General features: G+C 70.3%; 19 protein-coding genes (2 of these 19 running past the window's edge). 15 read left to right on the plus strand and 4 right to left on the minus strand.

All coding sequences use genetic code 11. From position 1 onward, the window contains the following. From BMY07_RS02265 to BMY07_RS02310, 10 genes are all read left to right on the plus strand, one after another. Positions 1–509 carry the end of a FecCD family ABC transporter permease gene (locus tag BMY07_RS02265; protein ID WP_092774686.1) on the plus strand. It extends 532 nt beyond the left edge of the window, so the window shows 509 of its 1,041 coding nt (coding positions 533–1,041); its start codon lies off the left edge, out of view; its stop codon occupies positions 507–509. Between the two features lie 130 nt (positions 510–639). Further along, positions 640–2,283 carry an ABC transporter ATP-binding protein gene (locus BMY07_RS02270; protein WP_092774687.1) on the plus strand — a complete coding sequence of 548 codons (1,644 nt, stop codon included), beginning with the start codon at positions 640–642 and terminating at the stop codon, positions 2,281–2,283. Beyond that, positions 2,276–3,973, plus strand: coding sequence for an ABC transporter ATP-binding protein (locus BMY07_RS02275; RefSeq protein WP_092774688.1), 1,698 nt, complete (start codon positions 2,276–2,278; stop codon positions 3,971–3,973). The genes BMY07_RS02270 and BMY07_RS02275 overlap by 8 nt, the downstream gene beginning before the upstream one ends. Positions 3,974–4,041: 68 nt before the next feature. Beyond that, complete coding sequence (locus BMY07_RS02280; protein WP_092774947.1) at positions 4,042–4,779, plus strand: alpha/beta fold hydrolase; 738 nt, start codon at positions 4,042–4,044, stop codon at positions 4,777–4,779. Positions 4,780–4,888: 109 nt separating this feature from the next. Next, positions 4,889–5,116: an MbtH family protein gene (locus tag BMY07_RS02285; RefSeq protein ID WP_092774689.1), complete on the plus strand. Its 228-nt coding sequence runs from the start codon at positions 4,889–4,891 to the stop codon at positions 5,114–5,116. A 2-nt stretch (positions 5,117–5,118) separates the two neighbouring features. After that, on the plus strand, positions 5,119–5,931 hold the full coding sequence (locus tag BMY07_RS02290; protein ID WP_177215387.1) for a siderophore-interacting protein: 813 nt from the start codon (positions 5,119–5,121) through the stop codon (positions 5,929–5,931). 87 nt (positions 5,932–6,018) lie between these two features. After that, the gene (locus BMY07_RS02295) at positions 6,019–24,864 is read left to right on the plus strand and encodes a non-ribosomal peptide synthetase (RefSeq protein WP_092774691.1); all 18,846 of its coding nucleotides are present in this window, start codon (positions 6,019–6,021) and stop codon (positions 24,862–24,864) included. Continuing rightward, complete coding sequence (locus BMY07_RS02300) at positions 24,861–33,539, plus strand: non-ribosomal peptide synthetase (protein WP_177215388.1); 8,679 nt, start codon at positions 24,861–24,863, stop codon at positions 33,537–33,539. The genes BMY07_RS02295 and BMY07_RS02300 overlap by 4 nt, the downstream gene beginning before the upstream one ends. A 46-nt stretch (positions 33,540–33,585) precedes the next feature. Next, a complete protein-coding gene (locus BMY07_RS02305; protein ID WP_092774693.1) occupies positions 33,586–47,736 on the plus strand; it encodes a non-ribosomal peptide synthetase in 14,151 nt (4,716 codons plus the stop codon). 122 nt (positions 47,737–47,858) lie between these two features. After that, on the plus strand, positions 47,859–48,890 hold the full coding sequence (locus BMY07_RS02310) for a sporulation protein (protein WP_092774694.1): 1,032 nt from the start codon (positions 47,859–47,861) through the stop codon (positions 48,888–48,890). A 690-nt stretch (positions 48,891–49,580) separates the two neighbouring features. On the opposite strand, the gene BMY07_RS02315 is transcribed toward BMY07_RS02310, so the two are convergent. From BMY07_RS02315 to BMY07_RS02330, 4 genes are all read right to left on the minus strand, one after another. Then, the gene (locus tag BMY07_RS02315) at positions 49,581–50,432 is read right to left on the minus strand and encodes an LLM class flavin-dependent oxidoreductase (RefSeq protein WP_092774695.1); all 852 of its coding nucleotides are present in this window, start codon (positions 50,430–50,432) and stop codon (positions 49,581–49,583) included. 40 nt (positions 50,433–50,472) lie between these two features. Then, positions 50,473–50,868 (minus strand): DUF5313 family protein, encoded by a 396-nt coding sequence (locus BMY07_RS02320; protein ID WP_092774696.1) that lies wholly within the window; start codon positions 50,866–50,868, stop codon positions 50,473–50,475. After that, positions 50,865–51,323 (minus strand): MarR family winged helix-turn-helix transcriptional regulator, encoded by a 459-nt coding sequence (locus BMY07_RS02325; RefSeq protein WP_092774697.1) that lies wholly within the window; start codon positions 51,321–51,323, stop codon positions 50,865–50,867. Before BMY07_RS02325 ends, BMY07_RS02320 begins: the two co-directional genes overlap by 4 nt. Before the next feature lie 107 nt (positions 51,324–51,430). Beyond that, entirely contained in the window at positions 51,431–52,393 is a 963-nt protein-coding gene (locus BMY07_RS02330; RefSeq protein ID WP_092774698.1) for an ABC transporter substrate-binding protein, read from the minus strand. A gap of 116 nt (positions 52,394–52,509) precedes the next feature. Between BMY07_RS02330 and BMY07_RS02335 the strand changes: the two genes are divergently transcribed. From BMY07_RS02335 to BMY07_RS02355, 5 genes are all read left to right on the plus strand, one after another. Beyond that, the gene (locus BMY07_RS02335) at positions 52,510–53,313 is read left to right on the plus strand and encodes a siderophore-interacting protein (protein WP_092774699.1); all 804 of its coding nucleotides are present in this window, start codon (positions 52,510–52,512) and stop codon (positions 53,311–53,313) included. Continuing rightward, positions 53,310–54,113 carry an ABC transporter ATP-binding protein gene (locus BMY07_RS02340; protein ID WP_092774700.1) on the plus strand — a complete coding sequence of 268 codons (804 nt, stop codon included), beginning with the start codon at positions 53,310–53,312 and terminating at the stop codon, positions 54,111–54,113. Before BMY07_RS02335 ends, BMY07_RS02340 begins: the two co-directional genes overlap by 4 nt. A 213-nt stretch (positions 54,114–54,326) precedes the next feature. Then, entirely contained in the window at positions 54,327–55,136 is an 810-nt protein-coding gene (locus BMY07_RS02345; RefSeq protein WP_092774701.1) for a 2,3-dihydro-2,3-dihydroxybenzoate dehydrogenase, read from the plus strand. Positions 55,137–55,204: 68 nt separating this feature from the next. Continuing rightward, positions 55,205–56,329, plus strand: coding sequence for an isochorismate synthase (locus BMY07_RS02350; protein ID WP_245782145.1), 1,125 nt, complete (start codon positions 55,205–55,207; stop codon positions 56,327–56,329). Beyond that, positions 56,326–57,671 carry the 5' portion of a (2,3-dihydroxybenzoyl)adenylate synthase gene (locus BMY07_RS02355; RefSeq protein WP_092774703.1) on the plus strand. It continues 238 nt past the right edge of the window, so 1,346 of the gene's 1,584 nt are visible here — the first part of the coding sequence; it begins with the start codon at positions 56,326–56,328; its stop codon lies beyond the right edge, outside the window. Before BMY07_RS02350 ends, BMY07_RS02355 begins: the two co-directional genes overlap by 4 nt.

A 57,671-nucleotide genomic window follows, 5' to 3' on the forward strand; every position in this document is an offset into this window, starting at 1 on the left:
ACATCCTCACCAGAGCTGGTTTGCGCCAGGCACAGGCGGCCCAGGTATGGCTCGTCGGCAGCCTCAACGGTCGCGGGTGGTCGGAAGTGCTGCCAATGGCCATAGCCATGGCGGTACTCCTACCGGCCGCGATAGTCCTAGGGCGCAGGCTCGGTGTACTGGAGATGGGCGACGAGACGGCGACCATGCTCGGCATCCGCACAGAGCCGACCCGCCTCTCTCTCGTGGTGATCAGCGTCGCTCTTACCGCCGTCGCCACCGCTTGCGCCGGACCCATCGCCTTCGTCGCACTGGCCGCACCCCAGTTGGCACGACGCCTCGCAGGCTCATCCGGCGTAGCACTACTCCCAGCCGCCGCGATGGGCGCGACCCTGCTGTTGGGCGGGGATGTGTTGTCCCAGCGGGTCTTCGGCCAGAACGCCCTCCCAGTAGGCGTCGCAACCGCCGCCATCGGCGGCCTCTACCTAGCCTGGCTCCTAGCCACGGAATGGCGCTCCGGCCGCCGTTGAGTGGCCTTCGGACGCCGCTGGTCCGTTGCCGTCGGTCCATCACATTGACACCCTGGTGGGTCGCAAGTAAGGATGACCTAACTTTGTTAGCGCGCACTGACTCGCGCGCGGCCACAGGGAGGACACCGGGGTGGATCTGCTGCGCAGCGGCCTGCGGAGGGAGCGGGCCGTGCTCGGAGCGGGCCTGGCCGCCACGGTGGTGCAACAGGCGGCGTTGCTCGCGTTGCCGTGGTGTGTTCAGCACGGGCTCGACGAGGGGATCACGCCGGGTGACTCCGGCCGGACGGTCTTCTGGTCGGTCACGACCTGTCTCGTCGCGGTGCTCATGGTGGTGGCGGCGGTGGCGGGCAAGTGGTGGTCGAACCTTGCCGCGAACCGGATCGCGCACGCGCTGCGCGGTGATCTGGCGGCCAGGGTCGGGGTGCTCGACCGGGCGGCTCTGGCGCCGTTCGGCCGCGGTGACCTTGCCATGCGGGTCACCAGGGACACCGAGATGATCAACGCCTGGGTGCAGGGGCTGACCAGGTGGTCGCGGGTTGTGGTGACGGTGCTGGTCGTGGTGCCCGCGGTGGCGCTGCTCGACCCGATGCTGCTGACCGTGCTCCTCGTCGCGATGCCGTTGCTCGGCCTGCTCAACGCCCAGTTCCCCGGTCGGTACCGGGCCGCCAACGAGCGCCTCTCCGGCGCGCACGGCGACCGCGCCGACGCGGTGGAGGACCTGCTCTCGGCCAGTGCCGCGGTGCGCGGCCTCGGTGGTGAGCAGGTGCTGGTCCGCCGCCACGGCGAGGTCAGCGCGCACGTCACCCGGCACACCCTGGGCGTCGCCAGGATTTCCGCGTGGTGGGTCTCCGCGCCGCCCGCGTTGCTGCGGCTCGCGGTCGCGATCGGCCTGGCGGTCGGCGGTCTCGCCGCCATCGACGGCCGGATCACCGTGGGCTCGCTGGTGGCCTTCACCTCCTGGATGATCACCATGACGGTGGCGGTGACCGTCCTGGTCGACCTGCTGGTCAACCGCGGCCAGGCGAGAGTCGCCGCGGCCAGGGTCGCCGAGGTCCTCGCCGCCGTGCCCGCCGTGGCCGCCCCGCACGACCCGCGCCCGCTGCCCGACTCCGGGATGCTCTCGGCCGTCGGGGTCACCGCCGTGCGCGACGGCAGGACCGTGCTCGGCCCGGTGGACCTGCTGGCCGCGCCCGGCGAACTCGTCGTGGTGACCGGCCCAACCGGCTCCGGCAAGTCCGTGCTGGTGCGCCTGCTGTGCAGGCTCGACGACCCGGACCACGGTACCGTCCACTTCGGAGGGATCGACCTGCGGCTCGCCGACCCCGAGCAGGTGTGGCGACGGATCGGTGTGGTGCCACAGCGCCCGGTAGTGCTATCCGGGACGTTGCGCGACAACATCACCCTCGACCGCGACATCGACGAAGACCTGGTTAGAGAGGCGTGCCGGGTGGCCGCGCTCGACGAGTTCATCCAGGACTTGCCGGACGGCTACGAAACCGTGGTCGGCGAGCGCGGTGAGACTCTCTCCGGCGGACAGGTCCAACGGCTCGCGTTAGCCCGGGGGCTTCTGGACAAGCCACCGGTGCTGGTGCTCGATGACGTCACCTCCGCGGTCGACGCCGAGACCGAGCGGACCATCTTGCGCCGGTTGCGCGATTGGTCTCCGCAGACCGCGATCGTGTTCGTCTCGCACCGCCCCGCCGTGGTCGCCGCGGCCGACCGGCTGATCGTGCTCGCCGCCGACCGGGAAGGCATGGAGGTCGTCGGTGGCTGAGATCCGCACGCTCGACGAGGCGCCGTCGACCAAGGGTGTCCTGCGCCGGTTCTGGCCGCACCTGCGCGCGCACCGCTGGCGCATCGGCGCGGCGATGCTCACCACCGCTGCGGCGACCGCCGCCGTCGTCGGCATCGCGCCGGTCATCGGCTCCGGGGTCGACGCGGTGCTCGGCAAGGACTCCGGCGGGCTGTGGACCGCCGTGTTCGTCCTCATCGGACTGACCGTGGCCCGGCTCGTGCTGCTCGCCGCCGCCGAGCTGCAGCTGACCTCGGTGGGCGAGCGGGTGGTGCGCCACCTGCGCGAACTGGTCGTCGAGCGGCTGGCAGGCGCGCCGCTGCGGTTCATCGAGGCGCACCGCACCGGTGACCTGCTGCGCCGCAGCACCGGCGAGGTCGCCGAGCTGGCCCAGTTCGTCCGCGCCAGCCTGCCCGACCTGCTCGGCGCGGCGATCTCGCTGAGCATGACGGTCGTCGTGCTGCTGGTGTACTCCTGGCTGCTCACGGTCATCCTGCTCGCGGTGTTCCTGCCGGCAGCGGTGCTGGTGCTGCGCTGGTTCGACCGCGACGCCGACGACGCCTTCGGCGACCAGGCCGCCGCCGAGGCCACCATGGCCGCCCAGTTCACCGAGTTCGTCGCCGCGGGGGAGACGCTGCGGCTCGGCGGCGGGGTGCGCGCCAGGCTGCGCCGCTTCGGCAAGTCCAACGACGAGGCGCTGCGCGCGGCCAACCGCACGGTCGCGGTGCAGAACCGGCTGGAGACCATGAGCCTGCTCGAAGGGCTCTCCACCGCCGTGCTGCTGCTGCTCGGCGTCTGGTTCGTGACCTCCGACCAGATCAGCGTCGGCACCGTGGTGGTGTTCGTGCTGGCCACCAAGAACCTGTTCGAGGGCGTGCTCAACCTCTCCGAGCTGCTGGCGGAGCTGCAACTCGCCCGGGTCGGCCTGGCCCGGCTGCTCGACCTGCTCGACGCTACCGAGCGCCCGGTCAAGCAAGCGACCGCGACCGCCGCCCCCGCGCGCGCGGATCTGTCTACATCAGACCTGGAATACGCCTACATCAACGGTTCCGAGGTGCTGCACGGAGTCTCGGTGTCCTTCGCCGAAGGTGACCGTGCTGGCCTGGTAGGCCAAACGGGCTCCGGTAAGACCACCCTGGCCAAGCTCTTGAGCGGCCTCTACGCCCCAGACCGCGGCCAGGTCACCTACGGCGGCGTCGACTTGGCCGACCTCGACGAGGCCGACCTGCGCGGCAAGCTCGTCCTAGTCCCGCAACAGGTCCACTTGGTCGATGGCACTATCGCCGACAACCTCGCTCTAGCGCCTACCGCGCCCACCCGCGTGGACATGGTGTCCGCCGTGCACTCCCTCGGGCTCGACGACTGGGTGGCGTCGCTGCCCGATGGGCTCGACACGGTCGTCGGCCGTCGTGGCGACCGGTTGTCGGCGGGGGAGCGGCAGATCATCGGCCTGGTCCGGGCCTCGCTGGTCGACCCGGCGGTGCTGATCCTCGATGAGGCCACCGCCGACATCGACCCGGAGACCTCCGCCCGGCTGGAGCGCGCGGTCGACCGCCTGCACACCGGTCGTACCCTCATCGTCATCGCGCACCGCGAGGCCACCATCCAGCGGCTACCGCGGGTTGTCACACTCGCCGGAGGGCGGGTCGTCCAGGAGGAGAGGGCAGGTTAGTGCCGCTTGTCGAGGTAAACGGCATCAGTTTGAGCTACCACGACAAGGGCACCGGCGACCCTGTCTTGATGCTGATGGGCACTGGCAGCTCCGGTCGTGTCTGGCACCTGCACCAGCAACCCGCTCTAGTCACCGCCGGGTACCGCGTGATCACAGTGGACAACCGCGGCATCGCGCCGTCGTCGGAGTGCGCGGACGGCATCACCGTGGCGGACATGGCCGCTGACGTCGTCGCACTCGCCGCGCACCTCGACCTCCCGCGCTTCGACCTGGTCGGCACGTCCCTCGGCGCGCGGATCGCCATCGAGGTCGCGGCCACTCGGCCGGACCTGGTCGGCGGGCTCGTGCTGATGGCGACCCGCTCCCGCCAGGAAGCGCTGCACGCCGCGTTCGACGCCGGTGAGCTGGAGCTGGCGAAAGCGGGAATTCGACTCCCGGCCCGGTTCCACGCAGCTTCTACAGCTTTGTGGAACCTTTCCCCGCGCACGCTCTTCGACGCCGGGAAAGCGCGGGAATGGCTCGACGTGCTCGAGTTCGGCACCCAGCCGCCGAGCGCGGGCGTGATCGCGCAGATGGCCATCGCCGACGACCCCGAGCTGCTCTCGATCTGCGCCGGGATCACCGCGTCCACGCTGGTCATCGCCTTCGCCGACGATGTGGTGACCCCGCCGCACCTGGGTCGCGAGGTCGCCGACGCCATCGCCGGGGCCCGGTTCGCGCGGGTCGCCGATGGCGGTCACTACGGTTATCTGGAACAGCCCGCCGCGGTCAACACCCTGCTGCTGGAATTCCTCGCCGCGCGGTGATCACGCCGGTGTGACCGAACCCGCACGAGATCGGCTACCACTTCTCCACCTGACCGAATTAGGTTAGCCTAACCAACGGTTAATCCGGTCCCCCTGAGGAGTGCGCGCGATGTCGACCAACCCGTTCGACGACGAGAACGGCACCTTCCACGCCCTCGTCAACGACGAGGGCCAGTACTCGCTGTGGCCGACGTTCGTGGCGGTCCCAGCGGGCTGGCAGGTCGTGTTCGGCCCGGACACCCGGGCCGCGACGCTGGCCCACATCGAGGCCAACTGGACCGACATGCGCCCGCGCAGCCTGGCCGCCCGGATGGACGCCGACAAGGCAGGCGCCTGACCGTGGCCACGCCAGGAGCGGCCCGCCGCGGCCCGGCGGGGCGCGACACGCTGCGCCCGTACCGGCTCACCGTGGCCAGGACCGAGCGGGTCACCCCGCACACGCTGCGGGTGACGCTGACCGGTCCGGATCTGGCCTCCTACACCGAGGTCGGGCCGGAGCCGCGGTGCAAGGTACTGCTACCGCCCACTCCGGACACGGAGGTCGTCGTGCCGGATGGCGTCCCGTTCTGGGACGCGCTGGCAGATCTACCGGAGAGCGTGCGCCCAATCGTGCGGACTTACACCGTGCGAGCGGCCCGCCCTGCCGACCTTGAGATCGACATCGACTTCGTCCTGCACGGTGACACCGGTCCGGCCTCACGCTGGGCTGGGTCCGCGCGTCCTGGCGACTCCGTTGGCCTCTATGGCTGTCTGAGCAGCTTTGCGCCGCCTGCCGACACCGCCGCGTACCTGTTGGTCGGTGACGAGACGTCGCTGCCCGCCATCGCGGGTATCGCCGCGTCGTTGCCCGCCGGAGTGCCCGTGCGGGTCATCGTCGAGGTCGACTCGGTAGCGGAAGAGCAGCCGTTGGAGTCGGCGGCGGATCTCGCGGTCACCTGGCTGCACCGCGACGGTGCCGAGCCGGGCACCGGGACCGGGCTGCTCGACGCGGTCCGCGCCGAGTCGGTCGACCAGCGCGTGTTCGCGTGGGTGGCGGGGGAGTCCGCTGCCGTGCAGTCGATCCGGGCGCTGCTCGTGCTGGAGCGCGACCTGACCAAGCAGCGGGTGTACTTCAGCGGCTACTGGCGGCGCGGGCACGCCGAGGACGACTGAGCCGGGTTTTCCAGCTGTACCAGCGCGCCGGGGCCGAGCAGGTCGCCCCGGTGCGGGTGAACGCCGTGCCGGAGAGGTGAAGCGGGGATGTCTGTGCCAGTGGTTCCGGTGGGTCTCTCGCCCGCCCAGCAGGCGCTGTGGTTCGCCCAGCGGCTCGACGGCACCGGCGCCGGGTACACCACGGCCGAGGCCGTCGAGCTGCGCGGACCCCTCGTGGTCGAGGCGTTCCTGCGCGCGGCGACCACGGTCGGCGCCGAGGCCGAGGCGCTCGGCACGGTCTTCACCACCGATGGCGACGAGGTCTCGCAACTGCCCGGCGCGGTAGCGGTACCGGTGGCACTGGTGGACTTCACCGACGCGGTCGACCCGATGGCGGCGGCATCGCGCTGGATGGACGACGACCGCGCGCGTGCGGTCGACCTGCTGGCCGGGCCGGTCGCGGCGCAGGCACTGCTCGTGCTCGGACCCGAGCACCACCTCTGGTACCTGCGGGCGCACCACATCGTGCTCGACGGGTACGGGTTCTCCCTGGTCGCGCGGCGGGTTGCCGACGTGTACCGCGCGTTGGCCGGTGACACCGAGGTCGGACCCTCGCCGTTCGCGCCCGTGTCGGCGTATGTCGCGGAGCAGGACTCCTACCGCGCGTCGGAGAAGTTCGCCGCTGACCGGGTGTGGTGGGCGGAGCGGGTGGCGGATCTGCCCGAGGTTGTGTCACCTTCGAACTCCACCGAGTCGGTTGTGGGCTTCCGGCGGGTGCGGGGGAGTGCTGACCTCCAACTGGAGCCGTTGCACGGACCTGCCTTGGTTACCGCTGCCGTGGGTCTTGTGGTGCACCGGGCCACCGGGGCCGACGAGGTCGTGTTGGGGCTGCCGATGATGGGCAGGCTCGGGTCGGTGTCCGCGCGGATCCCGACGACGACGGTCAACGTCGTACCCCTGCGGGTCGCGGTGACGCCGGGGACGTCGGTGGGCGACCTGCTCGCGGCGGTGCGGGCCGAGCTGCGCGCGGTCAGTCCACATCAGACCTACCGGGGCGAGGACGTCCGGCGGGACGCGCACCTGCTCGCGGCGGGGCGGCGGCTGGTCGGGCCGTGGGTGAACCTGAAGCCGTACCGGGCCGAGCTGGACTTCGGCGGAGTGGACGCCGCCGTGCACTACCTGTCGGCCGGTCCGGCGGAGGACTTGTCGTTCACGGTCTACAACGCACAGGGGTCGTTGGAGATCGAGGTAGACGGTAACCCCGGTCGGTACAGCGAGACGGACCTCTCCGGCTACCTCGACGCGTTCGTGACCGTGCTGCGGGGCCTTGTTGATGCTGCCGCCGAACTCCCGACCGGACGGTTGGGGTTGCTGCGCGAGCCCGTCTCGATGGTGGGGCCACAGCCTGCTCGTCCAGCACTGGGGTTGGCTGAACTCGTTGCGGCGCAGGCGGAGCGCACGCCGGACCGAGTCGCGGTGCGGGACGGTTCGCGGGCGGTGACGTACCGCGAACTGGTGGAACGCGTTGATGCGATCGCTGCGACCTTGCGCGAGCGGGGGGCAGGTCCGGAGACGGTGGTGGCGGTAGCGCTGCCTCGGACCGTTGACCTTGTCGCGACGCTACTGGCCGTAGCGTCCACCGGCGCGGCCTACCTGCCGCTCGACCTGGGGTTCCCGGCCGACCGGCTGGAGTACATGCTCGCCGACGCCTCGCCGGTGCTGGTCGTTGGCGCTGACGGCTTGCAGCTCGACGAGGTAGGGACCGGGTCGGTCAGCCCTGTCTCGGTGCGTCCTGATCAGGCCGCGTACGTGCTCTACACCTCTGGCTCAACCGGGCGCCCCAAGGGCGTGGTGATCCCGTCCGGCGCGTTGGTCAACTTCCTGCTGGACATGGTCGACCGGTTCGCACTCGGCGCCGACGACGTGCTGGTGGCTGTGACTACGGTCGGGTTCGACATCTCCGGGCTGGAGTTGTTCGTGCCGCTGCTGTCCGGTGCCACGGTCCGGTTGGTGGACGGCGACACGGCGCGCGATCCAGCCCTGCTGGCCGCTGTCATCGCCGATTGCGCAACCGTCATGCAGGCGACCCCCTCGCTGTGGCAGGCGCTTCTGGCCGCTTACCCGAACGCTGCCCGTGGCCTGCGTGTACTGGTGGGCGGGGAGGCACTGCCTGCGGATCTCGCGCTAGAGCTTGCGCGGTCTCGTGGTGTCACCAACCTGTACGGCCCTACCGAGACCACCATCTGGTCGACCGCGCATGACCTGAACGGCGAAGGCGTCTCCATCGGCCTGCCTATCGCCAACACGACCGTCTACGTGCTCGACGGCGCCCTCAAGCCGGTTCCCGTTGGCGTTCCCGGTGAGCTCTACATCGCTGGTGACGGTCTCGCCCGGGGCTACCACGCTCGTCCGGGGTTGAGCGCCGAACGCTTCACAGCGGATCCTTACGGACCCGCCGGGTCGCGCATGTACCGCACCGGAGACCTCGCACACCGTGGGGCTGACGGGCTGCTCCACGTACTCGGCCGGGTCGACGACCAGGTCAAGGTGCGTGGCTTCCGGATCGAACTGGGGGAGATCGAGACCGTCCTCGCCCGGCACCCCGATGTCGAGCGCGCCGTGGTTGTGGCGCACGGGGCGAGCCTGGCCGAGCAGAGACTTGTCGCTTACGTCGTCCCATCTGTGCCGGACGACCTGACTGACTGGGCGCGGGCAGCGCTACCGGAGTACATGGTCCCGTCCGCGCTGATGGGGCTACCGGAGATTCCGCTGACCCCTAACGGCAAGGTCGACCGCCGCGCGCTCCCCGCACCGGACCTTGTTGGTGGCGGGCGTGCTCCGCGTAACCCCCGTGAACGGGCGCTGTGTGACCTCGTTGGCGAGGTGCTGGGGGTCCGCGATGTCGGTATCGACGATGACTTCTTCGCACTAGGCGGCACTTCGCTGCTGGCGACTCGGTTGAGCGTGCGGGCGCGCGTGGAGCTAGGCGTCGAGCTGTCCATCCGGTCGGTGTTCGACGCGCCTACCGTGGCCGGATTGGTCGAGCACCTGACGACAGCAGCCGCAGTGACCGGCCCTAGAGCCGTGGAACGGCCTGAGCGGGTGCCGTTGTCGTTCGCGCAGCGGCGCCTGTGGTTCGTGCACGAGCTTGATGGGCCTGACCCGACCTACCACATCCCGCTGCTGCTGCGGTTCGACGACCAGGTCGATGTGGCCGCCTTGCGCGCTGCGGTCGCCGATGTCGCGGGACGGCACGAGGTGCTGCGCACGGTCGTTGCCACGGACGCGGACGGGATCGCGTACCAGGTCATCGGCCAGGTGTGGCCCACCGTCCTAGAAGGCGGCACCGTGGATGCGGCTGCGCGTGCCCCGTTCGACCTCCGCACCGACTCGCCGCTCCGCGTTCACGCGCTCGGTAGCGCTGTCTTGCTGGTGCTGCACCACATCGCGGGTGACGAGTGGTCACTAGGGCCGCTGGTCGCGGACCTGGGTGAGGCTTACGGGGCCAGGTTGACCGGTGCGGCGCCGTCGTTCACGCCACTGCCGTTGCAGTACGCGGACTTCGCGCTGTGGCAGCGCGGCTTGGAAGAAGACGGGCTGGGCTTCTGGTCGTCGACCCTGCACGGTGCACCTGACGAGGTCGGTCTGCGCCCCGACCACGCGCGCCCGGCCCGCGCGTCGCACCGTGGCGGCACGGTCCCCCTGGACATCCCCGCCGACCTGCACACCGCCGTGCGGGAGCTGGCCGTGCGGTCCGGCACCAGCGTGTTCATGGTCGTGCACGCCGCCATCGCCGCGTTGCTGTCGCGGCTGGGCGCGGGCACCGACATCGTGATCGGCACGCCCACCGCGGGCCGGGTCGACCCCGTGGTGGACCCGCTGATCGGCTTCTTCGTCAACACGGTCCCGCTGCGCACGGACGTCTCCGGGGCGCCGTCGTTCGTCGAGCTGCTGTCGCGGGTGCGCGCCGCCGACCTCGCGGCGTTCGACAACCAGAACACGCCGTTCGAGCGCATGGTGGAGACCCTGTCGCCGCGCCGGTCAGCCGGGCGGCACCCGCTGTTCCAGGTGCTGTTCGCCTACCACCCCGAGCTGCCGTCGGGGTTCGCGCGTTCGCTGGAGCTGGTGCACACCGACACGGCCAAGTTCGACCTGACCGTCGACCTGTCCGAGCAGTCGGAAGGCCTCCGGGGCTTCGTCGAGTACGCGCTCGACCTGTACTCACCTACGACCGTCGAGGCGTTCGCTACGAGGTTCGTCGCGTTCTTGCGTGCTGTGGTGGCCGCGCCTGAGGCGTCGGTGGAGTCGGTTGACGTGATCTTGGCCCCAGAGCGCGCTGCGGTGACTTCGCTGTGGCAGGGCGCGCGGGTCCCGGTGCGCGGTCAGTCGATCCCCGCGCTGTTCGCCGCGCAGGTCGCCGAGCACCCTGAGGCCCCTGCGGTCATCGTCGATGGTGGAACCTGCCTGAGTTACGCCGAACTCGACACCCGTGTCTCGGCTCTGGCAGCCGAACTGCGCTCCCGTGACATCGGCCCTGGCTCCATCGTTGGTGTCCTCTTGGAGCGCTCAGCCGCTCTTATCGTCGCCCTGCTGGGAATCCAGCGTGCGGGCGCCGCATACCTCCCTCTTGACCCCGAATACCCCGTGTCGCGCTTGACCTTCATGGTCTCCGACGCTGCCCCCTCTGTGGTCATCGCGGGCGAAGGCACCCGTCTAACAGGCACGCCGCACCTGGTCCTCGACACCGATGGCACCTATCGCGGCGGAGAGGCCGGTTCGGGCGTCGTCGAGCCTGAGGGTGACCGGGCCGCGTACGTGATCTACACGTCGGGTTCCACCGGGCGCCCCAAGGGCGTTGTGGTGCCGCAGTCCGGGATCGTGAACCGGTTGCTGTGGATGCAGGCCGAATACGCGTTGACCCCGGGTGAGCGGGTGCTGCAGAAGACCCCGGCGAGCTTCGACGTGTCGGTGTGGGAGTTCTTCTGGCCGCTGGTCACCGGGGCGACGCTGGTGTTCGCGAAGCCGGGCGGTCACCGGGATCCGGCGTACCTGGCCGAGGTGATCGATCGGCAGCAGGTCACCACGGTGCACTTCGTGCCGTCGATGCTGCGTGCCTTCGTCGCGGACCCCGCCGCCGAGCGCGTGTCCGCACTACGGCGGGTCCTGTGCTCGGGTGAGGCGCTCCCGGAAGACCTGCGCGACGAGTTCCGCGCGGTCTCCACCGCCGAGCTGCACAACCTCTACGGGCCCACCGAGGCCTCGGTCGACGTTACCGCTATCCGCGTCGCCGACACCGGAACTGTCCCTATTGGACGACCCGTGTGGAACACCGACATCTACGTCCTGGACCGCGACCTGCGCCCGGTCCCCCCAGGCGTTCCCGGTGACCTGTACCTGGCTGGCGTGCAGCTTGCCTGGGGCTACCTCAACCGCCCAGGGTTGACGGCCGAGCGGTTCGTGGCGAACCCCTTCGCCGAAGGCAGGCTCTACCGCACGGGTGACCTCGCCCGGTGGAACGACGGCGCCCTGGAATACCTGGGTCGCGTAGACGACCAGGTCAAGCTGCGCGGGTTCCGCATCGAACTCGGCGAGGTCGAAGCCGCCATGACGGCTGTCGACGGCGTCACCCACGCGGTGGCGACCGTCCGGCAAGACAGGCTCATCGGCTACGTGGTCCCGCCCGAGGCCAGCGCGCGCGTCAAGGACGAACTGGCCAAGACCTTGCCCGCGCACCTCGTGCCATCGGTCGTCGTAGGCATTGACGCCATCCCGTTGAGCCCTAGCGGTAAGACCGACCGCAAGGCCCTCCCGGAGCCGCAGGCTCAAACGGACACCAACCGCGCTCCCCGCAACGCCGTGGAGGAGTTCCTCTGCGCTGCCTATGCCGATCTGCTCGGCCTCGATGCGGTAGGCGTAGACGACGACTTCTTCGCGCTAGGCGGCCACTCGCTACTCGCGACCCGTCTGGTCAACCGAGTCCGCACCGGCCTCGGCGTCGAGCTTTCGGTGCGGGACGTCTTCGATGCGTCCACCGTTGCCGGCCTAGCCGCGCGCACAGACATCACCACTGCCCCGCGCCCCATCCCTGGTGAGCTTCCGCGCCCAGAATTGGTCCCACTCTCAGCCGCACAGCAACGCCTCTGGTTCGCCTACCGCGTCGAAGGTCCCTCGCCGACCTACAACATCCCCTTCACCGCCCGCCTTACCGGCGACGTTGACGGTCCCTCTCTCGTTGCGGCGCTGCACGATCTAGCCACTAGACACGAGAGCCTCCGCACGGTCCTCACCGACACCCATCAGGTCATCACCGACCGCAGGCCCACTCTCGACATCGTCGAGACCACCGAGGAAGCGCTACCCACCCTCGTCACCGAGGCTGCCGAGCACGCGTTCGACCTCGCGACCGACATCCCGGTCCGCGCGTGGCTGTTCACTACGCCAGCCGCGTCGGTGCTGCTGGTCTTGGTCCACCACGTCGCTGCCGACGAATGGTCCGAGGCGACACTATGGGCCGAGCTTGGCGCTGCCTACGTCGCCCGCAAGGCAGGACAAGAGCCCGAGCTCGCCCCACTCCCCGTCCAGTACGCCGACTACACCATCTGGCAGCGGGCCCTCTTGGACACCGTCGCCGACACCCAACTCGCCTACTGGCGCCGGGCACTCGACGGTCTTCCCGAGGAGATCCCCCTTCCCACTGACCGCCACCGACCCGCGGCCGCCGACCACCGTGGCGCTCGTGTCCGCACTGCGGTTAGCGCTAACACCCACCGCGCGCTCACCGACCTCGCTGCGGGGCAAGGCGCGTCGTTGTTCATGGTCGGTCACGCGGCCGTGGCGGCGCTGCTCACCGCGCTCGGCGCCGGAACCGACATCCCACTCGGCGCCCCCGTCGCGGGCCGCGTGGACGACCGGCTCGACGGCCTCATCGGCTTCCTGGTCAACACCGTCGTCCTGCGCGTCGACACCTCCGGCGACCCGGGGTTCACCGACCTGCTCGCCCGCGTCCGCGCCGCCGACCTGGCCGCCTACGCGCACCAGGACGTGCCGTTCGACCGAGTCGTCGACGACCTCGCTCCAGCGCGCCTGCTGGGCCGAAACCCGCTGTTCCAGACCATGCTGGTGCACCGCGCCGCCCCCACCGCGACCCCCGGTCTGCCCGGCCACGGCGGCGTCGCCGAGCCGGTCGAGCTGACCACCGCCAAGTTCGACCTCACGATCACCCTGGCCGAACGCGCCGAGGGCGGCATCGACATCTCAGTCGACTATGCCACCGCCCTGTTCGACCGCGAGACTGCTGACGACCTGGTCTGGCGACTCACCACGCTGCTCGACGCGATCGCGGCCGACCCGCGTACCCGCCTGTCCGCTGTCGACATCCGCACGCCGCGCGAACTCGACTGGCGCCCGTCGCCCCCGCTCCAGGACGGCCCGCGCACCCTGCCCGAACTCCTCGCCGCGCAGATCACCGCCCGCCCCGATGACATCGCGCTGGTCGCCGACCAGACCCTCACCTTCGGCGAGCTGGGCTCCCGCGTCCGCAGGCTCGCCCGGCACCTCGTCGGGCTCGGCATCGGCGCGGAGGACATCGTCGCCGTCGCCCTGCCGCGCGGCGTTGACCTGGTCATCGCCCTGCTCGCGGTCATCGAGGCAGGCGCAACCTATCTCCCGCTCGACGTCGACTACCCGCGCGCCCGCCTCGACCACCTCATCGCCGACGCCAGGCCGGCGCTGCTGATCACCGACACCCTCAATGCGGACCTGCCCACGCTGCGCCCCGATGACCCGGCGATCGCCGCTCAACCGGACACCCCGCTCGATGTCCTCCCGCACCCGGACTCGGCCGCGTACGTGATCTACACATCCGGCTCCACCGGCCTGCCCAAGGGCGTCACGGTCGCGCACCGCCAGATCACCTCGCTGTTCCAGGCCAACCAGGCCGCCGTGTTCGGCCCGGTGTCCGGCGGGCGGCGGCTTCGGGTGTCGCACGGGTTCTCGTTCGCGTTCGACGCGTCCTGGCAGCAGCTGCTCTGGCTCCTGGACGGCCACGAGCTGCACCTGCTCACCCGGGACGAGTACGCCGACCCCGCCGCCTACCTCAAGGCCGTCACGGACCGCGCCATCGACTTCGTCGAGGCCACCCCGAGCACCATCGGCATGCTCGTCGACCGGGGTCTGCTCGACACCGGGGTCAAAGGCGTCGGCATGGGCGGGGAAGCGGTGTCCAGCGCGCTCTGGGAGCGTCTGGCCGGCATCGCCGCGTTCGACTTCTATGGCCCGACCGAGGCCACGGTCATGGTCACGATGGCGGCTATCGACGGCGACACGCCCAACATCGGTGGCCCCGTGGCAGGGTCGACCGCTTATGTACTCGACGAGTGGTTGCGGCCAGCGCCGACCGGTGTCACCGGCGAGCTTTACGTTGGTGGAGCCCAGGTCGCGCGCGGCTACCTCAAGCGGCCCGCGCTTACCGCGGAGCGGTTTGTGGCCAACCCGTTCGGTGAGGGCAGGCTCTACCGCACGGGTGACCTCGTCCGTCGTGGACGTGATGGGTCTCTGCGGTTCGCCGGGCGCACCGACGACCAGGTCAAGATCCGGGGTTTCCGCGTAGAGCTGGGTGAGGTCGAGGCCGCGCTGTCCGCGTTGCCCGGCGTCCGTGCGTCTGCTGTCGTGCTCCGCGATCGACGACTGGTCGGGTACGTCACCCCGGCAACGGTCGACGTCACCGCCGCGCGTGCGGCCCTGCAGAACTCCTTGCCGGAACAGGCTGTGCCCGGTGCACTCGTCGCGCTCGATACGTTGCCGCTGACCGTCAACGGCAAGGTAGACCGCGCCGCTCTACCCGAGCCGGACTTCACCGTCATAGTGTCGTCCCGCCAGCCCGAGACGCCCGCCGAGCACGCTTTGGCCGAGGTCTTCGCCACCGTGTTGGGCCTGCCGTCCGTCGGTATCGACGACGACTTCTTCGCCATCGGCGGCGACAGCATCATGTCCATCCAGCTGGTCACCGCCGCGCGCGCGGCCGGGGTCGGAATCGCTCCCCGAGACGTGTTCGAACTGCGCACGGTCAAGGCACTCGCCGCACATAGCTCTACCGTCTCGACCGGCCTCGTCGGCTCGCCCACCGGCGAACTGCCTTTCACACCGGTCATGCGAGACCTGGTCGAACGCGGTGGCCCTATCCGCCGATTCGCCCAGACGACCGTCCTTGTCACCCCCCACGGTCTTACCGAGAACGTCCTGAGACTCGCGCTACAGCGAGTTCTCGCGACCCACAGCGTTCTCGGTGCTCGCCTCACCGACACGGGTCTCACCATCGGCGACGCCCCCACCGCGTCGGACGTGCTGCGCGTCGGACCGTGGGACGTGGTCGAGGCGCTCGACTCACTGGACCCCCGGGCGGGCGCGATGATCGCGTTCCGCTGGGACGGCACCGGCAGGCTCCTCATCGCCGCGCACCACCTCGTGGTCGACGGCGTCTCGTGGCGCGTCCTGGCCGGTGACCTCGCCGCCGCGTGCGAGGGCGACCTGCCGCAGGAGTCGACCGCGTTCCGGCTGTGGGCCCGGGACCTGATGACGCGTCCCCGGGGCGACGGCGACTTCTGGCGCCACCTGCTCGCCGAACCCGTGCAGCCGTGGGGGACCGCGCCGCTGGACCCGTCGCGCGACACCACGGGCTCGACCCGCACCGAACGCGTCGAACTCGACCCGGAGACCACCGCCACCCTGATCACGACGCTGCCCAGGCGCTTCGGCGTCGGCGTCCGGGAAGCCATCCTGGCCGGGTTGGCGCAGGCAGCGGGCGGCCCGGCGCGGGTCGACATCGAGGGGCACGGCCGCGAGGAACAGGCCGTCCCGGGTGCCGACCTGACCCGCGCGGTCGGGTGGTTCACCTCGCTGCACCCGCTGCGCCTCGAAGGCGGGCTCAAGCAGGTCAAGGAACTGTCGCGTGCCGTGCCGGACAACGGCATCGGCTACGGGCTGGTCGGTGGCCCTACCTCCGAGGTGTTGGTCAACTACCTGGGTCGGTTCACCCTCGACGGTCGGCCCTGGTCACCAGCCCCCGACGCGAACGCGCTCGGCGGGGGTGTCGACCCGCAGATGCCGGTCAGCCACGCCATCGCGGTCAACGCTGCTGTAGAAGACCGGGCAGGTGGCCCTGTCCTCGTCGCGGAGTGGACCTACGCACCCGGTGCGTGCACGAACGTTGATGTCGTGGCACTCGCCTCGGCCTGGTCTGCTGCGGTCAAGGCACTCGCTGTCGACGCCCAGTCGTCCGACGCTGTCGAGCACACCCCGTCTGACTTCCCATTGGTGGCGCTACAGCAGTCCGATGTGGACGCACTAGTTGCGGCCTACCCAACTTTGACGGACGTCTGGTCCCTGAGCCCACTCCAGACCGGTCTGCTCTACCTCGCCGACGTCGATGACGTCTACACCGTCCAGTTGGTGCTCGACCTCGAAGGTGACGTCAACTCTGACCGCCTGCGCGCGGCCGTTGGCGCTGTCCTCAACAGGCACGCCAACCTGCGCACGTCCTTCCTGACAACGGATTCAGGCGTTCCCGTCCAGGTAGTCACACCGCTGGCAACCATCCCCTTCGCGACCGCCGACGACCTGGACACCTTCCTGGAAGAGGACCGGGCGCGCGGGTTCGACATCACGGCGGGCCCGCTGGTGCGGTTCACCCTCGTCGGTTCCCGGCTCGTGGTGACCAACCACCACCTGGTGCTCGACGGCTGGTCCGGTCCGCTCCTGGTCCGCGACCTCATCGCGTTCTACTCCGGCACCGACCTCACCGAGCCCGGTGACTACCGCCGCTACCTGGCGTCCCTGGTCCAGCGCGACGGCGCACCCTGGCAGACCGCCCTGGACGGGCTCACCGAGCCCACGATCCTCGCCCCCGACGTCGCGGTCTCCGGCCCGCCGAACGAGGTCGTCGTCCCGGTCCGCCAGGACCTCGCCGAGATCGCCCGCGCCCACCGGGTCACCGCGAACACCGTCATCCAGGTCGCGTGGGGCCTGACCCTGGCCAGGCTGCTCGGCCGCGACGACGTCGTGTTCGGCACCACCGTGTCCGGTCGCTCCGGCGCCGTCGACGGCATCGCCGACATGGTCGGCCTGTTCATCAACACCGTGCCCGTCCGCGTCCGCGTCGACCCGGCGGAGACACCCGCCGCGCTGCTCGCCCGAGTCCAGGACGAGCAGGCCGCGCTGATCGGCCACCACGACGTCGGCCTCGCCGAGATCCAGCGCCGGGCAGGCCTGGGCGAGCTGTTCGACACGCTGATGGTCGTCGAGAGCTACCCGATCGCCGAAGAGGCCCCGGACGCCGAGATCCGGGTCACCGGAGCGGTCGGCCACGACGCCACTCACTACCCGGTGGCCGTAGTGGCGCACCCCGGGCAGGACCTGCGTTTGCGCTACCACGGCGAGATCGGTGAACTCGCCGAGCGGTTCGCGATCGTGCTCGACAACCTCGCCACCGCCGACAAGGTCGGGCAGATCGACGTCCTCACCGACGCCGAGCGCACCACGATCCTCGAAGCGTTCAACGACACCGCCGAGCCCGAGGTCACCCGCACTCTCACCACCATGGTCGCCGACCGGATGACCGCCGCACCGGACTCGATCGCCGTTGTCGACGGCGATCGCAGGCTCACCTACCGAGAGCTGGATGACCTCACCGCGTCTCTTGCCGCGAAGCTGCAAGCCGAGGGTGTCGGCCCGGAGAAGACCGTAGGCATCGCCTTGCCGCGTTCCGCCGAGATGGTCGTCGCGCTCGTCGCCGTACTCCGCGCCGGTGGTGCCTTCGTCCCCGTCGACCCCACCTGGCCCACCGACCGCCGTGAGCGGGTCTTGGCCGACTCGCGCGCGGTTGTCGCGATCACCGGCCCGGACGCGGTAGAGCTAACAGTGCCGACCGTGCCTGTCGACCTCGACGCGTGGCCGCACCCCGCCGCTTTCCCGGAGCCCGTTGCGGCTGACGGGCTCGGCCTGGCCTATGTGATCTTCACGTCCGGCTCCACCGGTGTCCCCAAGGGCGCCATGATCCGCCACGAGGCCATCTGCGCCCGCCTGCACTGGCAGTCGGGCCTGCTGGGCTTCGGTGCCGACGACGCGACGCTGTTCAAGGCGCCGCTGGCGTTCGACATCTCCATCAACGAGATCTTCCTGCCGCTGGTCGCGGGCGGCCGGGTCGTGGTGGCCGCCGCCGGGGGCGAGCGCGACCCGAACTACCTGCTCGACGTGATCGACACCGAGGGCGTCACCTTCGTCTACCTGCCCTCGTCGATGCTCGACGCGCTGCTGACCGTGGCCGCCGAACCCGGCTCCCTCGCGGGGCTGCGGCACGTCTGGTGCGGCGGCGAGGTCCTCACCCCGGACCTGTTCGACCGGTTCCGCCGCAGGCTCGACACCACGATGTACCACGGCTACGGCCCCGCCGAGGCCACCATCGGTGTCTCGCACGTGGTCTACCGCGCCTCCGCCGAGCGGATCGCGACCTCGATCGGCAAGCCCAACCCGAACACGCGGCTCTACGTCCTCGACCCGCATCTACGTCCGGTTCCCGTGGGGCAGTCGGGTGAGCTGTACGCGGGCGGTTACCTGCTCGGTCGCGGTTACGTCAACGCACCTGGTCTGACCTCGAACAGGTTCATCGCGGACCCGTTCGGTCCTGCTGGTGAGCGTCTCTACCGCACGGGCGACCTCGCGCGGTGGAACGTTGATGGCTCGCTCGACTTCGTGGGCCGCGCTGACAACCAGGTCAAGATCCGGGGGATGCGCCTCGAACTCGAAGAGGTCGAGTCAGCACTATCCACACACCCGGCCGTCCGGCGTGCCGTGGTGACTGTGCGCAGGTCGTCTCTAGTCGCCTACATCGTTCCGGACGGCTCGGTCACCGTGACCGAGCTGACGGGCTGGGCGCGGTCGGTCCTGCCCGACTACATGGTCCCGTCCACGTTCGTGCTCATGGACGCGCTACCGACGACCGTCAACGGCAAGGTCGACCGGGCAGCTCTCCCGGAGCCGGAGCGTGTCACCACCGGCACCCGAGCACCGGCGACCGCCGTCGAGGCCGCGCTCGTCAGCCTGTTCGCGGACGTCCTCGGCTTGGCCGAGGTCGGCGCGGATGACGACTTCTTCGCGCTCGGCGGCGACAGCATCATCTCGATGCAGCTCGTCGCGCGGGCCAGGGCGACCGGGATCAGGTTCACGACCCGCCAGGTCTTCGAGACCCGCACGGTCGCCGCTCTAGCCGCACTCGCCGAACTTGGCACGACAGCGCAAACGCAGCCGGACAACGCTATCGGCGAGATCCCGCTGACCCCGGTCATGCGCGAGCTTCTCGGTAGAAGCGGCCCGATCGACCGTTTCCACCAGTCCAGGCTCCTTCTGGCTCCTGCCACGCTCACGGTCGACCGGCTTGTAGCCGCCGTCAACGCCGTGGTCGACGTGCACCCGGTCCTGCGCACTCGCCTTGTGGATGACGCACTTGTCGTCGGTAGCGCGAACGCCGTCGTCACCCATGTCGACGCTGCCGGGCACTACGGCCCACAGTGGAACAAGACACTGCTGGACGCGACCGAGCGGGCCATCGGCGAGCTGGACCCGGTCGCGGGCGTCGTGCTCCGCGTCGTCTGGATCGACCGTGGACAGGGTGAGCCGGGCCGAGTCCTGATCGTCGCGCACCACCTCGTCATCGACGGTGTCTCGTGGCGAATCCTCGTGCCCGCACTCGCCGCCGCCGTCAACGGTGAACGCCCGACTACGACAGGTCTGTCCTTCCGAGGCTGGACTACCGCGCTCAACAAGCAGGATCGCGAAGCGGAACTGCCCGTGTGGCAGGAGATCGTCGCCCCAGCGCACAGCCTGACCACTCGGCCGCTAGATGACGCCGTCGACACTGTCGGCACCGCCAAGACCCACACCGTCACGATCCCCAACGCGACGACCTTGCTCGGTCCGATCCCGGCCGCGTTCCACACCGGGCCCACCGAGGTGCTGCTCGCCGCGCTCGCCACCGCCATCGGCAGGCCCATCGTGGTGGACCTCGAAGGCCACGGCCGCTCCGACGAGGTCACCGACACCATCGGCTGGTTCACCGAGATCCACCCGGTCCGCCTCACCCCCGGCGACACCCCCGCCGCGACGCTCAAGCTGGTCAAGGAGGCCGTCCGAGCCGTTCCCGGCGACGGGCTGGGTCACGGCCTGCTCCGCGACCGGCTGCCCGCCGCGCCGCGTGACATCCTGGTCAACTACCTGGGCCGCGTCGGCGCGGGCGAGACCGGCGACTGGTCGGCCGCGCCCGAGGCCGCCGCGCTCGCCGGCGGCGCCGACGCCGCCATGGCCGTAGGGCACCCGGTCGCGCTCAACATCCTCGCCGAGGGCGACACGCTCACCGCGCACTTCGCGTGGGTCGGTGCCGTCCCCGACGAGACGGTCCACGACCTGGCCGCCCGGTGGGCCGCCGCGCTGGCCGACCTCGCCAGATTCGACGGCGGCGGGCACTCGCCCTCGGACTGGCCGCTGGCCGCGCTCACCCAGGCCGAGGTCGACGAGATCGACGAGGGCCACGACCCGGCCGACGTCTGGTCGACCACGCCGCTGCAAGAGGGCCTGCTGTTCCTCACCGCGTTCGACGAGTCCGAAGTGGACGTCTACACCACCCAGCAGGTGCTGACCCTGCGCGGCGACGTGGACGGCAATCGTTTGCGCGCTGCGGCGCAGGCTGTAGTCGACCGGCACGACACGCTGCGGGCCGCGTTCCCGACGCTGTCCACGGGCCGGGTCGTCCAGGTGGTCGCCCGCCGGGTCGACGTGCCGTGGCGCGAGGTCACCGCAGGTTCCGCGCAAGAGGCGGAGGTCTTGATCGCCGCGGACCGCGCTGTCCGGTTCGACCTCGGGACCGCGCCGCTGATCCGGTTCCTGCTCGTGCGGCTTCCCGGCGACGAGGCGCGACTGGTGCTCACCAACCACCACGCGATCCTCGACGGCTGGTCCACTCCGCTGCTGGCTCGCGAACTGTTCACCCGCTACGCCGGACAGGAACTCCCTACCGTCCGTTCTTATCGCGAGCACCTCGCCGATCTCGCTTCGCGCGACCACGACGCCGCCAAGACCGCGTGGCGTGACGCGCTCGCCGGTCTCGACGAGCCGACCCTGGTAGCCCCGGACGCGCCGCGCACCGGCGTGCTGCCCGACCAGCTCGACCTGACCCTGCCCGCCGAGACGGTGGCCGCGCTGACCTCGACGGTGCGCGGCATCGGGGTCACCCTCAACGCCGCCGTGCAGGCCGCGTGGGCGCTCGTGCTGGCCAACCACACCGGCCGCGACGACATCGTCTTCGGCGCGACCGTCTCCGGCCGCGACGGCGACCTCGACGGCGTCGGCGCCATGGTGGGCCTGTTCATCAACACCGTGCCCGTGCGGGTCCGGCTCGACCCGGCCGAGTCGTTGGCCGCCCTGCTGACCCGCCTGCACGGCGAACAGGCCGCGCTGCTCGACCACCAGCACCTCGGCCTCACCGACATCCAGCGCGGCCGCGGGGACCTGTTCGACACGCTCACCGTGTTCGAGAGCTACCCGGTCGACTCCGACGCGCTGGAGCGGGCCGAGAACGCGGCCGGGTTCCGTGTCACGGAGGTCGAGGGACGCGATGCCACCCACTACCCACTGACGCTGTTGGTCCTGCCGGGCGCCCAGACCACGCTCACCTTGCGCTACCGCCCGGACGTCATCGACGAGCCCACCGCGCACGCCCTGCTCGGACGCGTCGAACGAGCACTGGAGACCATCGCCGACCAAGCGACCGTCCCGGTGAGCGCGATCTCGTTGCTCACCTTCGAAGAAAGCTACAACTCCCTCACCGCCTGGCAGGGCTCACAGGTCGCGGTTGACGCCACCACGTTGCCCGCCCTCTTCAAGGCGCGAGCCGTCGACAGCCCCGACACGACCGCGGTCGTTGTGGACGGCGGAGCGACTCTCACCTATGCCGAGCTGGACAAGAGGGTCGCCACACTCGCGGGTGTCCTGGCCGCTAGAGGTGTCCAAGAGGGTTCGGTCGTCGGTGTGCGGTTGGAGCGGTCGGCCGCGCTGATCGTCTCGCTGCTCGCGGTGCACCGAGCAGGCGGCGCCTACCTGCCGCTCGACCCGGAGTACCCGGCCGATCGACTCGCCATGATGATCGCTGACGCCGCCCCGACCGTGGTGATCGCCAGCGACCCGAGTGGCGGCGACCTCGTCGTTGACGCTGACGGCGCGCCAGGGGAGTGGGCACTACCGCTCGCGGACGAGGTCACCAGTCGAGACCGCGCTGCCTATGTCATCTACACCTCGGGATCGACCGGCCGCCCTAAGGGCGTCGTGGTGCCGCACTCCGGCATCGTGAACCGGTTGCTGTGGATGCAAGCCGAGTACGGGCTCACCGCGGGTGAGCGGGTGCTTCAGAAGACCCCGGCGAGCTTCGACGTGTCGGTGTGGGAGTTCTTCTGGCCGCTGATCACCGGCGCCACGCTGGTGTTCGCGAAGCCGGGCGGACACCGCGACCCCGCGTACCTGGCCGAGGCGATCGAACGCAACCACGTCACCACGGTGCACTTCGTCCCGTCGATGCTGCGCGCCTTCGTGGCCGACCCCGCCGCGCGCGAGGTCACCACCCTGCGCAGGGTCCTGTGCTCGGGCGAGGCCCTCCCCGCTGACCTGCGCGACGAGTTCCGCCAGGTGTCCCAGGCCGAGCTGCACAACCTCTATGGGCCCACCGAGGCGTCGGTCGACGTCACGGCGATCCAGGTAGCCGACACGGGCGCAGTCCCGATCGGGCGCCCGGTCTGGAACACACAGACCTACATCCTCGACTCGTTCCTGCGCCCAGTAGCACCAGGCAATCCAGGAGAGCTCTACCTCGCCGGTGACCAGCTCGCGTGGGGCTACCTCAATCGCGCCGAGTTGACGTCCGTCCGCTTCGTCGCGAACCCGTTCGGCACCGGAAGGCTCTACCGCACCGGTGACGTCGCCCGCTGGGCCGATGGTGTCCTCGAGTACCTCGGCCGCGCGGACGACCAGGTCAAGCTGCGCGGGTTCCGCATCGAACTCGGCGAGATCGAAGCCGCGATGGCCGCGCACGTCTCCCACGCCGTTGCCGCTGTCATCGACGACAGGCTCATCGGCTACTTCGTGGGCGAGGTCGACACCGACGCACTACGCGCGGAACTCGGCAAGACGCTGCCCGACCACATGGTCCCGTCCGCATTCGTCAGCCTTGAGCGTGTCCCGCTGACCCCTAGCGGCAAGACGGACAGGAAAGCCCTACCCAGGCCCGATTTCGCTGCCCTGGTCACCGACCGGGAAGCCGACACCGACCTCGAACGGATCCTCGTCGACCTGGTCGCGACCGTGCTCGGGCTCCCGACAGTCGGCGTGGACGACGACTTCTTCGCGCTAGGCGGGGACAGCATCGTCTCCATCCAGCTCGTCGGCCGTGCCCGCGCGGCGGGGATCACGTTCTCCCCGCGGGACGTCTTCGAGCGGCGGACCGCGGCCGGGATCGCGATGGTCGCCACCGTCGAGCGCCGCGAGTCCGAGGCGGAGGGCGAGGGCATCGGCCTCGTCCCGTTCACCCCGATCATGCGCGACACCCTCGCCCGCGGCGGACCGCTCACCCGGTTCTCGCAGGCCAGGCTGCTGCGCGCCCCGGTGGACCTGGACATCGACCGGCTCATCCGCGCGGTCGACGCCCTCCGCGCCAGGCACCACGTCCTGCGCGCCCGGCTCACCGACGACGGCCTACACGTCCCGGACATGGCGCCCGCGGACGTGGTGCGGCGAGTCGACGCCAGTGCCCTCACCGACACCGAACTCGCGTCGGTCGCCGCTTCCGTGGCCGACGAGCTCGACCCGGCGGCGGGAGTGGTGCTGCGGGTGGTCTGGTTCGACCGTGGCGGCCGCGAGGGCAGGCTTCTGGTGGTCGCCCACCACTTCGTGGTCGACGGCGTCTCCTGGCGCGTCCTGGAGCCCGATCTGGTCACGGCGTACCGGGGCGACGACCTCGACCCGATCGGCACATCGTTCCGGCGCTGGTCCCTCGGCCTCGCCGAGGCCGACCGCAAGGCCGAACTCGACCACTGGGGTGCCCTGGCCGACTGCTCCGGCGCCCTTATCGCCACCCGCGAGATCGACGCGGACGACACCGTCGCGACCGGCCGCGAACTTCGGCTGTCTCTACCGCCGGAGGAGACACTGCCACTGCTGACGACCGTGCCGGAGCTGTTCCACGGCACCGTCAACGACGTCCTGCTCGCCGGTTTCGCCATCGCCGCCGCCGCGACCAAGGGCAACATCCCGCGCGTTGTCGATATCGAAGGCCACGGCCGCGAAGAGCAGGCCGTACCCGGCGCGGACCTTTCCCGCACAGTCGGGTGGTTCACCACCGTTTACCCTGTCCGGCTCGACCTGGCGGGTATCGACGCTACCGACGCGTTCGCCGGGGGAGCGTCGGTGGACGCCGCGGTGAAGCGGGTCAAGGAGCACCTGAGGACCGTGCCGGACAACGGCATCGGCCACGGCCTGCTCGGCGACACCGGGATCGCCCGCCGTGAGGTCCTCGTCAACTACCTCGGCCGGTTCGGGTCCTCGACCGAGACCGGACCGTGGACCGCCGCCCCCGAGGCCGCCGCGCTCGGCGGCGGGGTCGACCCGGCCATGCCCATCACGCACGCCATCCAGGTCAACGCCGTCACGGTGGACACCCCGGACGGCCCCACGCTGACCGCCACGTGGGCGTGGGGTGGCGCTGCCGTCGAGGAGACCGCGGTACGCGGACTGGCCGAGGCCTGGTTCGCGGCGCTGCGGGCGATCGCCCGGTCCGGCAGCGGTGGGCACACCCCGTCGGACCTCACCTTCAGTGACCTGTCGCAGGACGAACTCGATGAGTTCGAGTCGGAGTGGAACCAGTGAACACGCGCAAGTCCGGACTGGAAGACGTCCTGCCCCTCTCGCCCTTGCAGCAGGGCCTGCTCTTCCACAGCGAGTACGGCACCGAGGCCGAGGACCCCTACCTGGTCCAGTTCGTGCTCGACCTGGACGGGCCGCTCGACCCCGCCGTGCTCAGGGTGGCCGCACAGGCACTCATCGACCGCCACGCCAACCTGCGGGCCTGCTTCCGTCGCCGTAAGAGCGGCGAGGTGCTCGCACCGGTGCCACGCAAGGTAGAGCTGCCGTGGCGTGAGCTGGAGCTGGACGAGTCCGAATGGGACGGTGTCCTCGCCGCCGACCGCGCGGAGCGGTTCGACCTCGCACAGGCCCCACTGCTGCGGGTACTCCTGGCCAGGCTCGGTGATGACCGGCACCGGTTGCTGCTGACCTATCACCACATCCTGCTCGACGGGTGGTCGACTCCACTGCTGGCGCGAGAGCTGTTCCAGCTCTACACCGCCAAGGGTGACGCGTCGAAGCTGCCGACCGTGCGCCCGTACAAGGACTACCTGGCTTGGTTGCGCGCGAAGGACGCCGACGCCGCTCGCGCTACCTGGAGCGAGGCCCTGCGCGGTGTCGAGGAACCCACCCTGCTCTCGCCCGGTGCTGACCCGTCCGGTTCGGCCGAGCAAACCCCCATCGCACTACCGGACGGTCTCCTCGACGGCCTCACCGCGCTCGCCCGCACTGCCGGGGTCACCCTGAACACCGTCGTGCAGGCAGCGTGGGCGCTACTGCTGGCCCGCACCCTGGGGCGCCAAGACGTCGTCTTCGGTGCCACCGTGTCCGGTCGCCCCACCGATCTCGCGGGCGTCGAGTCGATGATCGGCCTGTTCATCAACACGGTGCCCGTGCGGGTGCGGCTCGACCCGGCCGAGACCGTGACCGCGCTGCTGGCACGCGTCCAGGCCGAGCAGGCCAGGGTCATGGACCACCAGCACTTCGGACTCGCCGACATCCAGCGGACCGTCGGCATCGGCGAGCTGTTCGACACGCTCACCGTGTTCGAGAGCTACTTCGTCGACACCGCCGCCTTGGACCAGGCCGAGGCCGCGACCGGTCTGCGGGTCCGCGCGGGGGAGACCCGCGACGCCACGCACTACCCGGCCACGCTGGTCGCGACCGGCGGTGCGCTGCTGCTCAAGTACCGGCCCGGCCTGGTCGACCCGGACGCCATGTCGGCCCGCCTGGTCCGGGTCCTGACCGCGCTTGTGGCGGCTCCTGACGCTGTCGTGGCCAAGGTCGACGGTCTCTCCGACGACGAGCGCGACAACCTCTCTCGTGGCTGGAACCCCACTGGTGAGCCGGGCGAGGCCGCCACCATCCCGGCCCGGTTCGCCGAGCAGGTCACCCGCAACCCGGAGGCTCTAGCGCTGGTCGCGGGCTCCGAACGACTCACCTATGCCGAGCTGGACGCCCGCTCGGACCGCCTAGCGCGTGTCCTGGTCCAGCGGGGTGCACGGCCGGGTGGGATTGTCGCCATCGGTCTGCCTCGATCGGCCGATCTCGTGGTCGCGGTCCTCGCCGTACTCAAGTCCGGCGCGGCGTACCTTCCGCTCGACCCGGGCTACCCGCGCGCGCGACTCGACCTGATGCTCGCCGACGCAAAGCCGACACTGCTCATCACAGACCTCACCGACTTCGACGTCCCCACCGTCTCACCGACCGAGGGCATCGACGGGTCGCTGGAGCCGGTAGCGCTAACGGCGGATCACCCGGCGTACGTCATCTACACCTCAGGCTCCACCGGTACCCCCAAGGGCGTCCTGGTTCCCCACCGCAACGTCGACCGGCTTCTTACCGCCACCGACCACTGGTTCGGATTCGGGCCCGACGACGTGTGGACCCTGTTCCACTCCTATGCCTTCGACTTCTCCGTCTGGGAGCTGTGGGGCGCGTTGCTGCGCGGCGGCAGTCTCGTCGTTGTCGACCACGCCACCAGCCGTTCCCCCGAGGCGTTCCTCGACCTCTTGGCGAGCGAACGCGTCACCGTCCTCAACCAGACCCCCTCGGCGTTCAACCAACTCGACGCTGCTGACGCCGCCCGGGGCGGGGTGGACCTCGCGCTGCGGTACGTCATCTTCGGCGGTGAGGCGCTAGAGCCCCGCAAGCTCGCAGGCTGGTACGAGCGTCACGCAGACGACGCCCCGCGCCTGGTCAACATGTACGGCATCACCGAGACCACCGTGCACGTCACCTACCTCCCGCTGACGCGCGCAGCGGCGACAGACGGCCTGCCCGACATCGGTGTCCCCATCCCCGACCTCCGCGCCTACGTCCTCGACGACGGCTTCGGGCTCGCCGCACCGGACGTCATCGGTGAGCTGTACGTCGCGGGTGCTGGCCTCGCAGACGGCTACCTCAACCGCCCCGGGCTGACGTCAACCCGGTTCGTTGCCAACCCGTTCGGACAGGGCCGCCTCTACCGCACAGGTGACCTCGCTCGTTGGCGCGCTGACGGCACCCTGGAGTACTTCGGCCGCGCGGACGGACAGGTCAAGCTGCGCGGGTTCCGCATCGAACTCGGAGAGATCGAGTCAGTCCTCTCCGCGCACCCCTCCGTCGCTGACGCCGTCGCGGTGGTCCGCGATGACCGCACCACCCGGCTCGTCGCCTACCTCGTGCCCGCGGCAGGTGCGACGCTCGAAGGCACCGACTTGCGCGACTGGGCGGCGCGAGACCTACCCGAGCACATGGTCCCCGCCGCGGTCGTAGTGCTCGACCGCATTCCTCTCACCCCGAACGGCAAGGTGGACCGCAAGGCCCTCCCCGCGCCCGACTTCGCGGGCCTCACCACCTCTCGCCAGCCCGAGACCGACGCCGAGCGGACCCTCGCGGCCGTGTTCGCCGAGGTGCTCGGTGTGCCGACGGTCGGCCTGGACGACGACTTCTTCGCGCTCGGCGGCGACAGCATCATCTCGATCCAGCTCGTCAGCCGCGCTCGCGCCGAAGGGCTCAGGTTCTCCCCGCGCGACGTCTTCGAACGCCGCACCGTGGCCAGGATCGCCGAGGTCGCCGCCGCGCCCGCGCCCGCCGTCGCCTCCACCGGCACCGGCCGGGTCCCCCTGACGCCGATCATGCGCGAACTGCTCGGCCGAGGCGGCCCCATCACCCGGGTCTCCCAGGCGCGGCTGCTGGTCGCGCCGGACGGGCTGACCCCGGCACGACTCACCTCGGCCGTGCAGTCCGTTGTGGACACCCACGCCATCCTGCGCGCCAAGCTCACCGGCGACGCGCTCGACGTCCGCCCGGTGGGATCGGTGCGCGCCGACGCAGTCGTGCGCCGGGTCGAGGGCACCGACTTCGCGGCCGAGGCGGCCCGCGCGTACGCCGAGCTCGACCCTGAGGCGGGGGAGATGCTGCGGATTGTGTGGTTCGCGCCTGACCGCCTGCTCATCGTCGCGCACCACCTGGTCGTCGACGGCGTCTCGTGGCGGATCATCGTGCCGGACCTCGCCGACGCCGTTGCCGCTAAGCCGCTCGCGCCGGTCGGCACCTCGTTCCGCGACTGGGCGACCGCGCTGTCCACTCAGGACCGCGACGCTGAAATCGACCACTGGCGCGCGACCCTCGACGGCGTGACCGGACGCCGGATCGACCCCGTGCGGGACACGGTGTCCACCGTGCGATCCGTCCGGGTCGCGGTGTCGAAGGAGACCACGTCCAGGCTGCTCGGAGCCGTCCCGGCCGCCTACCACGCGGGCGTCGAGGACGTCCTGCTCACGGCGTTGGCGCTGGCCGTCGCCCGGACCCGCGGCGTGTCGTGGCAGGTGGTCGACCGCGAGGGGCACGGCCGCGTCGAGGACGCCGTCCCCGGCGCCGACCTGCACCGCACCGTCGGCTGGTTCACCTCGCTGCACCCCGTCCGCCTCGACCTGGCCGGGGTCGACGTCACCGACGCGTTCGCCGGTGGTGCCGCGGCCGGACTCGCACTCAAACTGGTCAAGGAACAGCTGCGCTCGGTGCCGGGGGAGGGCCTCGGATTTGGATTGCTGCGCGACTCCCTACCCGCCTCCACCCCCGAGATCCTGTTCAACTACCTGGGCCGCTTCGGCACCACGGGAGCCACCGGGCCCTGGTCGGGCGCGCCGGAGGCGGGCGCGCTCGGCGGCGACGCCAACGCGGAACTGCCGGTCGGGCACGTGCTCGACATCAACGCCGTCACCGCGGACGGGGAGCTGACCGCCACCTTCTCGTGGCCCGCCGCGCTGCTGGAGCAGGCCGAGGTCGACGAGTTGGCCGCCGCGTGGGTCGGCGCGCTCGACGCCATCGACCGGCACGCCGCGACCGGCGCGGGCGGGTTCACCCCGTCCGACTTCCCGCTGGTCGGCCTCATTCAGTCTGATGTGGACTCCTTGGTCGCCGCACATCCCGGCATGGTCGACGTGTGGCGCCCGACCGCCCTGCAGCAGGGGATCGCCTTCCTGTCGCGGTTCGACGATCACGCCACCGACGTCTACACCGTGCAGTTCGCCTGCGAGCTGACCGGACCGCTCGACACCGCACGGCTCCGCGCTGCGGCGGAGGCGCTGATCGCCCGGCACGACACGCTGCGCGCCGCCCTCGACAGCACCGCCACCGGCGACCCCGTTCTCGTTGTGCACGAACGAGTCGAGCTGCCGTGGCGCGAGGTCGACCTCGGCGGTTGGGAGCAGCTCGTCGCCGACGACCAGCGCACCCGGTTCGATGTCGCTGCCGCGCCGCTGGTCCGCTTCATCCTCGGTCGCGGCGGCCCAGAGCGGCACCGGCTGCTGTTCTCGTTCCACCACGTCCTGCTCGACGGCTGGTCGACACCCTTGCTGGTGCGAGAACTGTTCGAGCTTTACGCGGGCAACGCGCTTCCCGCCGTCCGGCCGTACCGGGACTTCCTCACCTGGCTGTCCACTCGGGACGTCGGGGTCCAGCCGTGGGCGCAAGCCCTCGCAGGTGTTTCTGAGCCGACCTTGGTCGCACCGGCGGGTGCCGCGAAGTCGGGTGCGTTGCCGCGCAAGGTCGACCTCGTTCTGCCGGAAGGGTTGCCGAAGGTCGCGCGGGAACGCGGAGTCACGCTCAACACTCTCGTGCAGACCGCGTGGGGCTTGACGCTGGCACGTGGTCTCGGCCGAGGTGACGTCGTGTTCGGCGCCACCGTGTCCGGCCGGCCCGCTGACCTGCCCGGCGTCGAGTCGATGATCGGCCTGTTCATCAACACCCTGCCGGTGCGGGTCCGGCTCGACCCAGCCGAGTCCGTGGCATCGCTGCTGTCGCGCGTGCAGGCCGAGCAGGCCGCTTTGCTTGACCACCACCACGTCGGGCTCGCCGACATCCAGCGCGCGGTCGGCGTCGGTGACCTGTTCGACACGCTGACCGTGTTCGAGAGCTTCCCGATCGACACCGCCGCACTGGACCGGGCCGAGACCGCCGCCGGGTTCCAGGTGAGCGGCGTGACCGGCGCCGACGCGACGCACTACCCGATCACGCTGACCGTGGGGGCTGGTCTGTCCGCGTGGCTGGACGTGCGCGACGACCTGGTGTCGGACGATGTCGTGTCGGCATGGGCTGAGCGGTTCGTCCGCGCGCTGGAAGCCTTTTCCGCGCCGGAAACGAAGGTGCGCGACCTTGACTTGATGTCCGATGTGGAGCGAGCGTCACTACTCGCCGCTTCCCGTGGGCCGATTGTGGAGGTCTCGGACTCGTCGGTGCTGGACACGTTGGCCCGGCAGGACCTCTCGGCGCGCGCTGTGGTCGGATCCGATGCCGTGTTCACCTATGGCGAACTGGCCGAGCGGTCGGATCAGATCGCCGGACTCCTTGTCTCCCAGGGGGTTCGTGCGGGCGATGTGGTGGCGTTGGCGGTGCCGTCCTCCGCTGGGCTCGTGGCCGCGATCATCGGCGTGTGGAAGGCGGGCGCGGCGTACCTGGTGCTCGACCCGGAGTACCCGGCCGACCGGCTGGCGTACATGGTCGAGCAGGCTCGGCCCGCGGTGACGCTGACCATCGCCGCGGTCGGCATGCCCGGCGCGGTGGAGATCGACGCGGTGTCGGGCTACTCGTTCACCGGTGGCCCGGTGTCCGGCGCGGCGTACGTGATCTTCACGTCGGGGTCCACCGGGCGGCCGAAGGGCGTCGTCGTCGAGCACGCCGGACTGGTGAACCTGCTGGCCTCGCACCAGGCGACGGTGATGCGGCCGGGTCCCGCGTTGCAGGCGGCCTCGTTCTCGTTCGACGCCTCGCTCGACCCACTGCTGTGGCTGGTCGCCGGGCACGAACTGCACATCGTCGCGGAACCGGGTGTGGAGTACGTCCGGTCGAACGGCATCGCCTACGTCGACGCGGCGCCGTCCCTGTTGGGGCAGCTCGCGTCCGATGGCCTGCTGACCTCCGGCGTGTCGGTGGTCGGGACCGGCGCTGAGGCCGTGAGCGCCGCGTTGTGGCACGAGTTGGCGGCCAGTTCCGTTGAGGCATTCAACTTCTACGGCCCCACCGAGTGCACTGTGGACACTGTGGTGGCGCCGGTCGCCGGTTCGGACGTCGTGATCGGGCGGCCGGTGGCGAACTCGGTCGCGTACGTGCTGGATCCGACGCTGGGGCTGGTGGCGCCCGGTGTGGTCGGTGAGCTGTACGTCGGCGGTCCCGGTGTGGCTCGCGGCTACCTCGGTCAGCCGGGGCTGACGGCGTCGCGGTTCGTGGCGAACCCGTTCGGTGCTGGGCGGTTGTACCGGACGGGTGACCTGGTGCGGTGGAACGGCTCCAGGTCGTTGGAGTTCCTCGGCCGTGCGGACGACCAGGTCAAGGTGCGCGGGTTCCGGGTCGAGCCGGGCGAGGTCGAGGCGGTGCTGTGCGAGCACCCGGAGGTGACCGCCGCCATCGCCACCGTGCGCGACGGCCGACTCGTGGCGCACGTCATCGGCGCCACGGACCTGCGTGCGCACGCCGCGTCCCGGTTGCCGGACCACATGGTGCCGTCGGCCTTCGTTGCGATCGACGAGATCCCATTGCTGCCCAACGGCAAGGTGGACCGCGCCGCGCTGCCCGATCCCGACTTCGCCGCACTGGTCTCCACCCGGGCCGCGACGACCGACGTCGAGGCCGTCCTCGTCGAGATCTTCGCCGCTGTCCTGGGCCTACCCACCGTGGGCGTGGACGACGACTTCTTCGCGCTCGGCGGCGACAGCATCGTCTCCATCCAACTGGTGAGCCGCGCGCGCGGTGCCTGCCTGCGGTTCTCGCCCCGCGACGTCTTCGAGCAGCGCACCGTTGCGGCACTCGCCCTCGTCGCCGTCACCGACAAGCCCGCCGTCGCAACAGATGACGGCACCGGCCTCGTCCCCTTCACCCCGATCATGCGCACGGTCCTGGACCTCGGCGGCCGTCTCGACCGCTTCGCCCAGACCCGGGTCCTCCGCGCCCCCGCCGACCTGACCCGCCCGCGACTGGTCGCCGCCGTGCAGACCCTGATCGACACCCACGACATCCTCCGCGCCCGCCTGACCCCCGAGGGCCTCCTCGTCCCACCCGCGCTCCCCGCCGAGGACCTGGTCCTGGAACTGGACGGCCCCCTGGACGTGGACCGCGTCCTGGACACCCTCGACCCCGAGGTCAACACCGTCCGCGTCGCCTGGTTCCCCACGGCGCAGGTCGTCGTCCTCGCGGCGCACCACCTGGTCGTGGACGGGGTTTCGTGGCGGATCCTGGTGCCGGACCTGGTCGCCGCCTACGACGGGCAGGCGCTCCAGGCCGTGGGGACGTCGTTGCGGGGATGGGCCTCCGGATTGGTGGAGGCCGCGCGCACCCGGGTCGACGAACTCGCGCACTGGACGACCGTGGTGGCCGCCGACGAGGCGCCGCTGGGGGATCGGCTGCTGGACGGGGACACCGTGTCCGGGCTGCGGCAGGTGGTCACGACCGTCGCCGCCGATGTGGCCGAGCCGGTGCTGGGGCCGGTGCCCGAGCTGTTCCACGCCGAGGTCGACGACGTGCTGCTGACCGGGTTCGCGCTCGGCGTGGCGCGGTGGTCGGCGCGCTACCGCGACCAGCGGCGCACGGCGATCACCGTCGACCTGGAGTCGCACGGCCGCGACGAGGAGGCCGTCCCCGGCGCGGACCTGCACCGCACGGTCGGGTGGTTCACCAGCGTCCACCCGGTCCGCCTCGACCTGGCGGGCATCGACATCGCCGACGCCGTCGAGGGTGGGCCGGACGCGGGCCGGGCGGTCAAGCAGGTCAAGGAGTGCCTGCGGTCGACGCCCGGTAGCGGCATCGGCTTCGGCCTGCTGCGCCACCTCAACCCCGACACCGAGCAGGCCCTCACCGGCAGGCGCCAGGTGCTGTTCAACTACCTGGGCCGCTTCGACACCGCAGCCCCCACCGGCCCCTGGTCCCCCCTACCCGGCATCGGCGGCGGCGCGGACCCCGACATGCCCGCCGAATACCCCCTCCAAGTGGACATCACCACCGTCGCAGGCCCGGAGCTCCACATCGCCTGGACCTACCCCGACGGCGTCTTCACCGAACGCGCGATCCGAGACCTGGCCACCTGCGTCGCCGGAGCCCTCCGCGCCCTGGCCGAACACGGCGCCGAAGAAGGCGCGGGCGGCCTCACCCCATCCGACCTCCTGCTCACCGGCTTCGCCCAAGACCAGATCGACCGCTTCGAGGCCAAATGGCGGGACCTATGAGCACCACCCGACCCCACCCCCGCACCGAACCCGAACGGAGAACCCCGTGAGCCGCGCGGGTCTGCAGGACATCTGGCCGCTTTCGCCGTTGCAGGAGGGGTTGTTGTTCCTCTCCGGCTACGACGAGTCCGAGGTGGACGTTTACACGGTGCAGACCGTGCTCGAGGTCGAGGGCCCGCTGGACGCCGAGTTGATGCGGGAGGCGGCGGGGGCGTTGTTGCGGCGGCATCCCAATCTGCGGGTTTGCTTCAGCACCGAGGACGCTGATAGGCCCGTGCAGTTGGTGCCTGCCAGGGTCGCGGTGCCGTGGACCGAGATCGTCGCCACTGAGGCCGAGTGGCCTGCCATCGTCGAGCGCGATCGGGCGACGAGGTTCGACCTGGCGGCTCCTCCGCTGATCCGGTTCCTGCTGGCGACGATCGGCCCCGATCGGCACCGGTTGCTGGTGACGAACCACCACATCCTGCTCGACGGGTGGTCCACCCCGTTGCTGCTCGGCGAGTTGTTCGAGATCTACGGCGCGCGCGGCGACACCGGTGGTCTGCGCCGGGTTCGGCCGTTCCGCGATTACCTCGTCTGGCTCTCCCGCCAGGACCGCGACCTCGGCGAGAAAACCTGGGCCGAGGCGCTCGACGGGGTCACCGAGCCCACGCTCGTCGGCCCGCCCGGCGCGGCGAACTCCGGCGCGCTGACCCGGCGCGTCCCCGTGGAGATCGCCCCCGGCCTCGCGGCGCGGCTCGGCGAGGTGGCCCGCATGCTCCGCGTCACCGTCAACACCCTGCTGCAAACCGCGTGGGGGTTGGTCCTCGCCCGGCACCTCGGTCGCGACGACGTCGTGTTCGGTGCCACCGTGTCCGGGCGCCCCGCCGACCTGCCCGGCGCGGAGTCCATGATCGGCCTGTTCATCAACACCGTGCCGGTCCGCGTCCGCCTCGACCCCGCCGAGACCGCCGCCGCGCTGCTGGCCCGGGTGCAGGCCGAGCAGGCGCGGGTGATGGACCACCAGTACGTCGGCCTGTCCCGCGTCCAGCGGCACACCGGCCTGCCCGAGCTGTTCGACACGATCACCGTCTTCGAGAGCTACCCGGTCGACACCGAGGCGCTCGGCCGCGCGGAGGACGCCGCCGGGCTGCGCGTGGTCGGCGTCCAGGGCACCGACGACACCAACTACCCGCTCACGCTGACCGCCGAGGCCACCGGCGGGCTTGACGTGTGGATCGACCACCGCCCCGACGTCATCTCCGGTGCGGACACGGCCAGGTTCGCGACCCGGCTCGTGGCCGCCCTGACCGCTTTCGTCACCGACTCGGCGACACCCGTCCGCGAACTCGACCTGATGACCGCCGAGGAACGCACGACCCTCGCCGCCCTCTCGCGCGGTGTCACCATCGGCGTGGGCGGAACCTCGGTACTGCAAGCGTTTGCGGCCTCGGTTTCCGCGGCCCCCGAGGCGCCCGCCGTCGTTGACGCAACCGACTCGTTGGCCTTCGCGGAACTCGACGCCCGTTCGGATCTACTGGCTGGGTGGCTGCAATCCCAGGGGGTCACCTCTGAGGCCGTAGTGGCGTCGATGCTCCCGCGCACCGTTGACGCTGTCATCGCGTTGCTGGCCATCTGGAAGGCGGGCGCGATACACCTACCGGTCGACCCCGGCTACCCGGCAGAGCGCATCCGCTACATGCTGGAAGACGCCCGTCCCGCGTTGGTACTGTCCTCCATAGAGGACCACATGTCAGCCGCGCTCACGCCAGTCCCGGTTACCGGCGCTGCCTACATGATCTACACGTCCGGCTCGACGGGTAGGCCTAAGGGCGTCGTTGTCGAGCACGCGGGTCTGGTCAATCTGCTCGCCGCGCACCGTGTGATCATGCGCCCCGGTCCGGTCCTACACGCCGCGTCGTTCTCCTTCGACGCCTCGCTCGACCCGCTGCTCTGGCTGTTCGCCGGGCACACCCTGCACATCGCCGACGGTGACCTGATGCGCGACACGCGCGCCCTGGTCGAGTACGTCCGCACCAGGGACATCACCTACCTCGACGCCGCGCCGTCGCTGCTGACCCAGCTCGTCGCGGACGGCCTGCTGGAGTCCGGCGTGTCCGTCGTGGGCACCGGCGGCGAGGCGGTCGGCGCCGCGCTGTGGCGCGACCTGGCCACCAGCACCGTCGAGGCGTTCAACTTCTACGGCCCCACCGAGTCCACTGTGGATGCCGTGGTGGCGCCGATCACGGGCGCGGACGTCATGATCGGGCGGCCCGTGGCGAACTCCACCGCCTACGTCCTCGACCCGGCGTTGTCGCTGGTAGCGCCCGGTGTCGTGGGTGAGCTGTACGTCGGTGGCGCCGGCGTGGCACGCGGGTACTGGGAGCAGCCGGGGCTGACGGCGTCGCGGTTCGTGGCGAACCCGTTCGGTGCTGGGCGGTTGTACCGGACGGGTGACCTGGTGCGGTGGAAACCGTCCGGGTCGCTGGAGTTTCTCGGCCGCGCGGACGACCAGGTCAAGGTGCGCGGGTTCCGGGTCGAGCTGGGCGAGGTCGAGGCCGTGCTCGCCGAGGTCGCTCCGCGCGTCACCGCTGTAGTCCGGGACTCGCGGCTCATCGCCTACGTCGTGGGCGCGTCCGCCGAGACTGTTCGCGAACACGCCAAGGCAGTGCTGCCGGAACACATGGTGCCGTCCGCGGTCGTAGTCGTGGACGAGTTCCCGCTGCTCCCCAGCGGCAAGATCAACCGGGCAGCGCTACCCGACCCGGACCTCAGCGGGCTCGTCACCGCTATCCGGGAACCGCGCACTCCCACGGAGTCCGTACTGCACGACCTGTTCGCAGGTGTCCTAGGTCTATCCGCCGTAGGTATGGACGACGACTTCTTCACCCTCGGCGGTGACAGCATCGTCTCCATCCAGCTCGTCAGCCGTGCCCGCGCGGCCGGGGTGACGCTGTCTCCGCGCGATGTGTTCGAGCAGCGCACGGTCGCCGCCCTAGCCGCGGTCGCTGACGCCAAGAGCGAGCCGGTAGTGGTCGAGGAGGAGGGGACAGCGGTCGGCATCGTTCCGCTGACCCCGATCATGCACGACCTCATGGCCAACAGCGGCCCCATCAACCGCTACGCCCAAGTGCAGGTGCTGACCGCGCCCACCGACCTCACCGAGGCTCGTCTTACGACCACCGTCCAGAAGCTCCTCGACACCCACGTCATCCTCCGAGCCCGCCTGACGCAAGAGGGCCTGGATATTCCCACCACCGCAGACGCCGCCAACGCCGTCGCGGTCGTCTCTGGCGCACTCGACGTCGACGCCGTCTTGGACACCCTTGACCCTGCCGCGTCCCGAGTGCTCCGCGTTGTGTGGTTCCCGGACGCGGGCGTAGTCGTAGTTGCCGCTCACCACCTCGTGGTCGACGGTGTCTCATGGCGGATCCTGCTACCGGACCTCGTTGAGGCCTACGAGGGCGCGGACCTGCAACCGATCGGCACGTCGTTCCGCCGCTGGGCACAAGGTGTCGTCGAGGCCGCCGCGAGCGTCAACGAGCTACCGCACTGGACTGAGACCCTCGCGGGCGACGACCCGCTGCTCGGTTCCCGCGCGCTCGACCCGGCCACCGACACCCTGGCGACGGCCAAGACCGCGCGCACCGAGATCGGCGCGCTGCCCACCGAGGTCGCGGCCCGGTTCACCGCCGAGATCGACGACGTCCTGCTCGCGGGCCTGTCCGTGGCCCTCGGCCGGTGGCGCGGCCTGACCTCCGTGCTGCTCGACCGCGAGGCCCACGGCCGCGACGAGGACCTGGTCCCCGGCGCCGACCTGCACCGCACCGTTGGCTGGTTCACCAGCCTCTACCCGGTGCGCCTCGGCGGGATCGACCCGCGCGACGCCGCCACGACCCTCAAGCGGGTCAAGGAAAGCCTGCGCGCGACACCCGGCTCCGGCACCGGCTTCGGCCTGCTCCGCCACCTCAACCCCGACACCGCCGAGCAGCTCACCACCAAGCCGCAGCTGCTGGTCAACTACCTCGGCCGGTTCGAGCCCGCCAGCTCCGACACCGCGCCGTGGTCCCCGGTCGAAGCGGGCATCGCCGGTGGCGCCGACAAGGACATGCCGCTCGACCACGCCCTTCAGATCGACATCGTCGCGATCGGGTCCACGCTCACAGTTGACTGGACCTGGCCCGATGGCGTGTTCACCGACGCCGAGGTCAACGCCATCAGCGACCACTGGCGCGACGCCCTCGCGGAACTCGCTGGCGCCACAGGTGGCCGCACGCCCTCGGACTTCCCTCTTGTCACGCTCGACCAAGCCGAGGTCGACGCGCTTCTCGTCGACAACGTGGTCGACATCTGGCCTCTCTCACCACTGCAAGCTGGCCTTCTCTTTCTCTCCGGCCTCGAAGGCGCCGACGTCTACACCGTGCAGACAGTCCTGCACCTAGACGGCACCGTTGACGCTGCCCGGCTCCGCGCCGCCGCTGACGCACTGCTCGCCCGGCACGCGAACCTACGGGTCTGCTTCCGCGAGCGCGCAAACGGCGAACTCGTGCAGCTCGTCCTCGACGACGTCCGCGCGCCGTGGCACGAGGTCACCGGCGACGAGTCCGTCATCGCCGCCGACCTCGACACCCGGTTCGACCCAGCGACCGCGCCGCTGATCCGGTTCCTGCTGCTGCACCTGCCCGACGGCGGCCACCGGCTGGTCATCACCAACCACCACGTGCTGCTCGACGGCTGGTCGACCCCGCTGCTCGGCCAGGAACTCTTCGAGCTCTACGGCGGCGTCACCCTCGGCGCACCCCGTCCGTTCGACGACTACCTCACCTGGTTGGCAGAGCAGGACGCCGCCCAGGCGAGGGCCGCATGGGCGAAGGCGCTCGATGGTGCCGAGCCGACCCTGCTCGCCGGGCCGAGCACCACGACCGTCCGCCCCGAGAAGGTCGACTTCGACCTCACCCGCGCGCTGGCCGCGTCCGATCGCGCTGACACCCTCACCGCGCGCCTCACCGAGGGCGCCAGGGCACTCGGCGTCACCATGAACACCGCCATCCAGCTCGCCTGGGGCCTGGTCCTGGCCCGCCACCTCGGCCGCGAGGACGTGGTGTTCGGCGCCACGGTGTCCGGGCGCCCCGCCGACCTGCCCGGTGTCGAGTCGATGATCGGCCTGTTCATCAACACCGTGCCGGTCCGCGTGCGGCTCGACCCGGCCGAGACCGTGGCCGAAGCCGCGCGCCGCGTGCAGGCGGAGCAGTCCGCTCTTATCGAGCACCAGCACCTAGGCCTGGCCGACATCGGTAGGGCTACCGGCCTGACCGAGCTGTTCGACACCCTTACCGTGTTCGAGAGCTACCCGGTCGACACCGACGCGCTAGGCCGCGCCGAACAGGCCGCTGGGTTACGCGTCACGGGCGTGTCCGGCACTGACGCGACCGACTACCCGTTGACGCTCACCGCCGAGGTGGGGGAGACGCTGGAGCTGTCGCTGGAGTACCGGCCGGATGTGTTCGACCGCGACACCGCGACCTGGCTGGCCGACAGCCTCGTCCGCGTGCTCGACACGATCGCCGACGACCCGAGCCACCCCGTTCGCGGCATCACCCTCGCCACCGCGCCGGACCTGGCCGCCCAGAAGGACGTGGGCACCGGGCCGCGAGTCACCGCAGCCGAGTCCGTGCTCGCCGTGTTCGACCACCAGGTCGCCGCGACGCCGGACACCACGGCGGTTGTCGACGAGCGTCGAGGGCTGAGTTTCGCTGAACTCGACCTCTTGTCCCGTGCGGTCGCCGGGCACCTTGTCGACCGTGGCGTAAGGCCGGGAGATGTCGTCGGCCTGTCGATGGCGTCGTCGGCCGATCTTGTCGCGGCGATCCTTGGCGTCTGGCGGGCCGGTGCGGCATATCTAGTGCTGGACCCGACCTACCCGGCCGGGCGGATCTCTTACATGCTCGCCGACGCCCAGCCCACTGTCGTCCTCGACGGCATCGACGTCACTGGCACCTACGACTCCGCCGCCCCTCTTGGTGCTGCCTACGTCCTCTACACCTCAGGATCCACCGGCAAGCCCAAGGGCGTGGTCGTCGAGCACAGCAACCTGGCGAACCTGCTTGCCTCGCACCGCGCGACGGTGATGCCGGAGCAACGCCAACGGGTCATCAACGCTGCGTCCTTCGCGTTCGACGCGTCGGTGGACGGTCTGCTGTGGATGGTGGCCGGGCACGAGCTGCACATCGTCCAGCCGGACCCGACCGCGCTAGTCGCGTATGTCCGTGAGCACGGCATCAACTACCTCGACGCCGCGCCTGTCCTGCTGGCCCAGCTGGTCGAAGAGGGTCTGCTGGACACTGGAATCGCCTTCGTCGGTACTGGCGGCGAGGCGGTGAGTGAGACCTTGTGGGACCAGCTCGCGGCATCGAACGTCACCGCGTTCAACTTCTACGGCCCGACCGAGACGACAGTTGACGCCACCTTCGCTCGCATCCAGTCGGGCTCACCTGTCATCGGCAGCCCTGTCGGGAACACCGAGGTCTACGTCCTCAACCGCAGCCTTGGCCAGCCGCCGACAGGTGTGCCGGGCGAGCTATACATCGGTGGAGCCGGTGTCACCCGCGGCTACCTGAACCAGCCCGGTCTTACTGCGTCCCGCTTCATTCCGGACTTCCTTTCCGGCACCGGGCGGCTCTACCGCACGGGTGACCTGGTGCGGTGGAACCAGGGCGGTCAGCTTGAGTTCCTGGGGCGTGTTGACGACCAGATCAAGGTTCGCGGGTTTCGCATCGAACCCGGTGAGGTCGAAACCGCGCTGACCGACGACGCGTCAGTGGCGCGCGCGACCGTCATCGCCCGAGACAACCAACTCCTGGCTTATGTCATCGCAGCGACAGGGCAAACGCCGGATCCGACTCGTCTACGTAACCAGGTTGCGGCTGTCCTACCTGAGCACATGGTGCCTGCTGCCGTCGTAGTGCTCGACGAGTTCCCGACCCTTCCTAGCGGCAAGGTCGACCGCAAGGCCCTTCCGTCGCCCGAGTACGTCGCTGGACAAGGTCGAGCGCGCACCCCGGCCGAGGAAATCGTCGCGTCCCTGTTCGCCGAGGTGCTGGACCTGCCCTCGGTGGGACCGGACGACGACTTCTTCACCATCGGCGGCCACTCGCTGCTGGCGACCAGGCTCGTCTCCCGCCTGCGCGCAACCGTGGGCACGGAGCTGGCGATCCGCGATGTCTTCACCGCGCGCACTGTCGCCGGTATCGCCGCCCTCGTCGGTAGCACCGGCGATGCGCGCCCGGCATTAGAGGCCGTCGAAAGGCCCGAGCGGTTGCCGCTGTCGTTCGCGCAGCAGCGACTCTGGTTCTTGTTCCGGATGGAAGGCCCAAGCTCTACCAACAACATCCCGTTCGTCGCGAGGCTTACCGGTGACGTTGACGCTGCCGCGCTTCAGCTCGCGCTCAACGATCTCGTCGTTCGGCATGAGAGTCTGCGGACGGTGTTCCCTGATCATGACGGGGTTCCGTATCAGTCGGTGTTGTCGGATGTAGAGGTTACGTTCGAGGTCGTAGACGGTGGTGGTGTCCAAGAGGCCACCGAATACGCCTTCGACCTGTCCCGCGAGATCCCGGTTCGCGCGTGGCTGTTCCGTGAGTCCGTTGATGTGTCCGTGATCGTGCTGCTCGTCCACCACATCGCGGCCGATGAGTGGTCCACCGCTCCGCTGCTTGGCGACCTGGGCACCGCTTACGCCGCCCGCCGCGCTGGCACCGCACCTGAGTGGACAGCGCTACCGGTTCAGTACGCGGACTACACCCTCTGGCAGCGGGACCTGCTCGGTTCCGAGGATGACGCTGACAGCCTCGTGTCCAAGCAGGTGGCCTACTGGCGGGACACCCTCGCGGGCGCACCAGAGGAGATCGCGCTACCGCTGGACCGACCGCGTCCGGTTGTCGCGTCCTACCGGGGCGACGACGTCCGGTTCGACCTACCGGCCCAGGTCGTGGCCGACCTGCGGGACCTCGCCCGCCGCGAGGGCGTGACCACGTTCATGGTCGTGCAGGCCGCCGTCGCCGCCCTGCTGGCGCGGCTCGGCGCGGGCACCGACATCCCGCTCGGCACGCCCATCGCGGGCCGCACCGACGAGAACCTGGACCGGCTGGTCGGGTTCTTCGTCAACACCCTCGTGCTGCGCACGGACGTCTCCGGCGACCCGACCTTCGCCGAACTCCTCCGCCGGGTCCACGAGGCCGACCTGGCCGCGTACGCGCACCAGGACGTGCCCTTCGAGCGGCTGGTGGAGATCCTCAACCCCGCCCGGTCCATGGCCAGGCACCCGCTGTTCCACGTCATGGTCACCCACACCGGCCTCGACACCGACGACCTCGGCCTGCCCGGCACCGAGACCGCCGCGCAGGACCTGGCCACGACCACGGCCAAGTTCGACCTCTCGGTCGGCTTCTCCGACACCCCGGCGGGCACTGGGGGAATCGCCGGGATGGTGGGGTCCATCGAGTACGCCACCGACCTGTTCGACCGGTCCACCGTCACCGACATCGCCAACCGGCTGGTCCGCCTGCTCACGGCAGTTGCCACTGACCCGGGGCAGTCCATCCGCACGGTGGACCTCTTGGCTGCCGACGAGCGTGACCTGGTGCTGCGCGGTTGGAATGACACCGCCGAGCCCGAGGTGACTCGCACGCTCCCGGAGCTTCTGACAGCTGCCTTCGCGTCCTTCCCACACGAGATCGCTCTTGTGTCGGGCACGGCCAGGTTGACCTACCAGGAGTTGGATGTTCTTGTCGGGCAGCTCGCCACCGAGCTGAACCAGCGAGGTGTCGGACCCGAGCGCGTAGTGGCCATCGGCCTGCCGCGCGGCGCGGAGATGGTCATCGCGTTGCTCGCGATCCTTCGCGCGGGCGGAGCGTTCGTCCCTCTTGACCCAACCTGGCCGATCGCCCGGCGCGAGACCGTGGTGGCGGAGTCCGGTGCGATGCTGACCGTGACTGGTCCCGGTGGTGTCGTCGAGTCCGATCTCTATGTCGACCTCACAAGCTGGTCATTCGGCGGGCACCCGGTCGCCCAGTCCGACCACACACACGGCGCTCAACTCGCCTATGTCATGTTCACCTCGGGCTCCACGGGTACGCCCAAGGGGGCGATGATCCGGCACGAGGCCATCAGCGCTCGGCTGGTCTGGCAGAGCGGACTGCTCGGGTTTGGACAAGGTGACGCGTCGCTGTTCAAGGCGCCGCTCTCGTTCGACATCTCCGTCAACGAGATCCTTCTTCCCCTGGTCACCGGTGGGCGGTTGGTCATCGCCGACCCGGGCGGGGAGCGCGACCCGCGTTACCTGCTCGACCTCATCGACAACGGGCGCGTCACCTTCGTCTACCTGCCCTCGTCCATGCTGGACGCGCTCTTGGAGCTGGCGGCGGGAACGCAGTCCCTGCGCGGTCTGCGCCACGTGTGGTGCGGTGGGGAGGTCCTGACTCCGGATCTGTTCGACCGGTTCCGTGCCGCGCTCGACACCACGATGTACCACGGTTACGGCCCTGCGGAGACGACCATCGGTGTCTCCCACGTCGTCTACCGCGAAGGCTCCGACCGCATCGCAACCTCCATCGGTAGGCCTAACCCCAACACCCAGCTCTATGTGCTCGACGATGCTCTTAACCCGGTGCAAGCCGGAATCGCGGGTGAGTTGTACGTCGGCGGTTATCTCCTCGGCCGCGGTTATGTGAACCGACCGGACCTGACCGCGTCCCGATTCGTCGCGGACCCGTTCGGCGCTCCAGGAACCCGGCTCTACCGCACCGGCGACCTCGTCCGCTGGGCAGGTGACGGGTCGCTGGACTTCGTCGGTCGCGCTGACAACCAGGTCAAGATCCGGGGCATGCGCCTGGAACTGGAAGAGGTCGAGTCCGCGCTCCTCGCCCACCCCGGCGTCCGGTCCTCAGTCGTGACGGTTCCTGCCGGTAGCGCCTACCTGGCCGCTTACGTCGTCGCCGATGGTGGAGCCGACCTGTCCGACCTGGCGGCGTGGGCTCGCACCACCCTGCCCGACTACATGGTGCCGACTGCGTTCGTCGAACTGGAAGCCCTGCCGATCACCGCTAACGGCAAGGTTGACCGTAAGGCCCTACCTGACCCGGTTGTGGACACGGGGGAGAAGCGCGCGGCGCGCTCCCCGCGTGAAGAGCTCGTCGCCGGGATCTTCGCCGACCTGCTCGGGCTGGACAGCGTGGGCACCGACGACAACTTCTTCACCTTGGGCGGCCACTCGTTGTTGGCGACCAAGCTGGTCAGCCGAGTCCGCTCGGTGCTGGGAGTCGAGCCCACGATCCGGGACGTCTTTGAAGCGCCTACGGTCGCGGGGCTCGTGTCGCGTCTTCCGCTATCCGGTGTCGCCCGGCCTGCCTTGACGCGGTTGGACCGGCCGGGGCGGTTGCCGCTGTCGTTCGCGCAGCAGCGGCTGTGGTTCTTGTTCCGGATGGAAGGGCCCAGCTCCACCTACAACATCCCGCTGACCACCCGCCTTACAGGCGACGTGGACGCTGCCGCGTTGCAGGCCGCGCTCAATGACGTCATTGCCCGGCACGAGAGTCTGCGGACGGTGTTCCCTGACCACAACGGGGTTCCGTACCAGTCGGTGTTGTCGGATGTAGAGGTTCCATTCGAAGTCATAGACGGTGGTGGCGTCCAAGAAGCCACGGAGTACACCTTCGACTTCACGCGGGAGATCCCGGTTCGCGCCTGGCTGTTCCGCGAAGCGGGCGAGTCGGTGATCGTGCTGCTGGTGCACCACATCGCCGCCGACGAGTGGTCGACTCCACCGCTTCTCGGAGACCTTGGTGTGGCTTACGCGGCCCGGCGCGTTGGGGCTATACCCGAATGGGCAGCGCTTCCGGTGCAGTACGCCGACTACACGCTCTGGCAGCGAGACCTGCTCGGCTCCGAGGATGTCCCAGACAGCGTTGTGTCGACCCAGGTTGCCTACTGGCGATCGGCGCTAGCGGGCATGCCCGAGGAGTTGGCGCTACCGGTCGACCGTCCAAGGCCGCCTGTCGCGTCCTACCGTGGCGGGGAAGTCACCTTCGACCTCAGCGGTGACGCACTGCGTGGCCTCCGCGCCGCCGCGCGGGCCAACGGCGCCACGCTGTTCATGGCGACCCAGGCCGCCGTCGCCGCCTTGCTCTCACGGCTCGGCGCGGGCACCGACATCCCACTGGGCTCACCCATCGCGGGCCGCACCGACGAGGCGCTCGACGACCTCGTCGGCTTCTTCCTCAACACGCTCGTGCTGCGCACGGACGTCTCCGGCGACCCGACCTTCGCCGAGCTGCTCGCCCGGGTCCGGGAGACCGACTTGGCCGCCTACGCGCACCAGGACGTGCCGTTCGAGCGGCTGGTGGAGATCCTCAACCCGGCCCGGTCGATGGCCAGGCACCCGCTGTTCCAGACCATGGTCATCTTCCACGACGCCGACGACCGCGACCTCGGCCTGCCCGGGGTCACCGCCGCCGAGCCGGACAGCCCAAGTCTGGACATCGAGGTCACCACGGCGAGGTTCGACCTGACGTTCACCTTCACCGAGCTGGCCGACGGCATCACCGGCACCATCGAGTACGCCGACGACCTGTTCGACCGGGCCACCGCCGCGCGGCTCGCCGACCGCCTCGTCCGGTTCGTCGAGGCGGTCGCCGTCGCCCCGGCAGACCCGATCGGCACGGTCGACCTGCTCACCGGCGACGAACGCCGCTCGCTGCTCGACTTCCCGGCGGACCATGTCGTCACCGACACGATCCCGGCCCGGTTCGCGGCCCAAGCCGCTGCCACACCGGATGCTGTCGCCGTGGAAGCAGGCGACGGCTCTATCACCTACGGCGAGCTGTTGATGCGAGCCGAAGCGTTGGCCGGTGAGCTTGTCCGGCGTGGGGCTGGTCCCGAGCGAATCGTCGCGTTGGCCCTACCGCGTTCCGTGGACATGGTCGTCGCGATGCTCGCGGTGCTGCGATCCGGTGCCGCATACCTGCCGCTCGACCCTGAGTTCCCGGCCGACCGGCTGGAGTACATGGTCGAGGACACCGAACCCTCGCTCTTGGTGACGACCGACGCTCTTAGATCCGTCCTGCCGCCGATCGCGGAGACGGTCACCTTCGCCGACACGTGGCACGGCGCCGTTCCGGCCGAGCTGCCACACATCGACAGCCCCGCGTACGTGATCCACACCTCCGGCTCCACCGGGCGCCCCAAGGGCGTTGTCGTCCCCCACGGCGCGGTCGCGAACTTCGCCGAGGCCATGGGCGAGTTGGTCGGGTTCGGCCCCGGTGATCGGTTGTTGGCGGTCACCACGCTGTCCTTCGACATCGCCGTGCTGGAACTGCTGGTGCCGTTGACGCGCGGGGTGACCGTGCGGGTGGCCTCCCGCGAAGAGGTGCTCGACCCGAGGCTGCTCTCCGGGGCGATCACCGACTACGTGCAGGCCACCCCGTCGCTGTGGCAGGCGGTTCTGGACACCGGCGTGGACCTCGGTGCCACGACGGTGCTGGTCGGCGGCGAGGCACTGCCGTCATCGCTGGCCGGTGCGCTCGCGGGCCGCGCTCGACGCGTCGTCAACCTCTATGGCCCGACCGAGACCACGGTCTGGTCGACGTCGGCGGAGGTTGTCGACGAGCATGTCGTGATCGGGCACCCCATCCGCGCCACCCAGGCTTACGTCCTGGATTCGGCGCTAGGGCTGGTCCCTGACGGCGTAGTGGGCGAGTTGTACCTGGCCGGACACGGCGTGGTGCGCGGCTACCACCGTCGCCCCGACCTGACTGCGTCCAGGTTCGTCGCCAACCCGTACGGCGACGGTCGGCTCTACCGCACAGGTGACCTCGTTCGTCGTACCGCCGCTGGGATCGAGTACCTGGGTCGCGTTGACGATCAGGTCAAGGTCCGCGGTTTCCGCATCGAACTCGGTGAGGTGGAGTCAGTTCTCTCCACTGTGGACGATGTGACCCGGGCGGTCGTGGTAGCCCGCGACTCACGCCTGGTCGCCTACGTCACGCCCGCCTCGGTCGACCCGGCGGCCTTGAGGGTCGCCGCTTCGGCTCGCCTGCCGGAGTACATGGTTCCGTCCGCTTACGTCACCTTGGACGCGTTCCCCCTGACAGCGAACGGCAAGGTGAACCGTCGCGCACTCCCTGCACTCGACTTCGCGGCGCTCTCGATTGGCCGCGAACCCGCGACAGACCGCGAACGGCTGCTGTGTGACCTCTTCGCGGAGGTACTCGGACTCGACACTGTTGGTGCTGACGACGACTTCTTCGTTCTAGGCGGCCATTCGCTGCTTCTAGTCCGCCTCAGCGCCGCGCTTGAGTCGCGCACCGGCGTAAGACTGCCGATCACGACCCTGTTCACCGCGCCCACTCCAGCCGCTCTTGCCGCCCACCTGGATGGGGGGACCGCCGCCAACGCGCTCGACCCGGTGGTCGAACTCCGCGCCGGATCCGGTGTGCCGGTGTTCGTGGTGCACCCGGCCAGTGGCCTCGCCTGGCAGTTCGCGCCGCTCAAGGCGTGGCTGCCGGATGACATCCCCCTGCTCGGCTTGCAGTCGCCGCTGCTCACCGAACCGGGAACGGCGTTCGACAGCCTCGCCGAGGTGGCCGAGCGGTACGCCGCCGAGATCACCCGACGCCAAGCGGTAGGCCCATACCGGCTGGTGGGCTGGTCCTTCGGCGGGAACGTCGCCTACCTGGTCGCGGTCGCTCTTCGCGCGGGGGGCCACGAGGTGTCGCTGTTGGCGCTGCTCGACTCCCGCCACTTCGACCCCGTGCTCGACACCGTGCCCGCTGACCAGCAGGAAGCCCTGGAAGGCCTGCTGTCCGACTTGGACTACCCGCTGCCGGACGCGGTGACCATGGACTCCGCCGTGGCCGCGATCCACGCCAGGGGAGACGTCATGTCGGAGTTCGACACTGCCGCGGTAGAGGCCGTGGTCACCAGCTACCTGACCAGTCAGCGCTTACTCGCGACCGCCGAGTACCCGTCCTATGACGGCCCTCTGCTGTTGGTCGACGCACTTGTACCCGAGCCCGGTTTCGAAGAGACGCACTACTCGGCCGCGGACGACTGGCGTGACCTGGCGCCGTCGATCGAGGTAGTCGAGTTCGCGTGCAGGCACGCGCAGGTGGTGTCGCCCAAGATGCTGCCCGAGTTGGGGGAGGTGCTCTCCCGGCTGCTGTAAACCGTTGGGGTACAACAGGTTGCCCATCGGGGTGGCGTCCGGCCACGGGGCGGAGGCAGTCCGGCACTGTGTGCTAGTGTCGGATTTGCCCCTTTCTCTGACCCGGATCCAGGAGTCGCCAGATGTTCAAGCGGATGCTTTCGGCCTTCGGCGTTGGGGGGCCCTCGGTGGACACCGTGCTGGACTCGCCGCACGTCGGACCGGGCGGAACGCTCACCGGTCGGATCCGGATCAAGGGCGGCAGCGCGGACGTCGAGATCGGGCAGGCCGTGCTCGCGCTGCAGGGGCGCGTCGAGGTCGAGCACCACGGCGGTGAGGCGACGGGCACCGGCGAACTGCTGCGCTTCGTCGTCGCCGAGCGGCTGCGGGTCTCCGCCAACCAGGACCTGGACGTGCCGTTCCAGCTGCCGGTGCCGTGGGAGGCGCCGATCACCGCGGTCGGCGGCAGCCCGCTGCCCGGGATGAACCTGGGCCTGCGCACCGACCTGGTCATCGCGGGCGCCCCGGACAAGGGCGACCTCGACCCGGTCGTGATCCACCCGCTGCCCTCGCAGGACCGCGTCCTCGACGCGTTCGGCGCGCTCGGGTTCCGCTTCGCCAAGGCCGACCTCGAGGTCGGTCGGCTGCACGGCGTGCCGCAGCAGCTGCCGGTGTACCAGGAGATCGAGTTCTACGCGCCGCCGCAGTTCTCGGGGCGCATCAGCCAGGTAGAGCTGACTTTCGTCGCTACGCCACACGAGCTGCACATCGTCCTGGAGGCCGACCGCCGCGGCGGCATCTTCGGCGGCGGTGGAGACGCCTTCGGCCGGTTCGCGGTGCCGCACCAGGAAGCGGAGAACACCGACTGGGCCCCCGTCATCGGCCAGTGGCTGGAGCAGGTCTCCCAGCGCTCCCCCGGCAACGCCGCCTTCGGCGGCGGCCACCAGCCCGCGTACGGCCAGCAGCCCTACGGCCAACCCGGCTACGGACAGCCCGCGTACGGCCAGCCCGGTTATGGCCACCAGGACCACCACGGCCACCGCCGCGGCCCCGGCATGGGCACCGTGGTCGGCGGCGCCGCCGCAGGCATCGTAGGCGGCATGATCCTCGGCGACATGCTGGATGGCGGCCTCATCGACGGCGACACCGGCGAAGACTTCGCAGGCGAGGAATAACCCCCCACGAAGCGGCCCGCCACCCCCTTGGCGGGCCGCCTTCCCACTACCCCACTCAAGACCCAACAGACACCGCGTCGACCGCCCAACCGCACATACCGCGACACCCACGTACCCAAGCACTCCCCGCCGAGGTCCACAGTGGACGAACCGGCCCCCCACGAAAAGACGGCCCCGCCAGACGCCCGGGCACCGACGACAGCCCGTCGCAGCACCTGAATCCGCCGCGCTGACCTGCCGCCATGCGCTATCGCTGGAGAGCGCACCCCTCTGCAACATTGCCCCACCGACGTTGGTCCGAACGCCCCGTCCGCAGCATTGGTCCAACGCGCCCCCAAACGACGTTGGCCGAACAACGCTCCTCGGAGTCGCTGGTGCCAACCCAGCTCGATGGGGCGGACTTGTTTTGCGCGGGGGAGAATGACCCGTAGCGTCGTTCGCGGACAGGGCCACGCTTTTCGGCCCCTGCTTTGCGGTCCTGCCACGGGTTATTCAGGGGCCCCGCGCAAAACGAGTTCGCCCCATCGAGCAAAGCTCGAAACTCGCGCCCAGGCCAATGCCGAAGGCGAGGTCTGTCCGTCGACGGCGAAGCCGAGCACGAGAGCCGGACTATCCCAGCTCAAGATCAATCCGCCCAAGCACCCCCACCACCCCGCCGACCCCCGCCGCCCCCCACCGACCACCCCCCAATCAAAGCCCAGGCGGCCCCGCCTCCACCCGCCGCAACACCGCATCCACCCGATCCAGATCCGGCCCACCCTGCAACTGTCGCTCATCCCACCAAGTAGTCCCCACCTCAGCCAACGGCCCCACAACATCCGCAGCAGTACCCGGATCAGTGGCACCACCAAGAACGACCTCAAACGGCGCATCGCGCAGCGACCGAAGATAAGCAATCACCCCACGCGCCAACGCCAACGGCGGCACCACCCCATGTCCAGCCTCAGCGAACAGCGGCACCGCTCCATCCCACCGCGCCGCCCGCTGGAATGGACGACGATGCGGCCAGAATCCACCAACCCACACCGGCGGACGTGGCTGCTGCACCGTCGCGGGCAGCAGCGTGACATCTCGCACCTGGTAATGCGCACCGTCGTGGTCGACCGGTTCCCCCGACCAGTACCGGCTCACCAGCTCCAGCCCCTCGTCCAGCCGCTCCGCCAGCACCCGCGGGTCAGTCGGCCCGCCGAAGCTGCCGTACTCGTCGGCCACTGGCCCGCCGAGGCCGGTCCCGAAGACCACCCGGCCGCCGCTCAGCGCGTCCAGCGTCGCGACCTGACGGGCCAGTTGTTCCGGGCGCCGCCTGGCTACCGGGGTGACCAGTGTGCCGATCCGGATCCGCGAGGTCGCCAGCGCGGCCGCCGTCAGGAGCATCCACGGGTCCCCGAACGGCACGCCCTGCCGTGCGGTCTTGTCGTGCACGACGTGGTCCCACACGAACAGCCCGTCCCACCCCGCTTCCTCGGCGGCGACGGCCAGCCGGGCGACCTTCCGGGCATCCGCGAAGTCACCGAAGTTCGGAATGTTCACCGAGAAGCGCATCCCCGCATGCTGCGCCCATGCCGGGCACCCGGCAACCCGCTTATTGTCGCCAAGCGGCCGTGTAGCGCTCTTCTCGTGCCCGGTCCCGATCCGCCGTACGCGCGCGCCGTGCCTGTTCGGCCGCACCGTGCGGGTAGCCGTACCTGGTCATGCGGTACTCGGTGCTCTCGATGGCGTAAGAGAGCATGAAGTACACGCCCACCACGAGACCCAATCCGCCGCAGGCCAAGGCCAGGCCGAGTGGTGCGTCCAGGCCGAGCAGCAGGCCCAGGGTGATCACCGTGGTCAGGGGCACCATCCGCAGGAGGGTGCGGAGGGCGAACCACGCGAGCCAGGACGGGCGCGCGGCGTCGGCCAGCACCCAGTCGCGGTAGTGGGACGGCAGGCGGCCGCCGAGGAGGTACCAGCAGCGGTGGACGAGACCGGGCTTGGTCATGGGGCTTCTCCTGCCGCCTCGATCACGCGGGTGAGGGACTCGTGCAGCTGCCGGAGGTCGTCGATGCGCATGCCGAGCCGCTCGACGACCGCGGCCGGGATGGCCAGTGCCTGCTCGCGCAGCGCCTGGCCGGTCGGGGTGAGCCGGACGGCGAGTTGGCGCTCGTCGGTGACCGCGCGGTCGCGGCGCAGGTAGCCGATCGCCTCCAGGCGCTTGAGCAGCGGCGACAGCGTGCCGGGGTCGAGCGCGAGCATGCCGCTGAGCTCCTTGACCGACAGCGGGGTGCGGCCCCACAGCGCCAGCATCACCAGGTACTGCGGGTGCGTCAGCCCCATCGGCTCGAGCAGCGGCCGGTACAGGCCGATGACGCTGCGGGAGGCGATGGCCAGCGCGAAGCAGACCTGCCGCTCCAGGGCCAGCGGGTCGTCCTCGTGGTTGCTTTGTGCGCTAATCATTAGGGCACCATGTTAACCGACCCGGGCCCGCGACGGTACTGAGAGCCCGCGCACAGCGAAGAGCGGGGCGGTCCACAGTGGACCGCCCCGCTCCGACCCGCGGAAGGTCAGATCTTGCCCAGCACCGACTCGACCTGGTCGAGCACGCGCAGCGCGTCGCCGTAGTCGAGGATGTTGTACTCGCCGTCGTACACCTTGCCCGCCTTGACCGCGGTGATCGAGGTGAACAGCGGGTCGGCCTTGAGCTTGTCGCCCGCGCCCGGCGCGGTGACCGGCGGGCCGAGGTCGTCGAACAGCAGCACGGTGGCGCCGTTGAGCTGGTTGAGCTGCTCGATCGAGTACTGCGCGACGTTGCCGTCGGCGACCTTGGTGGTGGCCTCGTCGAAGGCGATGCCCAGGTCGGCCAGCGCGGTGGACGGGCCGCCGACCTTGTCGTAGAGGTACCAGCCGGACCCGTCGTAGGTGCCGAGCGTGGCCCACTTGCCCGCCGCGATCTTGTCCTTGTGCTTGTCCTTGATCTCGGTCACCCGGGCCTGGTACTTCTTCTCCAGCTCGTCGACCGCGCCCGCCTTGCCGATCGCCTCGGCGACCGCCTTGACCTGCGGCTTCCAGCCCGGCTGGTCACCTGCGGCCGGGATCAGCACGGTCGGGTAGCGGTCCTTGAGCTTCTCGTACTCCGGCTCCTGGTAGTCCGCGGCCAGGATCAGGTCCGGGTCGAGCTCGGCGATCTTGTCGAAGTTCAGCTCGCCGGTGTCGGTGCCGATGATCGTCAGCTGCTTGAACGGCTCGCCGTCCTTGGCCGCGGTCAGGTCGATCGCGCCAGCCAGGTTCGCCTTGAGGTCGAGCAGGATGTACGGGATCTGGAAGTCGATGGCGACGATCTTCTTCGGGTCGCCGGGCACCTCGACCGGGCCCTTGGGGGTCTGCACCGTGCGCTTGGCCGGGGCCGCGGCGGCGGTGCCGGACTGCCCGCCCGCGCCGGGTGACTGCTCGGCTGATCCGCACGCGGCCAGTGCCAGCAGGACCGCCGAACCCAGGGCGATCAGGCGCGAGTGGGCTTTCGCTCTCATGTGACTACTCCAGGTGAACTCTTGCCTCGCCCGAACGGGCGACCATGACGCGGAGATTAGGTGAGGCTATCCTATGTTGACAACGCGTCTGCCGTCACAAGAGGGAGTTCGGCCACATGACCGCATACCGCGCGACGGTCCGCAGCACCGTCGCGATCACCCCGCTCATGCGGCGGGTGACCCTGGGCGGGGACGCGTTGCGCGACTACGAGGGCAGTGGGCTGCCGGATGAGTCGTGCCGGATCGCCTTCCCCGGTGACCTCACCCGAAATTACACGATCCGGCGCAGGAAACCGACCACCGCCGAGATCGACATCGACTTCGTCCTGCACGACGGCGGGATCGCGTCCGACTGGGCCGCCACTGTCGAACCGGGCGCGGAGATCACGATCAGCGGTGCCCCGGCGGGCAAGTACCACCCGGCGCCGGACGTCCCGTGGCGACTGCTCGTCGGCGACGCGACCGCGCTGCCCGCGATCGGCCGTGCGGTGGAAGAACTCCCGACGGGCGCGGTGGCGCACGTCGTGGCGATCGTGGACAACCAGGACGAGCGGCAGACCTTCGACACCAGCGGTGACGTGACCATCGAATGGGTGTACGCCCGTTCGAGCGATGCAGGCGAGGCCTTGCGCCGCGCGGTCTGCGACCGCGAACTGCCAGAGGGGCCCGGGTACATCTGGGTCGCGGGCGAGGCCGCGGCGACCCGTGACGTCCGCCGCCACCTGCGCCACACCCTCGGGCTGCCCGCCGACCGCTACGACACCATCGGCTACTGGCGCTTCGACGCCGAGCGGTGGGAACAGCGCTACCAGCAGGTTTGCGCGGTCATCGACCCCAAGCTGGCCGCGGCCGACGCGATCGCCGACGACGAGCAGTACTTCGACGCTGTGGACGACATCTACGCGGAGGTCGGACTGTGAACCGCTTGCACGCCGAGGAACTGACCCTCGCCTACGAGAACCGTGTAGTAGCAAGCGATCTGGGAGTCGCCATCCCGGACGATTCCTTCACGGTCATCGTCGGCCCTAACGCCTGCGGTAAGTCCACCCTCCTCAAGGCGTTCGCGCGGGTACTGAAGCCGAGCAAGGGCGCGGTCTACTTGGACGGAGAGGTCATCGCTTCCTACCGCTCCAAGGAAGTCGCGCGCAGGCTAGGCCTTTTGCCGCAAACCTCGATCGCACCCAGTGGAATCACAGTCGGCGATTTGGTCGCACGCGGCCGTTATCCCCATCAAGGCCTCTTGCGCCAGTGGTCCGCCGACGACGAGGCAGTGGTCACGGAGGTGATGGAGCGCACGGGCGTCGCGGATCTCTCCGGCCGCATGGTCGACGAGCTCTCCGGTGGACAGCGGCAGCGGGTCTGGCTCGCTATGGTCCTCGCCCAGCGCACCTCGCTGCTGCTGCTCGACGAGCCCACCACGTTCCTCGACATCGCCCACCAGGTCGAGGTGCTCGACCTGTGCGCGGAGCTGCACGAGCGCGACGGGTACACGCTGGTCGCGGTGCTGCACGACCTCAACCAGGCCTGCCGCTACGCCACCCACATGATCGCGCTGAGCCCCGGCGGCGTCGTCGCCGCGCAGGGACACCCGGCCGAGATCATCACCGCCGAGCTGGTCGGCGACGTGTTCGGCCTGCGCTGCCGGGTGGTCGACGACCCGGAGACCGGCACCCCGATGGTCGTGCCGCTGGCCAGGGTCCGCCAGCCGGTGTCCACCTAGGACCCGCAGGCGGGTTGTTCGGCGCGCGACGATGGCCACACCGGCTTGACCGGCCTCTGCCGGAAAAAGGTAAGTTAGGCTAACCTAAATGACGCGGGTGATCACATCACCTGATGATCGTCCGCGTGGTCCGCGTCATCGCCGCCGCAAGGGGTCCGCCATGGCACACCGCGCCTCAGCCGTCCCGGCACCGTTACCCCGGGGGGCCTCCTGATGCCCAGCAACACCACGACCGCTGACCCCGGCCCGGGTCGGTTCACCGGCAAGACCGCCCTGGTCACCGGGGCGGGTCAGGGCATCGGCGCCGCCGTGGTCGCCGCGCTGGCCGCCGAGGGCGCCGCCGTCGCCGCCGTCGACCTCGACCGGGTCCGGGTCGACGCCACCGCCACCGAGCACCGCGCGGCGGGCGCCCACGTCCGCGCCTACCCCGTGGACGTCTCGCACAGCGACGCCGTCGAGCGGGCCGTCGAGCAGGTCGAGGGCGACCTGGGCCCGATCGACGTCCTGGTCAACGTCGCGGGTGTCCTGCGCGCGGGCACGGTGGTCAAGTCGACCGACGAGGACTGGCTGAGCACCTTCGCGGTCAACTCCGACGGCGTCTTCTTCGCCTCCCGCGCGGTCGCCCGCCGGATGGTCCCCCGCTCGTCCGGCGTGATCATCACCGTCGGCTCCAACGCCGCGGGCGTGCCCAGGATGCAGATGGCCGCCTACGCCGCGTCCAAGGCCGCCGCCACCATGTTCACCCGCTGCCTCGGCCTGGAACTGGCCCAGCACGGCATCCGCTGCAACGTGGTCTCGCCCGGCTCGACCGACACCGCCATGCAGCGCGCGCTGTGGACCGGCGACGGCGCCCGCCGGGTGATCGAGGGCACCCCGGAGTCCTTCCGGGTCGGCATCCCGCTCGGCCGCATCGCCGACGCCGCCGACATCGCCGACGCCGTGCTGTTCCTGGCCTCGGACCAGGCGCGGCACATCACCATGCAGAACCTCTACGTCGACGGCGGCGCGACCCTGGTCGGCTGAGGTGTCCACTCCGGACACCAGCGGAGTTGGCGATGAACGAGTGGACACCGATCAGAACGGAGCAGTCTGTGCCTGCCCTGGGAACCCTCCCCGTCGAGGCCCGACCCGAGGACCTGCCCGCCGCCTACCGGCCGGGCGCGTTCCTGTTCACCTCACCGGCGGGCGTGCTGCTGGCCGAGGGGGAGCGCGCCGTGCTCACCTCCCCGGTCGAGGCGGCAGGCGCGCTCGGTGACGACGAGATCGTCGTCGGCGCGATCCCGTTCGACCCGGCCGCGCCCAGCCGCCTGGTGGTCCCCGAGGTGGTGCGCCGCTCCGGGCCGCTGCCCGCCGCCGCCCGGCAGGCGCCCAGGGTGTCCGCGCGCTGGCTGGCCCAGCACACCGACGCCGACGCCTACCGCACCGGGGTGCGGCGCGCGCTGGAGCTGATGGAGTCCGGCGCGCTGAGCAAGGTCGTGCTCGCCCGCAGGCTCGACCTGGTGGCCGCCGAGCCGGTCGACGTGCTCGACCTGGTCCGCGCGCTGGCCGCCCGCGACCCGCGCGGGCACACCTTCGCCGCCGACCTCGGCGACCGCACCCTGCTGGGCACCAGCCCGGAGCTGCTGATCCGCCGCACCGGCAGCGTCGTCTCGTCCAACCCGCTGGCCGGGTCCCGCCCGCGCGCGGAGGACCCGGTGCTCGACGGCCGCAACGCCACCGCGCTGCTGTCCTCGGCCAAGGACCGCCGCGAGCACGCCGTCGTGGTCACCGCCGTGGCCGACGCGCTCGCCCCGCACTGCAAGCAGCTGACCGTGCCCAGCGAGCCGGAGCTGCTGCCGACCCGGTCCATGTGGCACCTGTCGACGCAGGTCACCGGCGTGCTGGCCGATCCGGACACGACGGTGCTGGAGCTGGCGACCGCGCTGCACCCGACGCCTGCGGTCTGCGGCGCGCCCACGGTGGCCGCGCGCCGGGTGATCGGCGAGCTCGAACCGTTCGACCGCGGCTTCTACACCGGCGTGGTGGGCTGGTCGGACGCGCGCGGCGACGGCGAGTGGGTCGTCACCATTCGCTGCGGCGAGGTGCGCGGCGCGACCCTGCGGCTGTTCGCGGGCGCGGGCCTGGTGCTCGGGTCCGACCCGGAGGCCGAGCTGGCCGAGACCGGCGCGAAGCTGCGGACCCTGCTCGGCGCGCTCGGCGTGGAGGAGTCGGCGTGAGCGACTGGGTGCCCTACCCGGAGGACCTCGCCGCCCGGTACCGCGAACGCGGTTACTGGACGGGGGAGACCTTCGGCGCCTTCCTGGCCGATCGGGCCGCCGAGTTCGCCGACCAGGTCGCGGTTGTCGACGACCGGCAGCGGTGGACCTATCGGGAGCTCGACGAGCGGGCTACCCGGATGGCGCACGGGTTCGTGGCGCGGGGGATCGCGCGTGGCGACCGGGTCGTGGTGCAGCTGCCCAACGTCGCCGAGTTCTTCTCCGTCGTCTTCGGACTGTTCCGCGCAGGCGCCGTTCCGGTGTTCGCGTTGCCGCCGCACCGGTTCAGCGAGATCTCCTACTTCTGCTCGCACACCGAGGCCGTGGCGTACGTCATCGCGGACCGGTTCGGCGGGTTCGACTACCGGACGCTGGCCGAGCAGGTCGGTGTGCGGCAGGTGTTCGTGCTCGGCGACCCGGGTCAGCACACCGCACTCGCTGACGTGCCGGTCGATCCGACCGGTGAACTGCCCACTGTGGACTCTGGGGACCTGGCTTTCCTCCAGCTGTCCGGTGGAAGCACGGGTGTGCCGAAGTTGATCCCGCGCATCCACGACGATTACCTCTACAGCGTCAGGGAAAGCGCCGAGATCTGCGGACTTGGGCCGTCGTCGGTGTACCTGGTCGCACTGCCGGTCGCGCACAACTTCCCGATGAGCTCGCCGGGGGTGCTCGGGGCCCTGCACGCCGGGTCGCGGATCGTGCTGGCGTCGGCGCCGAGCCCGGACGTCGCGTTCGGACTGATCCAGCGGGAACGGGTGACGATCACCGGGGTCGTGCCGCCGGTCGCCCTGCTGTGGCTGACCGCCGCGGCCACCCGGCCCGAGGACCTGTCCAGCCTGGAGGTGCTGCAGGTGGGCGGGGCCAAGTTCGCCGAGGAGGCCGCGCGGCGGGTCGGGCCGGAGCTGGGGTGCGCGCTGCAGCAGGTGTTCGGCATGGCCGAGGGCCTGGTCAACTACACCCGCTTCGACGACCCGGACGACCTGGTGGCCATCTCCCAGGGGCGCCCGATCTCCCCGGACGACGAACTGCTGGTGGTCGACGAGGACGACCGGCCGGTCGAGCCGGGCGAGGTGGGGCACCTGCTGACCCGCGGGCCGTACACGATCCGCGGCTACTACCGGGCCGAGGAGCACAACCGGGTCGCGTTCACCGACGGCTACTACCGCACCGGCGACCTGGTGCGGCTGCTGCCCTCGGGCCACCTGGTCGTCGAGGGCCGCGCCAAGGACCAGATCAACCGCGGTGGCGAGAAGGTCGCCGCAGAAGAGGTGGAGAACCACTTGATCGCGCACCCCGCGGT

This window comes from Actinokineospora terrae, from assembly GCF_900111175.1.
In the GTDB taxonomy this organism is placed as follows: Bacteria; Actinomycetota; Actinomycetes; order Mycobacteriales; family Pseudonocardiaceae; genus Actinokineospora; species Actinokineospora terrae.

Coding starts and splice junctions, on each gene's coding strand:
- BMY07_RS02280 (WP_092774947.1), top strand. CDS start 4,042: ATGCTGATGGGCACTGGCAGCTCCGGTCGTGTCTGGCACCTGCACCAG.
- BMY07_RS02285 (WP_092774689.1), top strand. CDS start 4,889: ATGTCGACCAACCCGTTCGACGACGAGAACGGCACCTTCCACGCCCTC.
- BMY07_RS02295 (WP_092774691.1), top strand. CDS start 6,019: ATGTCTGTGCCAGTGGTTCCGGTGGGTCTCTCGCCCGCCCAGCAGGCG.
- BMY07_RS02310 (WP_092774694.1), top strand. CDS start 47,859: ATGTTCAAGCGGATGCTTTCGGCCTTCGGCGTTGGGGGGCCCTCGGTG.
- BMY07_RS02315 (WP_092774695.1), bottom strand. CDS start 50,432: ATGCGCTTCTCGGTGAACATTCCGAACTTCGGTGACTTCGCGGATGCC.
- BMY07_RS02320 (WP_092774696.1), bottom strand. CDS start 50,868: ATGACCAAGCCCGGTCTCGTCCACCGCTGCTGGTACCTCCTCGGCGGC.
- BMY07_RS02325 (WP_092774697.1), bottom strand. CDS start 51,323: ATGATTAGCGCACAAAGCAACCACGAGGACGACCCGCTGGCCCTGGAG.
- BMY07_RS02330 (WP_092774698.1), bottom strand. CDS start 52,393: ATGAGAGCGAAAGCCCACTCGCGCCTGATCGCCCTGGGTTCGGCGGTC.
- BMY07_RS02335 (WP_092774699.1), top strand. CDS start 52,510: ATGACCGCATACCGCGCGACGGTCCGCAGCACCGTCGCGATCACCCCG.
- BMY07_RS02345 (WP_092774701.1), top strand. CDS start 54,327: ATGCCCAGCAACACCACGACCGCTGACCCCGGCCCGGGTCGGTTCACC.